Consider the following 41,097-nt stretch of genomic DNA (forward strand, 5'->3'; position numbering starts at 1 on the left):
GATCTATCGATCTATCGAGAGCTACGCAAGTTGGGTGCAAGTGAGGTTACTGCCCGCAAAGTGGCGGGAAACTCTCGCTCCTGGTGGCGCAATAGCGCTCTTGAACTCAACCGAGTGCTCGATATGGCGTGGTTCGACAGAACGGGTTTACCGCGTCTCTCCTGACCTCAATCTCTCGAACCGCCCGGTGCGGACCCGCATGCCGGGTGGTGTGGCAGGGGAACGGCCTGTGAAGGCCGTCCCCTATGCCGATTTCAGCGATGGTTTACGCCGCTTTCGCTTCCGGCTGGCTCAGCGAACGGTTCAGTGCACTGAACAGGGCCTTGAAGCTGGCGGTGGTGATGTTTTCGTCGATGCCGACGCCATGCACCGCACGTTCACCGTTTACACGCAGTTCAATGTAGGCCGCAGCCTTGGCATTGGTGCCCGCGCCGATGGCGTGCTCGTTGTAGTCCATGATTTCCACCGGTACCGGCAGGCCGGCCACCAGGGCCTCCAGGGCGCCGTTGCCCTTGCCGCGCCAGTGCAGGTTGGTCTCGCCCTGGCCTTGGCTGGCCACTTCCACTTCAACGGCACTGTGGCCGTTTTCTTCCTGCAGGCGATGGCTGACCAGCGCGTACGGGGTGTTGGCCTGCAAGTACTCGCTGTGCAGCAATGCGTGGATCTGCTGGGCGGTCATTTCCAGGCCGAGGCGGTCGGTTTCACGCTGCACGACCTGGCTGAACTCGATCTGCATGCGACGCGGCAGGCTGATGCCGTATTCCTGTTCCAGCAGGTAGGCGATGCCGCCCTTGCCCGACTGGCTGTTGACGCGGATGACCGCCTCGTAGCTACGGCCGATGTCGGCCGGGTCGATTGGCAGGTATGGCACTTCCCACAACTCGTCCGGTTTCTGCTGGGCAAAGCCCTTGCGGATCGCATCCTGGTGCGAGCCGGAGAACGCGGTATGCACCAGGTCGCCGACGTATGGGTGACGCGGGTGCACCTGGATCTGGTTGCACTCTTCGACGACTTTGCGCACGCCGTCGATGTCGGAGAAGTCCAGCTCAGGATGCACGCCCTGGGTGTAGAGGTTCAGGGCCACGGTCACGAGGTCGACGTTACCGGTACGCTCGCCGTTGCCGAACAGGCAGCCTTCGACACGGTCGGCGCCAGCCATCAGGCCCAGTTCGGTGGCGGCAACGCCGGTGCCACGGTCGTTGTGGGTGTGCAAGCTGATGATCACGCTGTCACGACGGTTGATGTGACGGCCGAACCATTCGATCTGGTCGGCGTAGATGTTCGGCGTCGCGCATTCCACCGTGGCCGGCAGGTTGAGGATCATCTTGTGCTCGGGCGTCGGGTTCCAGACTTCGATCACCGCGTCGCAGACTTCCTTGGCGAACTCCATTTCGGTGGCGCTGAAGGTTTCTGGCGAGTATTCGAAGGTCCACTCGGTGTCCGGCTGCATGGCCGCGTATTTGACGAACAGCTTCGCGGCGTTCACGGCGATGGCTTTGACCCCGTCCTTGTCCTGGTTGAAGACAATGCGGCGGAAGGAAGGGGAGGTCGCGTTGTACAGGTGAACGATGGCTTTCTTCGCGCCGCGCAGGGATTCGAAGGTGCGCTCGATCAGGTCTTCACGGCCCTGGGTAAGCACCTGGATGGTGGTGTCGTCCGGGATGTGGTTGCCTTCGATCAGGGTGCGAACGAAGTCGAAGTCGGTTTGCGAGGCGGCCGGGAACGACGCTTCGATTTCCTTTACGCCGACCTGCACCAGGGTTTTCCAGAAGCGCAGCTTCTTGACGGCGTCCATCGGCTCGATCAGCGACTGGTTGCCGTCGCGCAGGTCGGAACTGCACCAGATCGGCGCGGCGGTGATGGTTTTCGACGGCCAGGTGCGGTCCGGAATGTCGATGGTCGGGAACGCGCGGTATTTCGAAGACGGGTCTTTGAGCATGCTCATCGGGAAATCCTTATTGTGTGGGCCGAAAAAAGGCGGCCTGCCGGTGGATCAAAAGTTCTTGGACTAACGCTTGGGACGAGGCACCACGATTCAACCCGGCAGTCGTGCACTGACGAGGCACAGGCTGCGGTGCTGGCGGAGTTGAATGAGGGTGTGAGAGGTTTTCATGCCTTCAACCCTAACCTTGGGGGGGGAAGATGGCAAGCAGTCGAAAAAAAATTGAGAGGAATACTCGTGAGCGGGTGTAAATCGAGATTTTATTGCTGTGATTGGCAGTGATTGTTTTGTTGTTTGCGCGAGGTTTGAGTGGTGCGCAATTGATGAGGTGACACTGCCGGACTGCTTTCGGTGTCTGTGATATTGCCATCGCGAGCAGGCCAGAGGCCTTATTCAGGGGTCAGGGTTGAAACGCGCCGATAAAAATAGCCGGATCAACCCGCGCATCGTTCAGGCTGATGTTCCAGTGCATGTGCGGCCCGGTCGCGCGGCCGGTCGCACCGACTTTGCCGACTACGTCACCACGGGCTAGTGGCTGCCCCACCTTCACGTCGATTTTCGACATGTGGCAGAACATGCTGATAAAGCCCTGGCCATGGTCGACGAACACCGTGTTGCCATTGAAGAAGTAGTTGCCGATCAGGATCACCTTGCCGGAGGCCGGGGTCTTGATCGGTGTGCCGGCCGGCACGGCGAAGTCCAGTCCAGCGTGGGGGTTGCGCTCTTCACCGTTGAAAAAGCGCCGCACGCCGAACTTGCTCGACAGCGGCCCGTTCACCGGTTTGTCCAGCAGCAGGTTGCTCGGGGTGTTGGGGCTGAACGTGCGGTAGGCAGTAATCTGCTCGGCCAGTTCACGCTCGATGCGCTTGAGATTTTCCGGGTCTGGATTGACCTGTTGGGTGTTCTTCAGGGTGATGCGCTGTTCCGGGTATTGCTTGTTGCCAACCGTAAAGTTCAGGTTACGACCGCCGCTGCTGACCGATTGAGCCCCCGGCTTGACCGTCAGCGGTAGGCCGACAATGGCCAGCCAGTTGTTCTGTTCCTTGACCACCAGCACCGGTTTGCCTTGATAAATGGCTTTTGGCGCCTGGGCGGACGTGCCCAGGTCCACCACCGCAACGCCGCCCGGCACCGGTTTGTTCAACTGGCGGGTGATGTAGCTGTCGGCGTGGGCGTTGAAGGTCAGGAGCAGCAACAGCAACGGAGCAAAGAAACGCGGCATGGATCAATCCAGTAAAGAAAGGGTGACAGGCGTCAGGTGATTGTCTTCGACCCGCACTTGCAGTTCACCTTCGCCCAGTTTGGCCTTGAGGCGCTGGCCGGTATGGGTTTGCGCGGCGTTGCGGATCGCGTTGCCGCGCTCGTCCAGCAAGATGCTGTAGCCACGGCCGAGGGTCGCCAGCGGGCTGACCACATGCAGCGTCTGCATCTGGCTGTGCAACTGCAGCCGACGGTTCTTCAGCCCTTCGCGGATGGCGCGCGGCAGGCGTTCGGCCAGGCTGTCGAGGCGCTGGCGAAGCATTGCCAGTTGCCGTCCCGGATGTTGTGCGGCCAAACGGGTTTCCAGGCGGATCAAGCGTTCGCGACGGGTGTTGAGGCTGCGCTCGAACGCGCGGCGCATGCGCATGTCCAGGTCATCCAGGCGTTGCGCTTGCTGGCGCAGGCGCTCGCCGGGATGGCGCAGGCGCCGGGAAATGCCTTCCAGGCGCAGGCGGTCGCGCATCAAGCGGTCACGCATGCGCATCACCAGCCGTCGGTGCAGGCTTTCGACCCGACGCACCAGGTCGCTGGAGTCCGGTGCCAGCAATTCGGCGGCAGCGGAGGGGGTGGGCGCGCGAACGTCGGCCACGAAGTCGCTGATCGACACGTCGGTTTCATGGCCGACCGCGCTGACAATCGGCGTCACGCAAGCGTCTACGGCGCGGGCCACGGCTTCTTCGTTGAAGCACCAGAGGTCTTCCAGCGAACCGCCGCCCCGGGCCAGGATCAGTGCGTCGAAACCGCGGGCATCCGCCAGTTTCAGGGCGCGGACAATCTGCGCTGTGGCTTCGCGGCCCTGTACGGCGGTAGGGATCAGGGTCAACTGCACCTGCGGTGCGCGACGGCGGAACACGCTGATGATGTCGCGGATCACCGCCCCGGTGGGCGAACTGATGATGCCGATGCGTTGTGGGTGCGCCGGCAGCGGCACCTTGCGCTCGGCACTGAACAGGCCTTCGGCGCTGAGCTTTTCCTTGAGTGCATCGAAGGCCAGGCGCAAGGCGCCGTCGCCGGCCGGCTCCACGGTGTCGAGGATCAGCTGGTAATCACCGCGTCCCTCGAACAGCGAGACCTTGCCACGGACCTTGACCGCCAGGCCGTCTTTCAAGGCCTGGCGAACCCGTGCCGCGTTCTGCCGGAACAGCGCGCAACGCACCTGGGCGCCGCTGTCCTTGAGGGTGAAATACACGTGGCCGGACGCCGGGCGGGCGAGGTTGGAGATTTCGCCTTCGACCCAGATGTTGCTGAACACGTCTTCGAGCAACACCCGCGCGCGGCCGTTGAGCTGGCTGACGGTCAGGACTTCGCGGTCCAGGCCGAGTCTTGCAAAGGGATCTTTAATCATGGGGCGCAGTTTAATGGCTTTTGCCCGGCAATCTCCATGGCTCAACATAAATCCCTTGTGGAACCGCTTGATGTGGGAGCGGGCTTGCTCGCGAAGACGGTGTGTCAGCCACATTGATCTGGGAAACCAATGGCCCTTCGGCCCGCTGGACTGGCTGGTGATCGCATCGGGCATTGCCCTGGCCTACATCGTGTTCGGCATCGCCGGTTTCGGCACCGCGCTGGTGGCGGGGCCGATTCTGATTCTGTTCATGCCGTTGTCGAAGATCGTGCCGTTACTGGTGTTGCTCGATTTTGTCGCGGCATTCGGCAATCTGTTGCCCTCGCGGCGTGATGTGGCGAAACCGGAACTGCTGCGCTTGCTGCCGTGCATGGCGGTGGGCTGCACCCTCGGCGTGATATTCCTGCTGAACCTGAAATCCGATCTGTTGCTGCTGTTGATGGGGCTGTTTATCAGCGCCTATGCAATTTACAGCCTGTGGATCAAGACCCGACCGACGCAACTGTCTGCCGTGTGGGCGCTGCCGATGGGGACGGTGGGCGGAATGTTTGGCGCGTTGTTTGGCAGCGGTGGCTTTCTCTATGCGATCTATTTGAACAGCCGGTTGCCCAAGGAGGCGGCGCGGGCTACACAGAGTGCGCTGATCAGTTGCAGTACGGTGGTGCGTCTGAGCCTGTTTGCAATCGCCGGTGTGTATGCCGATTTACCGCTGCTGGTGCTGGCGGTTTGTCTGTTGCCGGCGATGGTGCTGGGGCTGTGGTTCGGTCGACGGCTGACCATGAGGTTATCCCGCGAGGCGTTCGTGCGGCTGGTGACGTGGCTGGTGCTGGCCGGCGGGATTGCGTTGATTGGGCGTTATCTCAGCACCTGATCAGAGAACGTGTGGCGAGAGGGCTTTTTGTGGCGAGGGTGCTTGTCGGACCGCCGCACCGCCCCGTTCGGCTGCGCAGCAGTCGTCAATTCAAACAACTCGGTGTGGCTGATAAAAAGCCAGGGCCGCTTCGCAGCCCAGCGGGAGCAAGCTCCCTCGCCACAGGCAAGCCCCTCTCCACAATTATTCAATCGTTGTACTGGCTCAACAACCGCTCCAGCCGCGCACTGAGGCGACGTTTGATTTCGGTCTCGATGTGCGGGGCGAAATCGTCGATCACGTCTTGCATGATCAACTGTGCGGCGGCGCGCAATTCGCTGTCCAGGTGCAGCAAGTCATCCGGGTTCTTGCTGGCGGCAGGCGCCGGCGTCGCCGTGGTGACGGGTTCAACGATGGAGGCAGGGGTTGTCGGTACGACGGGTGGCGAAGGCTCGCTCACGGCGTCGAACAACATCGGAATCTGTTCCTGATCACCTTCCTCGACCGTATCGGTCAGCAGGGGCGGTTGCAGGTTGTCATCGCCGAGCAATTGGCGGATCGACTCAAGGTCGTCCAGCAGGTGCGCGGACTGTTGCAGCGGTTTTGGAGTGTCCATTGGAAGGCTCAGAGTCGCTGTAAACGGTGATCTTGCAGAGGATAGCCCTGTTCGCGGTAGAAACGGAAACTCTCCCGCGCGGCCGCTCTGATCGTCGGATCCTCCACCACCACTTCCGCCACCCGGGCGAACCTGTTGGCGAAGGCCGGGACTTTCAGGTCGAGATTGACCAGCAAATCCTGATGCTGACCGCAGTCGTCGCCCAACCCTAGGACAATCAAGCCGTCAGGTTCGCTGTCGGCAGGGCCGTGGGGCACGAAGCTTTCACCCTTGAACGCCCACAGCCGCGCATTGAGATCGTCACGCTGGGCCGCATCGCTGCAATGCAGGTAGATGCGGTGGCCCATGCGCCAGGCTTTCTCGGTGAGCTTGCAGGCAAAGTCCAGGCGTGCCGAAGGATCGGCGCTGGGCAGGATATAGAAGTCGACTTTGGTCATTGCGGTTCCAGAGCGGCAAGCGGCGCCACCGAAAAGTGACGCCGCTGCCCATCAACGGTTTCAGGCTTTGGCGCGGTCCAGCAGGTATTGGGTCAGCAGGGGAACCGGACGGCCAGTGGCGCCCTTGTCCTTGCCGCCGCTGGTCCAGGCCGTGCCGGCGATGTCCAGGTGCGCCCAGTTCAGGTTCTTGGTGAAACGCGACAGGAAGCAGGCCGCGGTGATGGTGCCGGCTTTCGGGCCGCCAATGTTGGCGATGTCGGCGAACGGGCTGTCCAGCTGTTCCTGGTACTCATCGAACAGCGGCAGTTGCCAGGCGCGGTCGTCGGCGGCCTTGCCGGCGCTCAGCAGTTGGTCGATCAGTTCGTCATTGTTGCCCAGCAGGCCCGACGTGTGGGAGCCCAGGGCGACCACGCACGCACCGGTCAGGGTCGCGATGTCGATGACCGCTTGCGGCTTGAAGCGCTCGGAGTAGGTCAGGGCGTCGCACAGCACCAGGCGGCCTTCGGCGTCGGTGTTGAGGATTTCCACGGTCTGGCCGCTCATGGTGGTGACGATGTCGCCAGGGCGCGAGGCGTTGCCGCTCGGCATGTTCTCGGCGCAGGCCAGGATGCACACCAGGTTGATCGGCAGCTTCAGCTCGAGCACGGCACGCAGGGTGCCGAACACGCTGGCGGCGCCGCCCATGTCGTACTTCATTTCATCCATGCCGGCGCCCGGCTTGAGGCTGATGCCGCCGGTGTCGAAGGTGATGCCCTTGCCGACCAGTGCGTACGGCTTCTCGGATTTCTTGCCGCCGTTGTATTGCATGACGATCAGGCGCGGAGGCTGGGCGCTGCCCTGGCCGACGGCGTAGAACGAACCCATGCCCAGGGCCTTGATCTTCTTCTCGTCGAGGACTTCGACTTTCAGGTCCTTGAATTCTTTGCCCAGGTCTTTCGCCTGCTCACCGAGGAAGGTCGGGTGGCAGATGTTTGGCGGCAGGTTACCCAGGTTGCGGGTGAAAGCCATGCCGTTGGCGATGGCGGTGGCGTGGGTCACGGCGCGTTGCACTTCAGCCTGGGCGGCCTTGATGGTCAGCAGGGTGATTTTCTTCAGGGTGCGGGGTTCGGCTTTCTGGCTCTTGAACTGGTCGAAGCTGTACTCGCCGTCCACCAGGGTTTCGGCCAGCAGGCGGGTCTTGCCGTAGCTGTCGCGGCCTTTGACGATCACTTCATCCAGGGCCAGCACAGCGTCGTTGCCGCCCAAACCTTTGAGGGTATTGAGGATGCCGGCGATGATTTTGCGGAACGGGCGGTCACCCAGCTCGTCGTCCTTGCCCACACCCACCAGCAACACGCGCTCGGCCTTGAGGTTCGGCAGGCTCTGCAGCAACAGGCTCTGGCCAACCTTGCCGGCCAGGTCGCCGCGCTTGAGCACTGCGCTGATCGCGCCGCCGCTCAGTTCGTCGAGTTGTTTGGCAACAGCGCCGAGCTTGCGGCCTTCGCCGACGGAGACCACGAGAGTGGCGGTCTTCAACGTTTCGGGGTTGACGCTTTTTACAACCAGTTCCATGTCCGGGTCCCTGAATTGATGGTTATCACGCATGCGCCCGACACCTTATGTGCGTCGATTGCTTATAAACAGAAAGGCGCCAGGATCGACCGGCGACAAAGGCCGCAGTTTGAACCTCGCTACCGGCGGCTGACAACCCTCGGTTGTACGATTGTAGGAGCAGCCGGTCGACGCTCGATTGCTCGCGAAGAACCTGAGACCAACGCGGGGTTTGAGGTTCTTCGCGTTATCGTTGACGACCTTCGCGAGCGAGCTCGCTCCTACACCCCCCAATGCATTGCGCAGTGACAGGCGCACCCAATCACAGGATAATGCGCCATCTTTTTTCGGCGGCTCCGCCTTGCGGGCTGTCCGATACGTTTGCTTGTTTGGCCGCCTTAGCCTGACAACCCTGGAGTGTCTGGTTTGATCGTCTTCCGTTATTTATCCCGCGAAGTCCTGTTGACCTTGAGCGCCGTCAGCGCCGTGCTGCTGGTCATCATCATGAGCGGTCGCTTCATCAAGTACCTCGCCCAGGCGGCCTCGGGCCTGCTGGATCCGGGGTCGCTGTTCCTGATCATGGGTTTTCGTCTGCCAGGCTTCCTCCAGCTGATCCTGCCGCTGGGGCTGTTTCTCGGGATCCTGTTGTCCTACGGGCGCCTGTACCTCGAAAGTGAAATGACCGTGCTCTCGGCCACCGGCATGAGCCAGCAACGGCTGGTTTGGATGACAATGTTTCCGGCCACCCTGGTTGCACTCGTCGTGGCGTGGCTGAGCCTGAGCCTGGCGCCACAAGGGGCCAACCAGTTTCAGTTGCTACTGAACAAGCAGGATGCCTTGACCGAATTCGATACCCTGGAGCCAGGGCGTTTCCAGGCCCTGCGAGACGGTACCCGGGTCACCTACACCGAACGTATGTCGGATGACCGCGTCAATCTGGGCGGTGTGTTCATCTCGCAAAAAAACATCAGCTCCAATAACAAGGATCGCGGAATTTCTGTCCTGGTGGCAGAAAAGGGGCGTCAGGAAATTCGCCCGGACGGCAACCGTTACCTGATCCTTGATAACGGCTATCGCTATGACGGTAATCCAGGGCAGGCCGACTACCGGGCGATCAAGTACGACGAGTACGGCGTGTTGTTGCCAAAACCGGACGTCAGCGACGAAGTCACCGACCGTGATGCGATGCCGACCAGTAAGTTGATCGGCAGTGAAGACATTCGTTTGCGCGCCGAGTTGCAATGGCGCATGTCACTGCCATTGCTGGTGTTCATCGTGACCTTGATGGCGGTACCGCTGTCGCGGGTCAATCCGCGTCAGGGCCGGTTCCTCAAATTACTGCCGGCGATTCTTCTTTATATGCTTTACCTGACCATTCTGATTGCCGCCCGCGGTGCCCTCGACAAGGGCAAGATCCCCGCGGTGCTGGGCTTGTGGTGGGTGCACGGGATTTTCCTGGGTATTGGCCTGGGCCTGCTTTATTGGGAACCCCTGTGTTTGAAGAGGGCGAGTCGCCGCAGCGCGCTGGAGGTGGCCCGTGGTTAAGCTGGATCGCTACATTGGTAGCAGTGTGTTGATTGCGATTCTGGCGGTGCTCGGGATCATTCTCGGTCTGGCGACACTGTTTGCCTTCATCGACGAGATGAGTGAAGTCACCGATACCTACACCCTGGTCGATGTTCTGAGTTATGTGACGCTGACCGCGCCGCGCCGGATGTACGAAATGATGCCGATGGCCGCGCTGATCGGTTGCCTGATCGGTCTGGGCAGCCTGGCCAGCAACAGTGAACTGACCATCATGCGTGCCGCTGGTGTGTCGATCGGCCGGATCGTCTGGGCGGTCATGAAACCGATGCTGCTATTGATGCTCGCCGGTGTGTTGGTCGGCGAGTACATCGCGCCGCCTGCCGAAACCACCGCACAGGCCAATCGCTCTCTGGCCCAGGGCAGCGGTGATGCACAAAGCGCCAAGCACGGCTTGTGGCACCGCCAGGGCGATGAATTCATTCACGTCAACTCGGTACAACCCAACGGCATCCTGTATGGCGTGACCCGTTATCGCTTCGACAACGAACGGCACATGCTGTCGGCGAGCTTCGCCAAGCGTGCCGAGTTCGACACCGATCACTGGCAGTTGACGGACGTCACGACCACGCTGTTCCACGAGCGCAGCACCGAAGTGGTTTCGACCCCGATCGAGCGTTGGGAAGTCGCATTGAGTCCGCAGTTGCTGAACACCGTGGTCATGGTGCCAGAGTCGCTGTCGATCAGCGGCCTGTGGGGCTACATCCATTATCTGGCTGACCAGGGGCTGAACAATGGCCGCTACTGGCTGGCATTTTGGGTCAAGGTGTTGCAGCCGTTAGTCACTGCCGCGTTGGTGCTGATGGCCATTTCCTTCATTTTCGGTCCATTGCGTTCGGTAACTCTCGGCCAGCGTGTGTTCACCGGTGTGCTGGTGGGCTTCACCTTCCGTATCGTCCAGGATTTGCTGGGGCCTTCCAGCCTGGTATTCGGCTTCCCACCGTTGCTTTCGGTGCTGCTGCCGGCGGGTGTTTGTGCTGTGGCGGGGCTCTGGCTGTTGCGTCGAGCAGGCTGATGGTCGGCATTTTCCGACCGCTTTGACGATTTAAAGCGCCCTTGTCGCAAGACCGGGGCGTTTTTGTAGGCACCGTCTGACCTGCGAACGTGACGCTTGCGCCGTGGATCAGGTACAATTCCCGGCTATTTTTCGGCGGGCTATGCCTGCAGCCTTTTTGAGTGTTGATCCGTGAGTGATTTGAGTCATATCCGCAATTTCTCCATCATCGCCCACATTGACCATGGCAAGTCGACGCTGGCCGATCGCTTCATCCAGATGTGTGGCGGCCTCGCCGAGCGCGAAATGGAAGCCCAGGTCCTGGACTCCATGGACCTCGAGCGTGAACGCGGGATCACCATCAAGGCGCACAGCGTTACCCTGTATTACAAGGCTCGCGACGGTATCAACTACCAGCTGAACTTCATTGATACCCCCGGCCACGTCGACTTCACCTATGAGGTGAGCCGTTCGCTGGCTGCCTGTGAAGGCGCGCTGCTGGTGGTCGATGCCGGTCAAGGCGTCGAGGCACAGTCGGTTGCCAACTGCTACACCGCGATCGAGCAGGGCCTGGAAGTGATGCCGGTGCTGAACAAGATCGACCTGCCACAGGCCGATCCGGACCGCGTCAAGGAAGAGATCGAAAAAATCATCGGCATCGATGCCACCGACGCGGTCACTTGCTCTGCCAAGACCGGTCTGGGCGTCGATGAAGTGCTCGAGCGCCTGGTCGCCACCATTCCTGCACCGACCGGCAACTACGAAGATCCGCTGCAAGCGTTGATCATCGACTCCTGGTTCGACAACTACCTGGGCGTTGTTTCCCTGGTACGCGTGCGCCACGGTCGTGTGAAGAAGGGCGACAAGATCCTGGTCAAGTCCACCGGCAAGATCCACCTGGTGGACAGCGTCGGTGTATTCAACCCGAAGCACACCCCTACCGCTGACCTCAAGGCCGGTGAAGTGGGCTTCATCATCGCCAGCATCAAGGACATTCACGGTGCGCCAGTGGGCGACACCCTGACCTTGAGCTCGACGCCGGACGTCGACGTGCTGCCAGGCTTCAAACGTATTCAGCCGCAGGTTTACGCCGGTCTGTTCCCGGTCAGCTCCGACGACTTCGAAGACTTCCGCGAGGCGCTGCAAAAGCTCACCCTGAACGATTCGTCGCTGCAATACACACCGGAAAGCTCCGACGCACTGGGCTTCGGCTTCCGTTGCGGCTTCCTCGGCATGCTGCACATGGAAATCATCCAGGAGCGCCTGGAGCGCGAGTACAACCTGGACCTGATCACCACGGCGCCGACGGTAATCTTCGAACTGCTGCTCAAGACCGGCGAGACGATCTACGTCGATAACCCGTCGAAGCTGCCGGATCTGTCTTCCATCGAAGACATGCGCGAGCCGATCGTGCGCGCCAATATTCTTGTGCCGCAAGAGCACCTGGGCAACGTCATTACCCTGTGCATCGAAAAACGTGGTGTACAGGTCGACATGCTGTTCCTCGGTTCGCAGGTACAAGTGACCTACGACCTGCCGATGAACGAAGTGGTCCTGGACTTCTTCGACCGTCTGAAATCCACCAGCCGCGGCTATGCTTCGCTGGACTACCATTTCGATCGTTATCAATCGGCTAGTCTGGTGAAACTGGACGTGCTGATCAACGGTGACAAGGTCGATGCCCTGGCGCTGATCGTGCACCGTGACAACTCGCACTACAAAGGTCGCCAGCTGACCGAGAAGATGAAAGAACTGATTCCACGGCAGATGTTCGACGTGGCAATCCAGGCCGCCATTGGCGGGCAGATTGTTGCGCGGACAACCGTCAAGGCGCTCAGAAAGAACGTATTGGCCAAATGCTACGGTGGTGACGTCAGCCGTAAGAAGAAGCTGCTGGAAAAGCAAAAGGCCGGTAAAAAACGCATGAAGCAAGTCGGCAACGTGGAAATTCCACAGGAAGCCTTCCTTGCAGTGCTCAGGTTGGATAGTTAGGTCCTATGTCACTAAATTTCCCGCTGTTGCTGGTCATCGCCGTGTTCGTCTGCGGCCTGTTGGCGTTGCTCGATCTGCTGGTCCTGGCCCCGCGTCGGCGTGCCGCCATCGCCTCCTATCAGGGCAGCGTCAGCCAGCCTGACATGGTCGTGGTCGAGAAGCTGAACAAAGAGCCGCTGCTGGTTGAATACGGCAAATCGTTCTTCCCGGTGTTGTTCATCGTGCTGGTGCTGCGTTCGTTCCTGGTGGAACCGTTCCAGATTCCTTCCGGTTCGATGAAGCCAACCCTGGATGTCGGCGACTTCATTCTTGTGAGCAAGTTTTCCTACGGGATCCGCTTGCCGGTAATCGACAAGAAAGTCATCGAAGTCGGTGATCCGCAGCGCGGCGATGTCATGGTGTTCCGCTACCCGAGCGACCCGAACGTCAACTACATCAAGCGTGTGGTTGGTTTGCCGGGCGACACGGTTCGCTACACCGCCGACAAGCGCCTGTTCGTCAACGGTCAATCGATTGCCGAGCAACTGGTCGGCGCCGAGCCGGGCACGCTGGGCAGCGCTGAGCTCTACAAGGAAAAACTCGGCGCGGCCGAGCACATGATCCGCAAGGAAATGAGCCGCTACCGCGCAATGCCGGACCATTCGTGGACCGTGCCGGCCGGGCACTACTTCATGATGGGCGACAACCGCGATAACTCGAACGACAGTCGCTACTGGGATGATCCGAACATTCCCAAGGATCTGCTGGGCATGGTTCCCGACAAGAATATCGTCGGCAAGGCCTTCGCGGTCTGGATGAGCTGGCCGGAACCCAAACTCAGCCACCTGCCGAATTTCTCGCGGGTTGGCCTGATCAAGTAATCAAACACGGCGCTGTTGAACACAGCGCCGAATGCATTTCTGGAACCGGCAGATTCGGGGGCCAGAGGCATGAAAACAATGATATTCAGGACGTTATTTTTGAACACAGCGTTAATTGTCCCAAGCCTGCGCCGCATTACGGCGATGGCGGTGGAATCCAGCCACGAACTCAGCGTGGGTAAACCGTGAGCGTCTCCCTAAGCCGTCTAGAGCGTCAGCTCGGCTACACCTTCAAGGATCAGGAACTGATGGTCCTGGCCCTGACTCACCGCAGCTTTGCCGGGCGTAACAACGAACGCCTGGAATTCCTCGGTGACGCCATTCTCAACTTCGTCGCCGGCGAGGCGCTGTTCGAGCGTTTCCCGCTGGCCCGCGAAGGCCAGTTGTCGCGTTTGCGCGCGCGTCTGGTCAAAGGTGAGACCCTGGCCGTACTGGCCCGTGGTTTCGATCTGGGCGAATACCTGCGCCTGGGCTCGGGCGAGCTGAAAAGCGGCGGTTTCCGTCGCGAGTCGATTCTGGCCGATGCCCTCGAAGCGTTGATCGGTGCTATCTACCTCGATGCCGGCATGGAAATGGCCCGCGAGCGTGTGCTCGCCTGGCTGGCCGGCGAGTTCGAAGGCCTGACACTGGTCGACACCAACAAAGATCCAAAGACCCGCCTGCAAGAGTTCCTGCAGTCCCGTGGTTGTGAGCTGCCGCGATACGAAGTGGTGGATATCCAGGGTGAGCCGCATTGCCGGACGTTCTTCGTCGAATGCGAAATCATCTTACTGAATGAAAAAAGCCGAGGTCAGGGTGTGAGTCGTCGTATTGCCGAACAGGTAGCGGCCGCCGCAGCACTGATTGCCCTGGGTGTGGAGAATGGCAATGACTGATACAAACGCAACTCGCTGTGGCTATGTTGCCATCGTCGGCCGTCCGAACGTGGGCAAGTCCACGCTGCTGAACCACATCCTGGGTCAGAAGCTGGCGATCACCTCGCGCAAACCGCAAACCACCCGTCACAACATGCTCGGTATCAAGACCGAGGGCGATGTGCAGGCTATCTACGTCGACACCCCCGGTATGCACAAGGGTGGCGAGAAGGCCCTGAACCGCTACATGAACAAGACTGCTTCGGCGGCGTTGAAAGACGTCGACGTGGTGATCTTCGTGGTCGATCGCACCAAGTGGACCGAAGAAGACCAGATGGTTCTCGAGCGCGTCCAGTACGTGACCGGCCCACTGATCGTGGCGTTGAACAAGACCGATCGCATCGAAGACAAAGCCGAGCTGATGCCGCACCTGAGCTGGTTGCAGGAGCAGTTGCCGAATGCGCAGATCATCCCGATTTCCGCACAGCACGGGCACAACCTCGATGCACTGGAACGCGTGATTGCCGAGCACCTGCCGGAAAACGATCACTTCTTCCCGGAAGACCAGATCACCGACCGCAGCAGCCGTTTCCTCGCCGCCGAGCTGGTGCGCGAAAAAATCATGCGCCAGATGGGCGCCGAGCTGCCGTACCAGATCACCGTTGAAATCGAAGAGTTCAAGCAGCAGGGCAAGACCCTGCACATCCATGCCTTGATCCTCGTCGAGCGCGATGGCCAGAAGAAAATCATCATTGGCGACAAGGGCGAGCGCATCAAGCGTATCGGCACCGAAGCGCGCAAGGACATGGAGCTGCTGTTCGACTCCAAGATCATGCTCAACCTGTGGGTCAAGGTTAAGGGTGGCTGGTCCGATGACGAGCGTGCGTTGCGTTCGTTGGGTTATGGCGATCTGTAATATTTCGCAAGGCCCCCTGTAGGAGCGAGCTTGCTCGCGATGGACTTGAAAGCGCCGTGTTCATTCAGAATGCCCGCGTTATCGTTACCCACCATCGCGAGCAAGCTCGCTCCTACAGTTCATTGAGAGTTCCATGTCCCAACCCATTGCCCAACCCGCCTACGTCCTCCACTCCCGCGCCTACCGTGAAAACAGTGCGCTGGTGGACTTCCTGACGCCGCAAGGCCGGCTGCGGGCGGTGTTGCGCAGTGCACGGGGCAAGGCCGGGACGTTGGCGCGGCCATTCGTGCCGCTGGAAGTGGAGTTTCGGGGCAAGGGCGAGCTGAAGAATGTCGGGCGCATGGAAAGCGCCGGTGTTTCAACCTGGCTCAATGGAGAGGCGCTGTTCAGCGGTCTTTACCTCAATGAACTGCTGATTCGCCTGTTGCCCGCTGAAGATCCGCTCCCCTCGGTGTTCGATCATTACGCCTCCACCTTGCTGGCCCTGGCCGAAGGTCGCCCACTGGAGCCGCTGCTGCGCTCCTTCGAATGGCGCTTGCTCGATGACCTCGGCTACGGTTTTTCCCTGACGACTGATATTCATGATCAGCCCATCGCGCCGGACGGCCTCTACCGTTTGCAAGTGGACGCGGGGCTGGAGCGGGTCTACCTGTTGCAACCGGGCCTGTTCAACGGCACCGAGCTGCTGGCGATGGCTGAAGCTGACTGGTCCGCCCCCGGCGCTCTGTCTGCTGCCAAGCGCTTGATGCGCCAGGCGTTGGCCGTTCACTTGGGCGGTCGTCCCCTGGTCAGTCGCGAGCTGTTTCGCAAGCCGTAGTCTCCCCGTATGCTGTGCACCGAACTTTCTCTTCTTCTGGAGCGCTTTCCGTGACCACCAGCACCCGCATTCTTCTTGGCGTGAACATCGACCACGTTGCCACCCTGCGTCAGGCCCGGGGCACCCGTTACCCGGACCCGGTCAAGGCTGCACTGGACGCGGAAGAGGCGGGCGCGGACGGCATCACCGTGCACCTGCGCGAAGACCGTCGGCACATTCAGGAACGCGACGTTCTGCTGCTCAAGGACGTGCTGCAAACCCGCATGAACTTCGAAATGGGCGTCACCGAGGAAATGATGCAGTTCGCCGAGCGCATCCGCCCGGCGCACATTTGCCTGGTACCGGAAACCCGCCAGGAGCTGACCACCGAAGGTGGCCTGGACGTGGCGGGTCAGGAAGCGCGGATCAAGGCGGCGGTCGAGCGCCTGTCGAAGATCGGCTCCGAAGTGTCGCTGTTCATTGACGCCGATGAGCGCCAGATCGAAGCATCCCGCCGTGTCGGCGCACCGGCCATCGAACTGCACACCGGGCGTTATGCCGATGCCGAGACGCCGACCGAAGTCGCCGAAGAACTCAAGCGTGTGGCCGATGGCGTGGCCTTCGGCCTGACCCAGGGCCTGATCGTCAATGCCGGCCATGGCCTGCACTATCACAACGTTGAAGCCGTGGCGGCGATCAAGGGCATCAACGAGCTGAACATCGGCCATGCGCTGGTGGCCCACGCGCTGTTCGTTGGCTTCAAGTCGGCAGTTTCGGAGATGAAGGCGTTGATTCTGGCGGCGGCTGCCAAAGCTTAAAAACCAACACAAAACCCTGTGGGAGCGGGCTTGCTCGCGAAGGCGGTTTATCATTCAACATCTCTGTTGGCTGACACTCCGCTTTCGCGAGCAAGCCCGCTCCCACATTTGATCTCGGTTGTTCTGTTAGAGCGGGGCGGGCTCTTGAGCAGGCTTGGTCTTGTCGATCCCCGGAACAAGCAGTTTACCCTGGGCGACCTGGTCGCCCTCAAGCTGCGGCTGCGTGACCCAGGTCAGGATGTCGTAGTAGCGACGGATGTTCGCCACGAAATGTACCGGTTCGCCGCCACGGGCGTAGCCGTAACGGGTTTTGCTGTACCACTTCTTTTCCGACAGGCGCGGCAGGATTTTCTTTACATCCAGCCATTTGTCCGGGTTCAACCCTTCCTTGGCCGCCAGTTTGCGTGCGTCATCCAGGTGCCCGCTGCCGATGTTGTAGGCTGCCAGAGCAAACCAGGTACGGTCCGGTTCCTGAATCGAATCGTCGAGCTGGTCTTTCATGTAGGCCAGGTACTTGGCGCCGCCCATGATGCTCTGCTTGGGGTCCAGGCGGTTGGACACGCCCATGGCCTGCGCGGTGTTCTGGGTCAGCATCATCAGGCCGCGCACGCCGGTCTTGGACGTGACCGCCGGTTGCCACAACGACTCCTGATACCCGATGGCCGCGAGCAGGCGCCAGTCGACTTTCTCTTTTTTGGCGTATGACTTGAAGTGCTGTTCGTACTTGGGCAGGCGTTGCTGCAAGTGTTGGGCAAACGTGGTGGCGCCCATGTAGCCGAGGACGTCGACATGCCCGTAGTAGCGGTCCTTGAGGCGTTGCAGGGTGCCGTTCTTCTTGACCTTGTCGAGGTAATCGTTGATTTCGTTGAGCAGGCTGTTGTCGTCGCCCGGGGCGACGGCCCAGCTCTGGTTGCTGGCATCACCGAGGTCGAAGGCGACCCGGATGTTGGTGAAGTACACCTGGTTCATCGCCACTTCGTTGGAGTCGACCAGTGTCAGGTCGATCTGACCTTCGTCGACCATGCGCAGGAGATCGACGACCTCAACCGCGTCAGACTCTTCGTATTCGATGCCGGGAAATTTCTGTTTCAGCTGTGCGAGTTGTTCGGCGTGGGTGCTGCCCTTGAGCACCATGATCTTCTTGCCCACCAGATCCTTCGCATCGGTCGGCCGGGACTGGCCGTTGCGGTAGATGATCTGCGGGGTGACTTCCAGATAGGAGTGGGAGAAGCGCACCTGCTTCTTGCGTTCTTCGCTGCTGACCAGACCGGCCGCCGCCAGCACCGGGCCGTTGGGCTTGCCGACCTGGTTGAACAGGTCATCGAGGTTGTCGGCGGTCTCGATCTTGAGCTCGACCCCCAGATCGTCGGCGAAGCGCTTCACCAGCTCGTATTCGAAGCCGGTTTCACCGTTGCGATCCTGAAAGTAGGTGGCAGGGCTGTTTCGGGTAACCACCCGCAGCACACCATCCTCCTTTACGCGCTCGAGCGTGTTGGGTTTATCAACACAGCCACCGAGCATCAGGAAGAGTCCGGTTGCGATGAGCCATTTGGCGTACCGCGGACGCAAAGCCGTTGGGAAAAACATTTGCGCAGTATACGCAAAGGACCACGGGCGCCATATCTCGACAGTGAGGGGCTAGTCTGCTAGAGATCACAAAACCGGCCGAAACCCCGCAGGAATGGGCTTTGTCTGCATTTTGTTACAGTAAAAATAAGCTGTCGTCACACACTCGGTTAACCTGACTTTCGAGGCAGAAACACAGATCGACGCCCGGGTGCAACCGTGCGTAGCGTTTCGGGTGCTGTCGCGGGCTGTTTAGGCTAGAATGCACGGCCTCAAAGCACACCCCTTCCCGAGGCTGTCCCGAAGATGTTGATCCTGCGCGGCGCTCCTGCCCTTTCTGCCTTTCGCCACAGCAAACTCCTTGAGCAACTGAGCCAGAAGGTTCCGGCTGTCAGTGGCCTGTATGCTGAATTCGCTCACTTCGCCGAAGTTACCGGCGTCCTGACCGGCGACGAACAGCAGGTGCTTGCGCGCCTTCTGAAGTACGGTCCAAGCGTTCCGGTACAGGAACCGACCGGTCGTCTGTTTCTGGTGCTGCCGCGTTTCGGCACCATCTCGCCGTGGTCGAGCAAGGCCAGCGACATCGCCCGTAACTGTGGCCTGGCGAAAATCCAGCGCCTTGAGCGCGGCATCGCGTTCTACGTGGCCGGCCAGTTCAGCGACGCTGAAGCCCAGCTGATCGCCGACGGTCTGCACGACCGCATGACCCAGATCGTCCTGGGCAACCTCGAACAGGCCGCCGGCCTGTTCAGCCACGCCGAACCGAAACCCCTGACCGCCATCGACGTGCTGGGTGGCGGCCGTGCCGCGCTGGAAAAAGCCAACACCGAGCTGGGCCTGGCCCTGGCCGAAGACGAGATCGACTATCTGGTCAACGCCTTCGTCGGCTTGAAGCGCAACCCGCACGACATCGAACTGATGATGTTCGCCCAGGCGAACTCCGAGCACTGCCGTCACAAGATCTTCAACGCCAGTTGGGATATCGACGGCGAGAGCCAGGAAAAAAGCCTGTTCGGCATGATCAAGAACACCTACGTGATGCACAGCGAAGGCGTTCTGTCGGCTTATAAGGACAACGCTTCGGTGATCGTCGGCTCCGTCGCCGGTCGCTTCTTCCCGGACCCTGAGACCCGCCAGTACGGTGCGGTGCAGGAGCCGGTGCACATCCTGATGAAGGTTGAAACCCACAACCACCCGACCGCGATTGCCCCGTTCCCGGGCGCATCCACCGGTTCCGGTGGCGAGATCCGCGACGAAGGCGCCACCGGTCGCGGTGCCAAGCCGAAGGCTGGCCTGACCGGTTTCACCGTGTCCAACCTGCAAATCCCGGGCTTCGAACAGCCGTGGGAAGTGCCGTACGGCAAGCCTGAGCGCATCGTTACCGCCCTGGACATCATGATCGAAGGCCCGCTGGGCGGCGCTGCGTTCAACAACGAATTCGGTCGTCCGGCCCTGACCGGCTACTTCCGTACCTTCGAACAGTCGATCACCACCCCGCACGGCGATGAAGTCCGTGGCTACCACAAGCCGATCATGCTGGCTGGCGGCATGGGCAACATCCGTGAAGAACACGTCAAGAAAGGCGAGATCCTGGTCGGCTCCAAGCTGATCGTGCTCGGCGGCCCGGCGATGCTGATCGGCCTGGGCGGCGGCGCGGCTTCCTCCATGGCCACCGGCACCAGCTCGGCGGACCTGGACTTCGCTTCGGTACAGCGCGAAAACCCGGAAATGGAACGTCGCTGCCAGGAAGTCATCGACCGTTGCTGGCAACTGGGCGACAAGAACCCGATCAGCTTCATCCACGACGTGGGTGCGGGCGGTCTGTCCAACGCCTTCCCGGAACTGGTCAACGACGGCGACCGCGGTGGCCGTTTCGAACTGCGCAACATTCCAAACGACGAGCCGGGCATGGCCCCGCACGAAATCTGGTCCAACGAATCCCAGGAACGCTACGTTCTGGCGGTCGGCCCGGCTGACTTCGAGCGCTTCAAGGCGATCTGCGAACGCGAGCGTTGCCCGTTCGCCGTGGTCGGCGAAGCCACTGCCGAACCGCAGCTGACCGTCACCGACAGCCACTTCGGCAACAGCCCGGTGGACATGCCGCTGGAAGTGCTGCTGGGCAAAGCCCCGCGCATGCACCGTTCGGTGGTTCGTGAAAACGAGCTGGGCGATGATTTCGATCCGTCGACCCTCGACATCGCCAACTGCGTCGAGCGCGTCCTGCATCACCCGGCCGTGGCGAGCAAGAGCTTCCTGATCACCATCGGCGACCGCACCATCACCGGCCTCGTGGCCCGTGACCAAATGGTCGGCCCATGGCAGGTTCCGGTAGCCGACGTTGCCGTCACCGCCACCAGCTTCGACGTCTACACCGGTGAAGCCATGGCCATGGGCGAGCGTACTCCGCTGGCACTGCTGGACGCTCCGGCGTCGGGCCGCATGGCCATCGGCGAAACCCTGACCAACATCGCCGCTTCGCGCATCGGCAAGATCTCCGACATCAAGTTGTCGGCGAACTGGATGTCCGCTGCCGGTCACCCGGGTGAAGACGCACGCCTGTACGACACCGTGAAAGCGGTCGGCATGGAGCTGTGCCCTGAGCTGGGCATTACCATTCCGGTGGGCAAGGACTCGATGTCCATGGCCACGCGCTGGAACGATGAAGGCGTGGACAAGTCCGTCACTTCGCCGATGTCCCTGATCGTGACCGGATTCGCGCCAGTGACTGACATCCGTCAGACCCTGACCCCGCAACTGCGCATGGACAAGGGCACCACTGACCTGATCCTGATCGACCTCGGCCGCGGCCAGAACCGCATGGGCGCCTCGATCCTCGCGCAGGTTCACGGCAAGCTCGGCAAGCAGGCTCCGGACGTCGATGACGCCGAAGACCTGAAAGCGTTCTTCGCGGTGATCCAGGGCCTCAACGCCGACGGTCACCTGCTGGCTTACCACGACCGTTCCGACGGTGGTCTGTTGACCAGCGTTGTCGAGATGGCGTTCGCTGGTCACTGCGGCCTGAGCCTGAACCTCGACGGTCTGGCAGAAACCTCCGCCGACATCGCCGCCATCCTGTTCAACGAAGAACTGGGCGCCGTGATCCAGGTTCGCCAGGACGCCACCCCGGACATCCTCGCGCAGTTCAGCGCCGCCGGCCTGGGCGATTGCGTGTCGGTGATCGGTCAGCCAATCAACAATGGCGAGATCAGCATCACCTTCAACGGTGACACCGTGTTCGAAGGCCAGCGTCGTCTGCTGCAACGCCAGTGGGCCGCGACCAGCTACCAGATCCAGCGTCTGCGTGACAACGCCGACTGCGCCGAGCAAGAGTTCGACGTGCTGCTGGAAGAAGACAACCCGGGCCTGAGCGTCAAGCTGAGCTACGACATCAACCAGGACATCGCCGCGCCTTACATCAAGAAAGGCATTCGCCCACAGGTTGCCGTACTGCGTGAGCAGGGCGTCAACGGTCAGGTGGAAATGGCGGCCGCGTTCGACCGCGCCGGTTTCAACGCGATCGACGTGCACATGAGCGACATTCTGGCCGGCCGTGTCGACCTGAACGAGTTCAAGGGCATGGTCGCTTGCGGTGGCTTCTCTTACGGCGACGTATTGGGTGCCGGTGAAGGCTGGGCGAAATCCGCACTGTTCAACAGCCGTGCCCGCGATGCGTTCCAGGGCTTCTTCGAACGCAACGACAGCTTCACCCTCGGCGTGTGCAACGGTTGCCAGATGATGTCCAACCTGCACGAGCTGATCCCGGGCAGCGAGTTCTGGCCGCACTTCGTGCGCAACCGTTCCGAGCAGTTCGAAGCCCGTGTTGCCATGGTGCAGATCCAGGAGTCGAACTCGATCTTCCTGCAAGGCATGGCCGGTTCGCGCATGCCGATCGCCATCGCCCACGGCGAAGGCCATGCCGAGTTCTCCAGCGAAGAAGCACTGCTGGAAGCCGATCTGTCGGGTTGCGTGGCGATGCGTTTCGTCGACAACCACGGCAAGGTCACCGAAAGCTACCCGGCCAACCCGAACGGCTCGCCGCGCGGGATCACCGGCCTGACCAGCCGCGACGGTCGCGTGACCATCATGATGCCGCACCCGGAACGTGTGTTCCGCGCCGTGCAGAACTCGTGGCGCTCCGATGACTGGAACGAAGATGCACCGCTGATGCGTATGTTCCGTAACGCTCGCGTCTGGGTGAACTGATAGCCGTGTACAAGCTCAGCTTCTTTGTTCCCGACAGTCATGTCGAAGTGGTCAAAAGTGCCGTATTCGCCGCCGGTGGCGGTCGAATCGGTGCTTACGACCACTGTGCATGGCAGGTGTTGGGCCTCGGTCAGTTTCGTCCACTGGACGGCAGTCAGCCGTTCATTGGCGAGGCAGGGCAGGTCGAGCAGGTCGAGGAATGGAAGGTTGAGCTGGTGGTGGCGGATGAGTTGATTCGCTCGGTGGTGGCGGCTCTTAAGCAGAGCCATCCCTACGAGACACCGGCTTATGAAGTGTGGCGGCTGGAGGATTTCTGATCTTCCCGGCTGCTGAAATGAGAAACCCGCTGAAAGTGATTTCAGCGGGTTTTTTGTTGCAAGCCGTTCAACGAATGTACACTGATCAAAACTGTGGGAGCGGGCTTGCTCGCGAAGGCGGCGGGTCGGTCAGCATTGATGTTGACTGACACTCCCTCTTCGCGAGCAAGTCGGATCGCCGCGCCGCCGCTCCCACATTGGTTCGATGTAGGCCGGCAATCAGGTGCTAAACCTTGGCACTCACCTCAGTACGATTGACCAACGCTTCCAGCGCATCACTCACACTCGGTGCCTTGTCGCCAATCAACAGATGCCAGATGCCACCTTCCAACTGGCTGACTCCCTGGCAACCCAACGCTTTCAAATCACACTCCGACAACGCTTTGCCATTGTCCAGTTGCAGACGGATGCGGGTCATCGCGATGCAATCGAGTTGCAGCACATTGTTGCCACCGCCCAGGGCATTGAGCCATTGCTGGGCCTCGGGTGTTGCCACGGCGGCAGGTGGAGGTGCGTCGATTTCTGCCGCTGGTGACGACACCAAGGCGCGACCCAGCGCCGGCATCGCCAGGCGAATTTCATCGGCAATCGCGTCGGCCAAAGGCCCCACCACCACCTGCAAACTTCCGCCCTTGCCCGGACGCACCACGGCCATGGCGCCGAGCGCTTTCAGATCGGTATCCGATGCCTTGTTGCGATCCACCATGTCCAGGCGCAAGCGCGTGGTGCAGGCGCCGACGGTGATCAGGTTTTCGGCACCGCCCAAGGCCTTTATGTAAGCCCCGGCGCGTTCATTGTCGGCCACCGCAACCTGCGGGGTGCCAGCGCTGGTTTCGCGGCCCGGTGTCTTCAGGTCGAAGCGGCGGATACAGAAATCAAACACCACGTAATAGATCACCGTATACGCCAGGCCCACTGGGAACACCAGCCAGCCGTTGGTGGACTTGCCCCAGCCAAGAATCATGTCGATGAAGCCGCCGGAGAAGGTGAAGCCCAAATGGATGTTCAGGGCATTGGTGATGGCCATCGACAGGCCGGTCAGCAACGCATGCAGCAGAAACAGCAACGGCGCGAGGAACATGAAGGCGAATTCGATCGGCTCGGTGACGCCGGTCAGGAACGCGGTCAACGCCATCGACAGGAAGATCCCGCCCATCACCTTGCGCCGTTCCGGCAGGGCGTTGCGGTACATCGCCAGGCAGGCGGCGGGCAGGCCGAAGATCATCATCGGGAACATGCCGGTCATGAACTGGCCACCTTTCGGGTCGCCGGCGAAGTAGCGTGACAGGTCGCCAGTCACCAGCGCGCCGGTGGTGGGGTCGGTGAAGTTGCCGAACACGAACCACGCCATGTTGTTGAGGATGTGGTGCAGGCCGGTGACGATCAGCAGGCGGTTGAACACGCCGAAGACGAATGCGCCGAAGCTGCCGCTTTCCATCATCAGCGTGCCGAAGCTGTTGATGCCGTGCTGGATCGGCGGCCAGATGTAGCCGAACACCACGCCCAGCCCCACGGCGGCGAACCCGGTGGCAATCGGCACAAAGCGCCGGCCCCCGAAGAACGCCAGGTATTCCGGCAGCTTGATGTCCTTGAAGCGGTTGTACAGCGCGCCGGCCATCAGGCCGCTGACGATCCCGGCGAGCATGCCCATGTTGATGCTCGGGTCGAGCACCTTGAGGGTGGAGATCATCACCAGGTAGCCGATCACTCCGGCAAGACCCGCCGTACCATTGTTGTCTTTGGCGAAACCGACCGCGATGCCGATGGCGAAGATCATCGCCAGGTTGGCGAAAATCACCTGGCCGGCGTCGTGGATGATCGCGATGTTCAGCAGGTCGGTATCGCCCAGGCGCAGCAGCAGGCCGGCAATCGGCAGGATCGCGATCGGCAGCATCAGCGCGCGCCCGAGGCGTTGCAGGCCTTCGATGAAAAGTTGGTACATGGCGGTTCTCCGTGGATTTTTGTTGTTCTTTAGCTCAGAGGCCAATGCTGGTGACAGGCGTGACGCACCGCGCCGGCGCTGCTCAGCTTGAGCAAGTCCAGGCTGATGCGCCGGCATTCGCTGGCGTCGAGATGACGCACGCGGTCCTTGATTTCACCGACCTGTACCGGGCTCACCGACAATTCACTGACCCCCAGGCCGATCAACACCGGCGTGGCCAACGGATCGGACGCCAGTGCACCGCACACGCCCACCCAACGGTTGTGCAACGCCGCACCGGCACAGGTCTGGGCGATCAACCGCAGCAGCGCCGGGTGCAGTGCATCGACGCGGGCGGCGAGCCCGGCGTGGTCGCGGTCCATGGCCAGGGTGTATTGCGACAGGTCGTTGGTGCCGATGGACAGGAAGTCCGCGTGTTCGGCCAGTTGCTCGGCCAGCAGCGCGGCGGCCGGAACCTCGATCATCACCCCCAGCTCCGGGCGTTGCGCCAGGCCGAGTTCACCGCACAAGGCATCGAGGCGTTGGCGGATATGCAGCAGCTCATCGACTTCCGTGACCATCGGCAGCAGGATCCGGCAGCGTGACAACGGGCGCAGGTGCAGCAGCGCGCGCAGTTGCTGGTCGAGCAGTTCAGGGCGAACCTGGGCCAGGCGAATGCCGCGCAGGCCGAGCACCGGATTGGCCTCGGCGGGCAGCGGCAGGTAGTCCAGTTGCTTGTCGCCGCCGACGTCGATGGTGCGGATGATCACCGACTTGTCGCCCATGGCATCGAGCACCGCTTGATAGGCGTGGTGCTGTTCCTGTTCGTCCGGGGCGGTGTGGCGGTCGACGAAGAGAAACTCGGTACGCAGCAAGCCGACGCCGTCGGCGCCATTGGCCAGTGCGTCTGCCGCTTCCGTGCTGGACGCCACGTTGGCGGCGACTTCGATGCGCAGGCCATCGGTGGTCAGCGCGGGTGTGTGCGCTTGGGCCTGTTGTTCGGCCCGGCGTTGTTGCTGTAGCTGTTGCAGCTGGCGCACGTCCGCCAGGCGCTGTGTGCTGGGTGTCAGTTCGAGGCGGCCGCCGTCGGCGTCCAGCACCACCGGTTGCCCCTGTTGCTGATCGAGCAGCGTCGAGCCCAGTGCGACCATGCACGGCAGGCCTTTGCCCCGGGCCAGAATCGCCACGTGGGAGGTCGCGCCGCCTTCGGCCATGCACAACCCGGCGACGCCTTGCTGGCTCAGTTGCAGTAAATCGGAAGGCGTCAGTTCATGCGCCGCGACGATGGCGCCGGCCGGCACATCGTAATGCCAGGTATCGCCGAGCAATGCGCGCAGCACCCGTTGCTTGAGGTCGCGCAGGTCGTTGGCGCGCTCGGCCAGYAGCGTGCTGCCGGTTTGCTGGAGGACTTCGCATTGCACGTCGATGGCTTGGCTCCAGGCGTGCGTCGCGGCCGTGCCCTGGGCGACGGTTTGACTGGCGGCGTCCAGCAGGGCCGGGTCTTCGAGCAGTGCCAGGTGTGCGGAGAAAATCGCCTCTTCGGCGGTGTCCTTGTGTTTTTTCGCCTGGGCCAGCGTGTGCTCGATTTCGCTGCGCACCTGGCACAGAGCTGCATCCAGAACATGCTGTTGTTGCTGCGGATCATGCTGGCCGGCATCCAGCGGCAGGCTGATTGCATTCAGGCGAAACAGCGGCCCGCCGACCAGGCCGGGTGCCGCGCAGACGCCGTGCAACACGCCGGCTTCGGCGGGGCGATTGCGTTGGGCAATCGTGGCTGGCGCGGCGGCGTGGCTATCTTCGGCCAAGGCTGTGGATAACGCGGTCAGCAAGGCTTGCAGCGCGGCTTCGGCATCTGGCCCCCGACAACTGACCTGGACCTCCGCCTGCTCGCCGACGGCCAGCCCCATCAGGCCGATCAGGCTGTCGCAGGTGGCCGACTTGCCGGCGAAATGCAGCTGCGATTTGCTTTTGAATCCTTGCGCGGTCTGACGGATCAGTGCGGCTGGCCGCGCATGCAGGCCGCCACGGTGAGCAATGCGCCCGTGACCGACAATCTCGGCGCCGGCAAAATCGGCATCAACCTGTGCGCTCGACGTCTGTCGACGAATGATGTGCAGCAGCGGCTCGCCGACCTTTACCGACTTGAGGGTGATGGGCCGTGCCTGAAAGTCCTGGCTGTTGGTGAGGATCAGCAGGCTGACCAGGCTCTTGCACTGTTGCGCGACCTTGTCGAGGTCGTAGCGCAGCAACGGTTGGCCGTTGGCGACGCGCGCGCCTTCCTTGACCAGCATCGAGAAGCCCTGGCCCTGCAACTCGACCGTGTCGAGGCCCAGGTGCAGGAGCAGTTCTGCGCCGTTGTCGGCACGCAGGGTTACCGCGTGACCGGTGCGGGCGACATGCACCACCACGCCGGCGCAGGGTGCGTGGAGCGTGTCGTTGAGCGGATCGATGGCGATGCCGTCACCCATGGCGCCGCTGGCAAACACCGGGTCCGGGACTTTGGCGAGCGTGAGCACCGGGCCGCTGAGCGGGGCGCTTAAGGTCAGCTCTTTATTGTTGTTATGCATGGCTCGGTCTCATCAGGAAATCGTTTCGAGTCGGACTCAATGGGTGCGTGTCACTTTGCTCAGGTGTCGCGGCTGGTCCGGGTCCATGCCACGGGCCACGGCCAGGCCGGCGGCCATCACGTAGAAACTCTGGATCGCCAGAATCGGGTCGAGGGCCGGGTGTTCGGCGCGGGTCAGCGTCAGGTCGCGTTCAAGCACGTCATTCGGCGCGGCCAGCAGGACACGGGCGCCGCGCTGGCGCATGTCGGCGGCCAGGCTCAACAAACTGGCCTGTTCGGCGCCCCGTGGGGCAAACACCAGCAGCGGGTAGTTGTCGCCGATCAAGGCCATCGGGCCGTGACGGACTTCGGCGCTGCTGAAGGCTTCGGCCTGGATCGCCGAGGTCTCCTTGAACTTGAGCGCCGCTTCCTGGGCGATGGCGAAACCGGCGCCACGGCCGATCACCATCAATCGCTGGCAATCGCGCAAGGCGTCGATGGCCGGGCTCCAGTCCTGTTGCGCGGCGTCGCGCAGGCCGTCGGGCAAGGCAGAGCCGGCCTCGAGCAATTCGGCGTCTTCTTTCCAGTGGCCAATCAACCGGGCGCTGGCGCTGAGGGTGGCGATAAAACTCTTGGTCGCAGCGACGCTGCTTTCGGTGCCGGCACACAGCGGCAGGCTGAATTCGCAGGCGGCTTCCAGCGGCGAGTCTTCGACGTTGACCAGCGAAATGCTCAAGGCACCGCGCTTGCGCAACAGGCGCAGGCTGTTGACCAGGTCCGGGCTTTGCCCCGATTGCGAAAAGGCGAATGCCACCTGGCCGCTGACCTTCAATGGCGCCTGCTGCATGGTCACCACCGACATCGGCAGCGACGCCACCGGGATGCCCAGCAGTTGCATGGTCAGGTAGGCGAAGTAGCTGGCGGCATGGTCGGAGCTGCCGCGCGCCACGGTCATGGCCACTTGCGGCGGCTGACGACGCAGGCGCCCGGCGATCTCGATCATCTGCGGGTCGAGTGTTTGCAACTGGGCCTGCACGGCCTGGAACGAGGACAGCGCCTCTTCAAGCATTTTTGAAGTCAATGTCTTCTCCTTCGACCATGACAGCGGTCAGTTTCAGTGAGCGATCCAGCCGCACGCAGTCGGCCCAGGCCCCCGGTTGCAGGCGCCCGCGTTCGGTGATGCCGAGGTAGTCGGCGGGGAATTGCGACAGGCGCTGCGAGGCTTCGGCGATGGACAGGCCGATCTTCACCAGGTTGCGCAGGGCCTGATCCATGGTCAGCGTGCTGCCGGCCAGGGTGCCGTCGGGCAGGCGCACGCCGCCCAGGCATTTGGTCACGGTGTGGCTGCCGAGTTTGTACTCGCCATCGGGCATGCCGGCGGCGGCGGTCGAATCGGTGACGCAATACAGGCACGGAATCGAACGCAGGGCCACGCGGATGGCGCCGGGGTGCACGTGCAGCAAGTCCGGAATCAGTTCGGCGAATTTGGCGTGGGCCAGGGCTGCGCCGACGATCCCCGGTTCGCGGTGATGCAGCGGGCTCATGGCGTTGTAGAGGTGGGTGAAACTGCTGGCACCGGCCTCCAGCGCGGCCACGCCTTCCTCGTAACTTCCAAGGGTGTGGCCGATCTGCATGCGGATGCCACGGCCGCTGAGTTCGCGGATCAAGGCGTCGTGACCGGCGATTTCCGGGGCAATGGTGATCACCCGGATCGGCGCGAGCGCCAGATATTCTTCAACTTCGGCCATCAGCGCGGTGTGGGCGAAGTTGGGTTGCGCGCCGAGTTTGCCGGGGTTGATGTAAGGGCCTTCGAGGTGCACACCGAGCACCCGGGCGCAGCCTTGGGACCGCTGCTCACAGAACTCGCCGACGGCCTGGAGCACGCTGGATATCTCTTCGCTCGGTGCCGTCATGGTGGTGGCCAGCAGCGACGTCGTGCCGAAGCGCACGTGGGTTCGGGTGATGGTTTCGAAGGCCGACGCGCCTTCCATGATGTCTTTGCCGCCGCCTCCGTGCACGTGCAGGTCGATAAAGCCCGGCAGCAGGTACGGCAGATCATTGTCCGCCGGATCGCAGGGCTGGCCTTCGATCGACACGACTTTACCGTGCTCGTGGACCAGTCGGCCGCGAACCCAGCCGTGGGCGGTGAGGATGTTGTCTTCGGACATGTCTGGATCTCGGTGTTTAGCGACGCAGCTCTTTATCTACGAAGCTCTTTATCTTCGAAGCTCTGCGACAAAGTCGTAGTAGTCGTTACGGCAATAGGTGTCGGTGACTTCGATGGGCGTGTTGTCTTCGAGGTAGCCGACCCGGGTCATCAGCAACATGGCGGTGCCGGGGGCGATGCCCACCAGTGCGGCGAACTCGTCCGAGGCGTTGATCGCCTGGATGTGCTGCAGGGCACGGACCACCGGTTTGCCGATGCCGTCGAGGAACTCGTAGAGGGAATCGCCCACCGCCTGCGGCTTGGGAATGATCGAGGCGGGCAGGGTGCTCATCTCGATGGCCATCACCGTGTCGTCGGCCTTGCGCAGGCGTTTGAGGCGCGCAACCTTGTCGTTGGGCGACAGGCCGAGGCGAATCAGCTCTTCGTGGGTCGGCAGGGTGATTTCCCGCTCCAGCCATTGCGAACCGGGCACGAAACCCTTGAGGCGGAGCATTTCACTGAAGCCGGAAAGGCGCGACAACGGTTGTTCGAGGCGCGGCGTGATGAAGGTGCCGGAGCCCTGGTTGCGGCGGATCAGGCCTTGTTCGAACAACACTTCCAGCGCCTTGCGGGCGGTGACGCGGGAGATGCCCAGCGTCTCGCTCAAGTTGCGTTCCGATGGCATAGCCTGCTCGGCTTTCCACTGGCCGGCATGGATCGCCGCTTCCAGGCTGCGTGCCAGTTGCAGGTACAACGGTGTGGGTTGGGTGTCGTCGGGGCGCAGGGCCTGGAGATCGTTCATGGCGGGTGTCCGGGGCGGATATTGGAATGTTTTTGCCCGTGAATGGGCGAAAACTAATACCACTTGAATACCATGTCAACGCCAGGGCTTTACCGCAGGCGAGCAAGAACACGCCGATTATGGCCGGCTGGAGGTGGGTTGGTTTGAAGTGGTATTAGAGGTAGGGTTTAAAGCGACAAAGATCGCAGCCTGCGGCAGCTCCTACAGAGCGAAATGGTATTCACCCAGTAGGAGCTGCCGCAGGCTGCGATCTTCTAAATTTATTTTTCGAGAGCGACCAACGGTCGTGGGGAATTACGGGCGGATTTCGATCATCGTGCCGTCCGGCACCAGATTCCAGACTTCGCGCATGTCCATGTTGCGCATGGCGATGCAGCCGTCGGTCCAGTCCAGGGTGTGGAACAGGTCTTCGGGGGTGTCTTCGCTGTCCGGGGTGCCGTGGATCATGATCATGCCGCCGGGCTCGACGCCTTCACGACGGGCGCGGGCAGAGTCGCTGATGTTCGGGTAGGAAATGTGCATCGCCAGGTTGAAGCGGTCGCTGATCTTGCGCCAGTCGACCCAGTAGAAGCCTTCCGGGGTGCGCTTGTCGCCTTCCATCAGCTTCGGCCCCTTGGGACGCTTGCCCAGGGAAATGCGATAGGTCTTGAGCGGCTTGCCGTCATTGATCAATTGCAATTGATGGGAAGACTTGAGAATCAGGATTTTCTCGATGACCTTGCCGTCCAGGGTTTCCACGGCAGAAGCCTGGGATACCGTGACGAACGACAAACAGAACAGGGCAAGCAACCAGCGCATTGAAACGATTCCCCAGGAGGTGTCGCGACTATTTATTTATAATAGATGTTTTTAGTTGGCAGGCTGAGCAAGCGGCGGGATCGATTCAGACCGTACGGGATAGACCTCGGTCCGCCGGTCAGCGAAGAAGCATTCTAAGGTACGGCCCACCGTGCGGAAAGCCAGCTCATCCCAAGGAATGTCCGCTTCGTCGAATAGTTGTACTTCCAGGCTCTCGGGGCCGGCAGAAAAATCCAGGTCCGCCAGCTCGGCACGGAAGAACACATGCACCTGACTGATGTGTGGCACGTCGATCAGGGTATAGATGCTCAGGTTGCGCACCCGGGCGCAGGCTTCCTCGGCGGTTTCGCGAATGGCTGCCTGCTCGATGGTCTCACCGTTCTCCATGAAACCGGCGGGCAGGGTCCAGTAACCGCGGCGCGGCTCGATGGCCCGCCGGCACAACAACACCTTGGTGCCCCAGGTCGCCACGCAGCCGGCGACGATGTTGGGGTTCTGGTAGTGAATGGCCTGACAACTGTCGCAGACAAAACGCAGGCGCGAATCGCCTTCGGGAATGCGCTGGGTCACCGGGTTACCGCACTGGCTGCAAAATTTCATGCTGGGGTTCCTGAATGCTGCGCCTATCTTGGCGTGCGGCAGTGTCTGTCGGCAAGTTGTCGTTTCGCGACATGGGGCGGTTGCGGGGGTTGGGCGACCGCAGCGATTGGTGCATGATGCCGGGTAGGGCACAGATCGAGAACACTCATGCTGGACGAGCTACTGCATCGGGTTAGTAACCACACACCACGCACATTGGAGACCGACCGTCGTTTTCCCGAGGCCGCGGTGCTGGTGCCTATCACCCGCAGTGACGAGCCTCAGCTGGTGTTGACCCTGCGTGCCAGCGGCCTGTCGACCCATGGCGGCGAAGTCGCCTTTCCCGGCGGGCGCCGTGACCCCGAAGACCCCGACCTGATTTTCACCGCCCTGCGTGAAGCCGAAGAAGAGATCGGCCTGCCACCGGGGCTGGTCGAGGTGATCGGCCCGCTCAGCCCGCTGATCAGCCTGCATGGTATCCAGGTCACGCCCTATGTCGGGGTAATCCCTGATTTTGTCGAATACCGGGCCAACGATGCCGAGATCGCCGCGGTGTTCAGCGTGCCCCTGGAGTTCTTCCGCAAAGACCCCCGCGAACATACCCATCGCATCGATTATCAGGGCCGCAGCTGGTACGTGCCGAGCTATCGCTTTGGCGAATACAAGATCTGGGGGCTGACGGCGATCATGATCGTCGAGTTGATCAACCTGCTGTATGACGCCAAAATCAGCCTGCATCAGCCTCCCAAAAGCTTTATCAATATCTGACGCCATCGTTCGAATGGCCTGAATCCTGATTTTGCTGAAAAAAAGCCTGCCTGAGCCTTGAGGAATACCACAATGAAATACCGCTTGGGCGACGCCCGCGTCGAAACCCATCCACAGAGCTGGGTCGCACCCAATGCCGTGCTGGTGGGCAAGGTCAAGCTGGAAGAGGGCGCCAACGTCTGGTTCAACGCCGTATTGCGTGGCGACAACGAATTGATCCTGATCGGCAAGAACAGCAACGTCCAGGACGGTACCGTGATGCACACCGACATGGGCTACCCGCTGACCATCGGCACCGGCGTGACCATCGGCCACAATGCCATGCTCCACGGCTGCACCGTCGGCGACTACAGCCTGATCGGCATCAACGCGGTAATTCTCAATGGCGCGAAGATCGGCAAGAACTGCATCATCGGCGCCAATTCGCTGATCGGCGAAGGCAAAGAGATTCCGGACGGATCGCTGGTCATGGGGTCGCCCGGCAAAGTGGTGCGCGAATTGACCGAGCCGCAAGTCAAGATGCTGGAAGCCAGCGCTGCTCACTATGTACACAACTCGCAGCGCTATGCCCGCGACCTGGCCGAGCAGGAAGAATGACTGCCACCGAGCGCCCGGTAGCATCGCCCTGCGTGAATATTTGTGCGCTGGACGACGATGATATCTGCACCGGTTGCCAACGCACGGTGGAGGAGATTACTCGCTGGAGCCGCATGGACAACGACGAGCGACGCAAGGTGCTGGGGTTGTGTCATGAGCGGGCCAAGTCCAGTGGGTTGATCTGGATGCTGCCTTCCAAATCCGATAACTGAGTGGCGGAGCTTCTGTGGCGAGGGAGCTTGCTCCCGCTGGGTTGCGAAGCAACCCCAAAAATCTCAAGTGAATGTGCTGATTTCGGGGCCGCTACGCGACCCGACGGGAGCAAGCTCCCTCGCCACAGGTTATTTGTGTACCGAAGATGAAGTACCCTGTGCACAAAATTGACAGGTACTTGTACACGCCATGCTCTTCCTGATCGCCTACATCAGCAGCGTCGTGCTGATCAACTACGCCTTTTCCACCGCGCCGCACCTGGACATCATCTGGTCGGCCTGGGGCGGGCTGGTTTTTGTGTTGCGCGACATGGTGCAAGCTCGGTTCGGGCATGGCGCCCTCGCGGCGATGCTGGTGGCGCTGGTGTTGTCCTATGTCACCTCCGATCCGTCCATCGCCCTGGCCAGCGCCACGGCGTTCGCGGTTTCCGAGTGCATCGACTGGCTGGTGTTCAGCATCACCAGGCGCCCGCTGCATGATCGCCTGTGGATAAGTTCGGCCCTGAGCATTCCCCTCGATACCTTTATCTTTTTCGGCATGATCGACGCCCTGACGCCGGGGGTGATCCTCACCGCCCTGGGTTCGAAATTCGCCGGGGTCACCGCCGTGTGGCTGATCATGGCCTGGCGCCTGCGCAAACAGGCTGTCGTCGGCTGAAGTTCATGTAAAATGCCGCGCTTTCTCCCCATGGGAAGCGCGCATGGCGACGCGTCCCTCGATGATCCGCTCCTTGAGGACCTTCAGATGACCCGTATCGGAACTCCATTGTCGCCCACCGCGACCCGCGTATTGATGTGTGGCTGTGGCGAGTTGGGCAAGGAAGTGGTGATCGAGCTGCAACGCCTGGGCGTTGAAGTAATTGCCGTGGACCGCTACGCCAACGCGCCGGCCATGCAGGTGGCGCACCGCAGCCACGTGATCAACATGCTCGATGGTGCTGCGCTGCGCGCCGTGATCGAAGCCGAGAAGCCGCACTTCATCGTCCCGGAAATCGAAGCCATCGCCACCGCGACCCTGGTGGAACTGGAAGCCGAAGGCTTCACCGTGATCCCGACCGCCCGTGCTGCGCAATTGACCATGAACCGCGAAGGCATCCGTCGCCTGGCCGCTGAAGAGCTGGACCTGCCGACCTCGCCGTACCACTTCGCCGACACCTTCGAGGACTACAGCAAAGCCGTCGAAGACCTCGGTTTCCCATGCGTGGTCAAGCCGGTCATGAGTTCCTCGGGCAAGGGCCAGAGCCTGTTGCGTAGCGTCGATGACGTGCAGAAAGCCTGGGACTACGCCCAGGAGGGTGGTCGTGCCGGTAAAGGTCGGGTGATCATCGAGGGCTTCATCGATTTCGACTACGAAATCACCCTGCTGACCGTGCGCCACGTCGGCGGCACCACCTTCTGCGCGCCGGTCGGCCACCGTCAGGAGAAGGGCGACTATCAGGAATCCTGGCAGCCGCAAGCCATGAGCCCGGCTGCCCTGGCTGAGTCCGAGCGTGTCGCCAAAGCAGTGACCGAAGCCCTGGGTGGCCGTGGCCTGTTTGGCGTCGAGCTGTTCATCAAGGGCGATCAGGTGTGGTTCAGCGAAGTCTCGCCACGCCCACACGACACCGGCCTGGTGACCCTGATCTCCCAGGACCTGTCGCAGTTCGCCTTGCACGCGCGGGCCATTCTCGGTCTGCCGATCCCGTTGATCCGTCAGTTCGGGCCTTCGGCTTCGGCGGTGATCCTGGTGGAAGGGCAGTCGACCCAGACCGCATTCGCCAACCTCGGCGCTGCCTTGAGCGAGCCGGATACCGCGCTGCGCCTGTTCGGCAAGCCTGAAGTCAACGGCCAGCGCCGCATGGGCGTGGCACTGGCCCGCGACGAATCGATCGACGCCGCCCGCGCCAAGGCGACCCGTGCTTCGCAAGCGGTTGTTGTAGAGCTGTAAGTACCTTCACGGGCCGGCCTGCATCCCTGTAGGAGCGGGCTTGCCCGCGAATGCGATCTGACATTCAGCAATGATGTCGACTGACACACCGCCTTCGCGGGCAAGCCCGCTCCCACAGGTTCGGTGCCATTCATCAGGTCTGGGTCAGCCTATAATTTGTGGATGCTCCAGACCCTTTATCAAAGTTTCAGGCCTGTACCCATGAATTCCCAAAGCATCATCGTCCCGAAAATCTCCACCCTGCCGGTGCACGAACCCCGGGCCAGGGCCGTCGTGCGCTGGCTGGTGCGCAAGAACATCATCGAGGAACAGCTGACCACTTGCGGCCGCACCGGCAATCGCATGGCCCACGCCATCGCCGACGGTGCCCGCGCAGTGGTGCTGCACCCCGAAGCCCTGCCGTTCGGCGAACCGATCAATGGCCTGGAGATCATCACCAAGCGCTGCATCTATACGCCAGCCAAGGGTTTCCTTGAAGAGGCGGGCTGCGCCGAGTGCCGCAAGGAAGTGGGTGAAGCCCTGTTCGAAAGCCTGGAAGACTGGATGCCGGGGCGCACCGACAACTTCACCTGCCCCGAATGCGGGCATGAAGACGACATCAACGGCTTCCTGTTCCTGCAGGAATGCGGCTTCTCCAACCTCGGTTTCATCTTCAATAATTGGGCCGAAGCCGGGTTCAAACAGCGCTTTCTCGATGAATTCGCCGATTGGCTCGATCAGCCGGTCAGTTGGGTGAAAGTCGAATTGTAGGCGCCGCCAATCTCCGTATATCAGTAATGCCAATAATAGACAGAGTTTTACATTGAACCCGAGGGGGTGTCTGACTATAATGGCGCGCTTCCATTTTCCCGCTCGGGAGCCCCCGCGATGCTGCGTATCAGCCAAGAAGCTCTGACATTCGACGACATTCTCCTAGTGCCCGGTTATTCCGAGGTGCTTCCTAACGAAGTCAGTCTCAAGACCCGCCTTACCCGTGGCATCGAGCTGAATATTCCACTGGTCTCCGCCGCCATGGACACCGTCACTGAAGCCCGTCTGGCAATCGCCATGGCTCAGGAAGGTGGTATCGGTATCATCCACAAGAACATGACCATCGAGCAGCAAGCTGCCGAAGTCCGCAAGGTCAAGCGTTACGAAGCCGGTGTGGTCAAGGACCCGATCACCATCGTCGCCGACGCCACCGTGCGCGAGTTGTTCGAACTGACCCGCATGCACAACATCTCCGGCGTTCCGGTGCTGCACAATGGCGACCTGGTCGGCATTGTCACCTCCCGTGACGTGCGTTTCGAGAATCGTCTGGAAGCCACTGTCCGTGAAGTGATGACGCCTAAAGAGCGTCTGGTCACGGTCAAGGAAGGCGCCGACAAGAACGATGTGCGTGAACTGCTGCACAAGCACCGCATCGAACGCGTGCTGATCGTCGACGACAAATTCGCTCTCAAGGGCATGATGACCGTCAACGACATCGAAAAAGCCAAGGCTTACCCGCTGGCCAGCAAGGACGATCAAGGTCGTCTGCGCGTCGGCGCTGCAGTCGGCACCGGTAAAGACACCGGCGATCGCGTTGCCGCGCTGGTCGCTGCCGGCGTTGACGTGGTGGTGGTCGACACCGCTCACGGTCACTCCAAGGGCGTGATCGATCGCGTTCGCTGGGTCAAGCAGAACTTCCCTGAAGTGCAGGTCATCGGCGGCAACATCGCCACCGGTGCTGCCGCCAAGGCCCTGGCCGAAGCTGGCGCTGACGCGGTCAAGGTCGGTATCGGCCCTGGCTCGATCTGCACCACCCGCATCGTCGCCGGTGTCGGCGTGCCGCAAATCAGTGCCATCGCCAACGTTGCCGCTGCCCTTGAAGGCACTGGTGTACCGTTGATCGCCGACGGCGGCATCCGTTTCTCCGGTGACCTGTCCAAGGCCATCGTGGCCGGTGCTTCCTGCGTGATGATGGGCTCGATGTTCGCCGGTACCGAAGAAGCGCCAGGCGAGATCGAACTGTTCCAGGGCCGTTCGTACAAGGCTTATCGCGGCATGGGGTCACTGGGCGCCATGTCCCAGGCTCAAGGTTCCTCCGACCGTTACTTCCAGGACTCCTCGGCAGGCGCCGAGAAGCTGGTTCCGGAAGGCATCGAAGGGCGTGTTCCGTACAAGGGCACCCTGAGCGCCATCATCCATCAGCTGATGGGCGGCCTGCGTTCCTCGATGGGCTACACCGGCAGTGCCGACATCGAAGAGATGCGCACCAAGCCTGAGTTCGTGCGGATCACCGGCGCTGGCATGGCCGAATCCCACGTTCACGACGTGCAGATCACCAAGGAAGCGCCAAACTACCGCGTAGGTTGAGCCTTCAAGCAACAAGCTAAGCAACCGGGGCTGTTTTATTCAGCCCCGAGTTGTTTCTGAATCACGACTGTTTCTGAATGACTTAGACGAGACTGAATCATGGCCCTCGATATTCACGCTCACCGCATCCTGATCCTCGACTTCGGTTCCCAGTACACCCAGCTGATCGCCCGCCGCGTGCGTGAAATCGGCGTGTACTGCGAACTGCATCCGTTCGACATGGACGAAGATGCGATCCGCGAATTCGCTCCTAAAGGCGTCATCCTCGCCGGCGGCCCAGAGTCGGTTCACGAAGCCAACAGCCCGCGCTGCCCGCAAGCCGTTTTCGATCTGGGCGTGCCGGTCTTCGGTATCTGCTACGGCATGCAGACCATGGCCGAGCAACTGGGTGGCAAGGTTGAAGGTTCCGAGCTGCGTGAGTTCGGTTATGCCCGCGTTGACGTAGTCGGCAAGAGCCGCCTGCTCGACGGCATCGAAGACCACATCGACGCCGATGGCCTGTTCGGCCTCGACGTGTGGATGAGCCACGGTGACAAAGTCACGAAGATGCCGGAAGACTTCCACATCCTGGCCAGCACCCCGAGCTGCCCGATTGCCGGTATGTTCAACGATGCTCGCGGCTACTACGGCGTGCAGTTCCACCCGGAAGTGACCCATACCAAGCAAGGCGGTCGTATCCTCTCGCGCTTCATCCTCGACATCTGCGGCTGCGAAGCCCTGTGGACGCCATCGAAGATTGCTGAAGACGCCATCGCCCAGGTTCGCGCCCAGGTCGGCACCGACAACGTCCTGCTCGGCCTGTCCGGCGGTGTGGACTCGTCCGTGGTTGCCGCGCTGCTGCACAAGGCCATCGGCGACCAGCTGACCTGCGTGTTCGTCGACAACGGCCTGCTGCGCCTGCACGAAGGCGAGCAAGTGATGGCCATGTTCGCCGAGAACATGGGCGTCAAGGTGATCCGCGCCAACGCCGAAGAGCAGTTCCTCGGCAACCTGGCCGGCGAAGCCGACCCGGAGAAGAAGCGCAAGATCATCGGCCGCACCTTCATCGACGTGTTTGATGCCCAGTCCAACAAACTGGACAACATCAAGTACCTGGCCCAGGGCACCATCTACCCGGACGTGATCGAGTCGGCTGGCGCGAAAAGCGGCAAGGCCCACGTGATCAAGTCGCACCACAACGTGGGCGGCCTGCCGGAAGAGATGAACCTGAAACTGGTCGAGCCACTGCGCGAACTGTTCAAGGACGAAGTCCGTCGTCTGGGCCTGGAACTGGGCCTGCCGTACGACATGGTCTACCGTCACCCGTTCCCGGGCCCGGGCCTGGGTGTGCGGATCCTCGGTGAAGTGAAGAAGGAATACGCCGACCTGCTGCGTCGCGCCGACCACATCTTCATCGAAGAACTGCGCAAGGCCGACTGGTACCACAAGGTCAGCCAGGCATTCGTGGTGTTCCAGCCGGTGAAATCGGTAGGCGTGGTGGGCGATGGCCGTCGTTACGCCTGGGTCGTGGCCCTGCGTGCCGTGGAAACCATCGACTTCATGACCGCGCGTTGGGCGCACCTGCCTTACGAACTGCTGGAAACCGTCAGCGGCCGCATCATCAATGAAATCGAAGGCATCTCCCGCGTCACCTACGACGTGTCGAGCAAGCCGCCAGCGACCATTGAGTGGGAATGATCGAATTGAACCTGTGAAACCAGGTTCAAATCGATAATGCCAAGCGAAGCCCCGGGTCGAGAGACTCGGGGCTTTTTGCATGTGCGCCCAGCATGGGCGCAATCTTGTGGGTGAAAGTCCCGCCGTAAGCTGGCCACAGCGAACGAAGTGAAGCGCAACTGCATGAGGGCGACCGAGTGTGGGGAGGAAGCGTGGATCGAAACCGTGAGCCGATGGACAAGAACCGGATACAAGGCGATGCCGACCAGGGCGAGCGGGCATGTAACTGCGAAGCTCTTGTGGTCAAAGGGGCGGCAACGTAAATCCGGCGGTTGTGCGGGGAAGGATTGCGTTCTTACCTGGGGAGATCTCGCCTCACGCCTGAAAGGGCGACGGCGCTAGCCGGAGCGAGAAGTCAGCAGAGGCCGTAGTAGTCTTTTTTTTGACGAAGGGCCGAACGAGAGAAAGCGTTATAGGCCATGTTGATGCGAACGACCGGAAGTCAGATGCCTGCCAAACGCGGGGCGGACGGAGATAACGAGCGGTGAAGCCGTGAGAAGTCCCGTCAGCGACGAGGTCAATCGCCCGCAAGATGAACCCGATAACGCAGGGCAAGGGCTGCTGGAGCGGGCCTTTGCGAGAGAAAACCTGAAACGGGCGTGGAAGCGGGTCAAGGCCAACAAGGGTGCAGCGGGCGTCGATGGTCTGGATATTGAACAGACCGCCGAACACTTGCTCACCCAGTGGACCGCGATTCGTGAACAGCTTCTCTCAGGTGTCTACCGGCCCAGTCCGGTACGCCGCGTGGTCATCCCCAAGTCTGACGGCGGCGAACGCGAGCTGGGTATTCCAACGGTCACCGACCGCTTGATCCAGCAAGCGTTGCTGCAAGTCTTGCAGCCATTACTCGATCCGACGTTCAGTGAACACAGCTACGGCTTTCGTCCTGGACGCTCTGCGCAGGACGCCGTTTTGGCGGCTCAGCGTCATGTGTCTTCAGGGCGCAAAGTGGTGGTGGATGTGGATCTGGAGAAATTCTTCGACCGGGTCGACCACGACATTTTGATGGATCGGTTGCGCAAGCGGATTGCGAATCGGGCGGTTATCCGGCTGATTCGGGCGTATCTGGATGCGGGAACGCTGATCGATGGCGTGGTCGAGAACAGCCGCTGCGGGGCGCCGCAAGGCGGCCCGCTGTCGCCGTTGTTGGCGAACGTGCTGCTGGACGAAGTGGATCGGGAACTTGAGCGTCGAGGTCATTGCTTCGTGCGCTATGCCGACGATGCGAACGTGTATGTTCGCAGCCGCAAGGCTGGGCAGCGGGTAATGGCTCTGCTAAAGCGTCTGTATGAAAAGCTGCACTTGAGCGTCAACGAGAGCAAGAGTGCAGTAGCGAGTGCGTTTGGCCGCAAGTTTCTTGGCTTTGCCTTTTGGGCGTCGCCCAAAGGCGTCAAGAGAACGGTAGCAGTCAAAGCGCGCAAGCAGTTCAAACAACGCATCCGCTGGTTTACCCGGCGCTCAGGTGGTCGCAGCTTGCAACAAGTTGTCGATCGATTAAGGCCCTACATGCTGGGCTGGAAGGGCTATTTCGGCTTGTCGCAAACCCCCAGAATCTGGCGAGAGCTGGACAAATGGATACGACACCGACTACGAGCAATCCAGCTCAAGCAATGGCGGCGTAGTGCAACGATCTATCGAGAGCTACGCAAGTTGGGTGCAAGTGAGGTTACTGCCCGCAAAGTGGCGGGAAACTCTCGCTCCTGGTGGCGCAATAGCGCTCTTGAACTCAACCGAGTGCTCGATATGGCGTGGTTCGACAGAACGGGTTTACCGCGTCTCTCCTGACCTCAATCTCTCGAACCGCCCGGTGCGGACCCGCATGCCGGGTGGTGTGGCAGGGGAACGGCCTGTGAAGGCCGTCCCCTATGC

General features: G+C 61.3%; 34 protein-coding genes and 1 pseudogene. 21 read left to right on the top strand and 14 right to left on the bottom strand.

Features of this window, described 5'->3' with window-relative positions:
* Positions 1-165 (top strand): annotated as a pseudogene (locus AC1DVE_RS28470) (group II intron reverse transcriptase/maturase); the annotation flags it as partial.
* A gap of 100 nt (positions 166-265) precedes the next feature.
* On the opposite strand, the gene leuA reads toward AC1DVE_RS28470, so the two are convergent.
* The 3 genes from leuA to xseA all read right to left on the bottom strand — a co-directional run bounded on the left by leuA (position 266) and on the right by xseA (position 4,547).
* A complete protein-coding gene (leuA, locus tag AC1DVE_RS28475; RefSeq protein ID WP_223458610.1) occupies positions 266-1,945 on the bottom strand; it encodes a 2-isopropylmalate synthase in 1,680 nt (559 codons plus the stop codon).
* A 397-nt stretch (positions 1,946-2,342) separates the two neighbouring features.
* Complete coding sequence (locus AC1DVE_RS28480) at positions 2,343-3,164, bottom strand: peptidoglycan DD-metalloendopeptidase family protein (protein WP_223458612.1); 822 nt, start codon at positions 3,162-3,164, stop codon at positions 2,343-2,345.
* A gap of 3 nt (positions 3,165-3,167) precedes the next feature.
* On the bottom strand, positions 3,168-4,547 hold the full coding sequence (gene xseA, locus AC1DVE_RS28485) for an exodeoxyribonuclease VII large subunit (RefSeq protein ID WP_008053235.1): 1,380 nt from the start codon (positions 4,545-4,547) through the stop codon (positions 3,168-3,170).
* A gap of 70 nt (positions 4,548-4,617) precedes the next feature.
* Between xseA and AC1DVE_RS28490 the strand changes: the two genes are divergently transcribed.
* A complete protein-coding gene (locus tag AC1DVE_RS28490) occupies positions 4,618-5,418 on the top strand; it encodes a sulfite exporter TauE/SafE family protein (RefSeq protein WP_477784368.1) in 801 nt (266 codons plus the stop codon).
* Positions 5,419-5,605: 187 nt separating this feature from the next.
* Here AC1DVE_RS28490 and AC1DVE_RS28495 read toward each other — a convergent pair whose 3' ends face one another.
* From AC1DVE_RS28495 to AC1DVE_RS28505, 3 genes are read right to left on the bottom strand one after another with little or no spacing between them, the layout of a single operon-like run.
* Positions 5,606-6,013, bottom strand: coding sequence for a DNA polymerase III subunit chi (locus AC1DVE_RS28495; protein ID WP_223458616.1), 408 nt, complete (start codon positions 6,011-6,013; stop codon positions 5,606-5,608).
* Between the two features lie 8 nt (positions 6,014-6,021).
* On the bottom strand, positions 6,022-6,450 hold the full coding sequence (locus AC1DVE_RS28500) for a DNA polymerase III subunit chi (RefSeq protein WP_223458618.1): 429 nt from the start codon (positions 6,448-6,450) through the stop codon (positions 6,022-6,024).
* Positions 6,451-6,510: 60 nt separating this feature from the next.
* Complete coding sequence (locus AC1DVE_RS28505; protein WP_223458955.1) at positions 6,511-8,001, bottom strand: leucyl aminopeptidase; 1,491 nt, start codon at positions 7,999-8,001, stop codon at positions 6,511-6,513.
* Between the two features lie 405 nt (positions 8,002-8,406).
* Here AC1DVE_RS28505 and lptF point away from each other — a divergent pair, with 405 nt between their 5' ends.
* The 8 genes from lptF (at position 8,407) to pdxJ (ending at position 16,794) form a co-directional block, all read left to right on the top strand.
* Positions 8,407-9,525, top strand: a complete 1,119-nt coding sequence (gene lptF, locus AC1DVE_RS28510; RefSeq protein WP_223458620.1) for an LPS export ABC transporter permease LptF — start codon at positions 8,407-8,409, stop codon at positions 9,523-9,525.
* A complete protein-coding gene (gene lptG, locus AC1DVE_RS28515) occupies positions 9,518-10,579 on the top strand; it encodes an LPS export ABC transporter permease LptG (protein WP_223458622.1) in 1,062 nt (353 codons plus the stop codon). The genes lptF and lptG overlap by 8 nt, the downstream gene beginning before the upstream one ends.
* A gap of 171 nt (positions 10,580-10,750) precedes the next feature.
* Complete coding sequence (lepA, locus tag AC1DVE_RS28520; RefSeq protein ID WP_223458623.1) at positions 10,751-12,550, top strand: translation elongation factor 4; 1,800 nt, start codon at positions 10,751-10,753, stop codon at positions 12,548-12,550.
* A gap of 5 nt (positions 12,551-12,555) precedes the next feature.
* Positions 12,556-13,410: a signal peptidase I gene (gene lepB, locus AC1DVE_RS28525; protein WP_223458625.1), complete on the top strand. Its 855-nt coding sequence runs from the start codon at positions 12,556-12,558 to the stop codon at positions 13,408-13,410.
* 185 nt (positions 13,411-13,595) lie between these two features.
* Complete coding sequence (gene rnc, locus AC1DVE_RS28530) at positions 13,596-14,285, top strand: ribonuclease III (protein ID WP_008053221.1); 690 nt, start codon at positions 13,596-13,598, stop codon at positions 14,283-14,285.
* Positions 14,278-15,180 (top strand): GTPase Era, encoded by a 903-nt coding sequence (gene era / locus AC1DVE_RS28535; RefSeq protein ID WP_007973959.1) that lies wholly within the window; start codon positions 14,278-14,280, stop codon positions 15,178-15,180. Before rnc ends, era begins: the two co-directional genes overlap by 8 nt.
* A 133-nt stretch (positions 15,181-15,313) precedes the next feature.
* The gene (recO, locus tag AC1DVE_RS28540) at positions 15,314-15,997 is read left to right on the top strand and encodes a DNA repair protein RecO (RefSeq protein ID WP_223458627.1); all 684 of its coding nucleotides are present in this window, start codon (positions 15,314-15,316) and stop codon (positions 15,995-15,997) included.
* 50 nt (positions 15,998-16,047) lie between these two features.
* Positions 16,048-16,794, top strand: a complete 747-nt coding sequence (pdxJ, locus tag AC1DVE_RS28545) for a pyridoxine 5'-phosphate synthase (RefSeq protein ID WP_223458629.1) — start codon at positions 16,048-16,050, stop codon at positions 16,792-16,794.
* A 126-nt stretch (positions 16,795-16,920) separates the two neighbouring features.
* Here pdxJ and mltF read toward each other — a convergent pair whose 3' ends face one another.
* Positions 16,921-18,381: a membrane-bound lytic murein transglycosylase MltF gene (mltF, locus tag AC1DVE_RS28550; protein WP_223458631.1), complete on the bottom strand. Its 1,461-nt coding sequence runs from the start codon at positions 18,379-18,381 to the stop codon at positions 16,921-16,923.
* A gap of 285 nt (positions 18,382-18,666) precedes the next feature.
* On the opposite strand from mltF, the gene purL reads away from it, so the two are divergent.
* Both purL and AC1DVE_RS28560 read left to right on the top strand, forming a co-directional pair.
* Positions 18,667-22,563: a phosphoribosylformylglycinamidine synthase gene (purL, locus tag AC1DVE_RS28555; RefSeq protein ID WP_477784365.1), complete on the top strand. Its 3,897-nt coding sequence runs from the start codon at positions 18,667-18,669 to the stop codon at positions 22,561-22,563.
* Between the two features lie 5 nt (positions 22,564-22,568).
* Entirely contained in the window at positions 22,569-22,880 is a 312-nt protein-coding gene (locus AC1DVE_RS28560; RefSeq protein WP_008053216.1) for a YqfO family protein, read from the top strand.
* Positions 22,881-23,106: 226 nt separating this feature from the next.
* Here the strand turns inward: AC1DVE_RS28560 and nagE are convergent, their stop codons facing one another.
* The 7 genes from nagE to AC1DVE_RS28595 form a co-directional block, all read right to left on the bottom strand.
* Entirely contained in the window at positions 23,107-24,822 is a 1,716-nt protein-coding gene (gene nagE, locus AC1DVE_RS28565; protein WP_477784366.1) for an N-acetylglucosamine-specific PTS transporter subunit IIBC, read from the bottom strand.
* A 29-nt stretch (positions 24,823-24,851) separates the two neighbouring features.
* The gene (ptsP, locus tag AC1DVE_RS28570) at positions 24,852-27,368 is read right to left on the bottom strand and encodes a phosphoenolpyruvate--protein phosphotransferase (protein WP_223533078.1); all 2,517 of its coding nucleotides are present in this window, start codon (positions 27,366-27,368) and stop codon (positions 24,852-24,854) included.
* A 36-nt stretch (positions 27,369-27,404) separates the two neighbouring features.
* Positions 27,405-28,427 (bottom strand): SIS domain-containing protein, encoded by a 1,023-nt coding sequence (locus AC1DVE_RS28575; protein WP_223533080.1) that lies wholly within the window; start codon positions 28,425-28,427, stop codon positions 27,405-27,407.
* On the bottom strand, positions 28,408-29,514 hold the full coding sequence (gene nagA / locus AC1DVE_RS28580) for an N-acetylglucosamine-6-phosphate deacetylase (RefSeq protein WP_223533082.1): 1,107 nt from the start codon (positions 29,512-29,514) through the stop codon (positions 28,408-28,410). The genes AC1DVE_RS28575 and nagA overlap by 20 nt, the downstream gene beginning before the upstream one ends.
* Positions 29,515-29,562: 48 nt before the next feature.
* On the bottom strand, positions 29,563-30,294 hold the full coding sequence (locus AC1DVE_RS28585; protein WP_223533085.1) for a GntR family transcriptional regulator: 732 nt from the start codon (positions 30,292-30,294) through the stop codon (positions 29,563-29,565).
* Positions 30,295-30,588: 294 nt separating this feature from the next.
* On the bottom strand, positions 30,589-31,092 hold the full coding sequence (locus tag AC1DVE_RS28590; RefSeq protein WP_007982819.1) for a L,D-transpeptidase family protein: 504 nt from the start codon (positions 31,090-31,092) through the stop codon (positions 30,589-30,591).
* 51 nt (positions 31,093-31,143) lie between these two features.
* The gene (locus AC1DVE_RS28595) at positions 31,144-31,692 is read right to left on the bottom strand and encodes an NUDIX hydrolase (RefSeq protein WP_223458644.1); all 549 of its coding nucleotides are present in this window, start codon (positions 31,690-31,692) and stop codon (positions 31,144-31,146) included.
* Between the two features lie 147 nt (positions 31,693-31,839).
* Between AC1DVE_RS28595 and AC1DVE_RS28600 the strand changes: the two genes are divergently transcribed.
* The 9 genes from AC1DVE_RS28600 (at position 31,840) to ltrA (ending at position 41,013) form a co-directional block, all read left to right on the top strand.
* Entirely contained in the window at positions 31,840-32,439 is a 600-nt protein-coding gene (locus AC1DVE_RS28600; RefSeq protein WP_223458646.1) for a CoA pyrophosphatase, read from the top strand.
* A 72-nt stretch (positions 32,440-32,511) separates the two neighbouring features.
* On the top strand, positions 32,512-33,036 hold the full coding sequence (locus AC1DVE_RS28605; protein WP_223458649.1) for a gamma carbonic anhydrase family protein: 525 nt from the start codon (positions 32,512-32,514) through the stop codon (positions 33,034-33,036).
* The gene (locus tag AC1DVE_RS28610; protein WP_223458651.1) at positions 33,033-33,248 is read left to right on the top strand and encodes a DUF1289 domain-containing protein; all 216 of its coding nucleotides are present in this window, start codon (positions 33,033-33,035) and stop codon (positions 33,246-33,248) included. Before AC1DVE_RS28605 ends, AC1DVE_RS28610 begins: the two co-directional genes overlap by 4 nt.
* Before the next feature lie 190 nt (positions 33,249-33,438).
* Positions 33,439-33,906 carry a VUT family protein gene (locus AC1DVE_RS28615; RefSeq protein WP_095943066.1) on the top strand — a complete coding sequence of 156 codons (468 nt, stop codon included), beginning with the start codon at positions 33,439-33,441 and terminating at the stop codon, positions 33,904-33,906.
* Positions 33,907-33,993: 87 nt separating this feature from the next.
* Complete coding sequence (purT, locus tag AC1DVE_RS28620) at positions 33,994-35,175, top strand: formate-dependent phosphoribosylglycinamide formyltransferase (RefSeq protein ID WP_223458652.1); 1,182 nt, start codon at positions 33,994-33,996, stop codon at positions 35,173-35,175.
* A gap of 201 nt (positions 35,176-35,376) precedes the next feature.
* Complete coding sequence (locus tag AC1DVE_RS28625) at positions 35,377-35,925, top strand: sugar ABC transporter ATPase (protein WP_477784367.1); 549 nt, start codon at positions 35,377-35,379, stop codon at positions 35,923-35,925.
* 117 nt (positions 35,926-36,042) lie between these two features.
* Complete coding sequence (gene guaB / locus AC1DVE_RS28630; RefSeq protein ID WP_008053208.1) at positions 36,043-37,512, top strand: IMP dehydrogenase; 1,470 nt, start codon at positions 36,043-36,045, stop codon at positions 37,510-37,512.
* Positions 37,513-37,611: 99 nt separating this feature from the next.
* Positions 37,612-39,189 (top strand): glutamine-hydrolyzing GMP synthase, encoded by a 1,578-nt coding sequence (guaA, locus tag AC1DVE_RS28635; RefSeq protein ID WP_223458656.1) that lies wholly within the window; start codon positions 37,612-37,614, stop codon positions 39,187-39,189.
* A gap of 531 nt (positions 39,190-39,720) precedes the next feature.
* Positions 39,721-41,013 carry a group II intron reverse transcriptase/maturase gene (gene ltrA / locus AC1DVE_RS28640; RefSeq protein ID WP_109786034.1) on the top strand — a complete coding sequence of 431 codons (1,293 nt, stop codon included), beginning with the start codon at positions 39,721-39,723 and terminating at the stop codon, positions 41,011-41,013.
* Positions 41,014-41,097: the final 84 nt, after the last annotated feature.

Source organism: Pseudomonas sp. P4_B4 (genome assembly GCF_056402255.1).

Bases quoted from the DNA above. Each gene is read 5' to 3' on its own strand.
- leuA (WP_223458610.1), bottom strand. From the start codon at position 1,945: ATGAGCATGCTCAAAGACCCGTCTTCGAAATACCGCGCGTTCCCGACC.
- AC1DVE_RS28480 (WP_223458612.1), bottom strand. From the start codon at position 3,164: ATGCCGCGTTTCTTTGCTCCGTTGCTGTTGCTGCTCCTGACCTTCAAC.
- xseA (WP_008053235.1), bottom strand. From the start codon at position 4,547: ATGATTAAAGATCCCTTTGCAAGACTCGGCCTGGACCGCGAAGTCCTG.
- AC1DVE_RS28490 (WP_477784368.1), top strand. From the start codon at position 4,618: ATGTGGGAGCGGGCTTGCTCGCGAAGACGGTGTGTCAGCCACATTGAT.
- AC1DVE_RS28495 (WP_223458616.1), bottom strand. From the start codon at position 6,013: ATGGACACTCCAAAACCGCTGCAACAGTCCGCGCACCTGCTGGACGAC.
- AC1DVE_RS28500 (WP_223458618.1), bottom strand. From the start codon at position 6,450: ATGACCAAAGTCGACTTCTATATCCTGCCCAGCGCCGATCCTTCGGCA.
- AC1DVE_RS28505 (WP_223458955.1), bottom strand. From the start codon at position 8,001: ATGGAACTGGTTGTAAAAAGCGTCAACCCCGAAACGTTGAAGACCGCC.
- lepB (WP_223458625.1), top strand. From the start codon at position 12,556: ATGTCACTAAATTTCCCGCTGTTGCTGGTCATCGCCGTGTTCGTCTGC.
- era (WP_007973959.1), top strand. From the start codon at position 14,278: ATGACTGATACAAACGCAACTCGCTGTGGCTATGTTGCCATCGTCGGC.
- recO (WP_223458627.1), top strand. From the start codon at position 15,314: ATGTCCCAACCCATTGCCCAACCCGCCTACGTCCTCCACTCCCGCGCC.
- mltF (WP_223458631.1), bottom strand. From the start codon at position 18,381: ATGTTTTTCCCAACGGCTTTGCGTCCGCGGTACGCCAAATGGCTCATC.
- purL (WP_477784365.1), top strand. From the start codon at position 18,667: ATGTTGATCCTGCGCGGCGCTCCTGCCCTTTCTGCCTTTCGCCACAGC.
- nagE (WP_477784366.1), bottom strand. From the start codon at position 24,822: ATGTACCAACTTTTCATCGAAGGCCTGCAACGCCTCGGGCGCGCGCTG.
- nagA (WP_223533082.1), bottom strand. From the start codon at position 29,514: ATGTCCGAAGACAACATCCTCACCGCCCACGGCTGGGTTCGCGGCCGA.
- AC1DVE_RS28585 (WP_223533085.1), bottom strand. From the start codon at position 30,294: ATGAACGATCTCCAGGCCCTGCGCCCCGACGACACCCAACCCACACCG.
- AC1DVE_RS28590 (WP_007982819.1), bottom strand. From the start codon at position 31,092: ATGCGCTGGTTGCTTGCCCTGTTCTGTTTGTCGTTCGTCACGGTATCC.
- AC1DVE_RS28595 (WP_223458644.1), bottom strand. From the start codon at position 31,692: ATGAAATTTTGCAGCCAGTGCGGTAACCCGGTGACCCAGCGCATTCCC.
- AC1DVE_RS28600 (WP_223458646.1), top strand. From the start codon at position 31,840: ATGCTGGACGAGCTACTGCATCGGGTTAGTAACCACACACCACGCACA.
- AC1DVE_RS28605 (WP_223458649.1), top strand. From the start codon at position 32,512: ATGAAATACCGCTTGGGCGACGCCCGCGTCGAAACCCATCCACAGAGC.
- AC1DVE_RS28610 (WP_223458651.1), top strand. From the start codon at position 33,033: ATGACTGCCACCGAGCGCCCGGTAGCATCGCCCTGCGTGAATATTTGT.
- AC1DVE_RS28615 (WP_095943066.1), top strand. From the start codon at position 33,439: ATGCTCTTCCTGATCGCCTACATCAGCAGCGTCGTGCTGATCAACTAC.
- purT (WP_223458652.1), top strand. From the start codon at position 33,994: ATGACCCGTATCGGAACTCCATTGTCGCCCACCGCGACCCGCGTATTG.
- AC1DVE_RS28625 (WP_477784367.1), top strand. From the start codon at position 35,377: ATGAATTCCCAAAGCATCATCGTCCCGAAAATCTCCACCCTGCCGGTG.
- guaB (WP_008053208.1), top strand. From the start codon at position 36,043: ATGCTGCGTATCAGCCAAGAAGCTCTGACATTCGACGACATTCTCCTA.
- guaA (WP_223458656.1), top strand. From the start codon at position 37,612: ATGGCCCTCGATATTCACGCTCACCGCATCCTGATCCTCGACTTCGGT.